The sequence below is a fragment of the Solirhodobacter sp. genome (assembly GCF_964715405.1).
In genome coordinates this window covers 1-55,867 of sequence record NZ_CBAICG010000003.1, presented here as the reverse complement: position 1 = coordinate 55,867, position 55,867 = coordinate 1, and the positions used below count along the sequence as shown (strand labels likewise).

General features: G+C 67.3%; 52 protein-coding genes, 1 tRNA gene and 1 pseudogene (1 of these 54 cut by a window edge). 27 read left to right on the top strand and 27 right to left on the bottom strand.

The window, feature by feature from the left end; all coding sequences use genetic code 11:
* Both AC11WY_RS01955 and AC11WY_RS01950 read right to left on the bottom strand, forming a co-directional pair.
* Positions 1–644: the start of a mucoidy inhibitor MuiA family protein gene (locus AC11WY_RS01955; protein WP_482921986.1), read on the bottom strand. It extends 973 nt beyond the left edge of the window; only the first 644 of its 1,617 coding nucleotides appear in the window; it begins with the start codon at positions 642–644; its stop codon lies off the left edge, out of view.
* A 192-nt stretch (positions 645–836) separates the two neighbouring features.
* Positions 837–1,859: an aspartate-semialdehyde dehydrogenase gene (locus AC11WY_RS01950; RefSeq protein ID WP_482921984.1), complete on the bottom strand. Its 1,023-nt coding sequence runs from the start codon at positions 1,857–1,859 to the stop codon at positions 837–839.
* Positions 1,860–2,000: 141 nt separating this feature from the next.
* Here AC11WY_RS01950 and AC11WY_RS01945 point away from each other — a divergent pair, with 141 nt between their 5' ends.
* A complete protein-coding gene (locus AC11WY_RS01945; protein ID WP_482921982.1) occupies positions 2,001–3,047 on the top strand; it encodes a DUF4424 family protein in 1,047 nt (348 codons plus the stop codon).
* 87 nt (positions 3,048–3,134) lie between these two features.
* Here the strand turns inward: AC11WY_RS01945 and AC11WY_RS01940 are convergent, their stop codons facing one another.
* The 4 genes from AC11WY_RS01940 to AC11WY_RS01925 form a co-directional block, all read right to left on the bottom strand.
* Positions 3,135–3,722 (bottom strand): glycosyltransferase family 29 protein, encoded by a 588-nt coding sequence (locus tag AC11WY_RS01940; protein WP_482922151.1) that lies wholly within the window; start codon positions 3,720–3,722, stop codon positions 3,135–3,137.
* Between the two features lie 44 nt (positions 3,723–3,766).
* The gene (locus tag AC11WY_RS01935; protein ID WP_482921980.1) at positions 3,767–5,797 is read right to left on the bottom strand and encodes an aminotransferase class III-fold pyridoxal phosphate-dependent enzyme; all 2,031 of its coding nucleotides are present in this window, start codon (positions 5,795–5,797) and stop codon (positions 3,767–3,769) included.
* The gene (locus AC11WY_RS01930) at positions 5,794–6,675 is read right to left on the bottom strand and encodes an aldo/keto reductase (protein WP_482921978.1); all 882 of its coding nucleotides are present in this window, start codon (positions 6,673–6,675) and stop codon (positions 5,794–5,796) included. Before AC11WY_RS01930 ends, AC11WY_RS01935 begins: the two co-directional genes overlap by 4 nt.
* Positions 6,676–6,739: 64 nt before the next feature.
* The gene (locus AC11WY_RS01925; protein ID WP_482921976.1) at positions 6,740–7,456 is read right to left on the bottom strand and encodes a phosphatase domain-containing putative toxin; all 717 of its coding nucleotides are present in this window, start codon (positions 7,454–7,456) and stop codon (positions 6,740–6,742) included.
* Between the two features lie 164 nt (positions 7,457–7,620).
* Here AC11WY_RS01925 and pseG point away from each other — a divergent pair, with 164 nt between their 5' ends.
* Genes pseG through AC11WY_RS01910 form a run of 3 tightly spaced genes read left to right on the top strand, consistent with a single transcriptional unit; the run spans position 7,621 to position 11,696 of the window.
* Positions 7,621–9,171, top strand: a complete 1,551-nt coding sequence (gene pseG, locus AC11WY_RS01920; RefSeq protein WP_482921974.1) for a UDP-2,4-diacetamido-2,4,6-trideoxy-beta-L-altropyranose hydrolase — start codon at positions 7,621–7,623, stop codon at positions 9,169–9,171.
* Positions 9,172–9,177: 6 nt separating this feature from the next.
* On the top strand, positions 9,178–10,236 hold the full coding sequence (gene pseI / locus AC11WY_RS01915) for a pseudaminic acid synthase (protein ID WP_482921972.1): 1,059 nt from the start codon (positions 9,178–9,180) through the stop codon (positions 10,234–10,236).
* On the top strand, positions 10,233–11,696 hold the full coding sequence (locus tag AC11WY_RS01910; protein ID WP_482921970.1) for a capsular polysaccharide export protein, LipB/KpsS family: 1,464 nt from the start codon (positions 10,233–10,235) through the stop codon (positions 11,694–11,696). Before pseI ends, AC11WY_RS01910 begins: the two co-directional genes overlap by 4 nt.
* Here the strand turns inward: AC11WY_RS01910 and AC11WY_RS01905 are convergent.
* The 5 genes from AC11WY_RS01905 to AC11WY_RS01885 form a co-directional block, all read right to left on the bottom strand.
* Positions 11,693–12,514, bottom strand: coding sequence for a class I SAM-dependent methyltransferase (locus AC11WY_RS01905; protein ID WP_482921968.1), 822 nt, complete (start codon positions 12,512–12,514; stop codon positions 11,693–11,695). The genes AC11WY_RS01910 and AC11WY_RS01905 overlap by 4 nt on opposite strands.
* 19 nt (positions 12,515–12,533) lie before the next feature.
* Positions 12,534–13,682: a UDP-4-amino-4,6-dideoxy-N-acetyl-beta-L-altrosamine transaminase gene (pseC, locus tag AC11WY_RS01900; protein ID WP_482921966.1), complete on the bottom strand. Its 1,149-nt coding sequence runs from the start codon at positions 13,680–13,682 to the stop codon at positions 12,534–12,536.
* Positions 13,682–14,680, bottom strand: coding sequence for a UDP-N-acetylglucosamine 4,6-dehydratase (inverting) (pseB, locus tag AC11WY_RS01895; RefSeq protein ID WP_482921964.1), 999 nt, complete (start codon positions 14,678–14,680; stop codon positions 13,682–13,684). The genes pseC and pseB overlap by 1 nt, the downstream gene beginning before the upstream one ends.
* 101 nt (positions 14,681–14,781) lie before the next feature.
* A complete protein-coding gene (locus tag AC11WY_RS01890; RefSeq protein WP_482921962.1) occupies positions 14,782–15,957 on the bottom strand; it encodes an MFS transporter in 1,176 nt (391 codons plus the stop codon).
* A gap of 62 nt (positions 15,958–16,019) precedes the next feature.
* A complete protein-coding gene (locus AC11WY_RS01885) occupies positions 16,020–17,555 on the bottom strand; it encodes a trimethylamine methyltransferase family protein (RefSeq protein WP_482921960.1) in 1,536 nt (511 codons plus the stop codon).
* 116 nt (positions 17,556–17,671) lie between these two features.
* Between AC11WY_RS01885 and AC11WY_RS01880 the strand changes: the two genes are divergently transcribed.
* The 6 genes from AC11WY_RS01880 to AC11WY_RS01855 all read left to right on the top strand — a co-directional run bounded on the left by AC11WY_RS01880 (position 17,672) and on the right by AC11WY_RS01855 (position 24,555).
* Positions 17,672–18,556, top strand: a complete 885-nt coding sequence (locus AC11WY_RS01880; protein WP_482921958.1) for a LysR family transcriptional regulator — start codon at positions 17,672–17,674, stop codon at positions 18,554–18,556.
* Between the two features lie 100 nt (positions 18,557–18,656).
* Positions 18,657–19,124: a formate dehydrogenase subunit gamma gene (locus tag AC11WY_RS01875; RefSeq protein WP_482921956.1), complete on the top strand. Its 468-nt coding sequence runs from the start codon at positions 18,657–18,659 to the stop codon at positions 19,122–19,124.
* On the top strand, positions 19,121–20,653 hold the full coding sequence (locus AC11WY_RS01870) for a formate dehydrogenase beta subunit (protein WP_482921954.1): 1,533 nt from the start codon (positions 19,121–19,123) through the stop codon (positions 20,651–20,653). The genes AC11WY_RS01875 and AC11WY_RS01870 overlap by 4 nt, the downstream gene beginning before the upstream one ends.
* Positions 20,650–23,529, top strand: coding sequence for a formate dehydrogenase subunit alpha (fdhF, locus tag AC11WY_RS01865; RefSeq protein WP_482921952.1), 2,880 nt, complete (start codon positions 20,650–20,652; stop codon positions 23,527–23,529). Before AC11WY_RS01870 ends, fdhF begins: the two co-directional genes overlap by 4 nt.
* The gene (gene fdhD, locus AC11WY_RS01860; RefSeq protein ID WP_482921950.1) at positions 23,529–24,350 is read left to right on the top strand and encodes a formate dehydrogenase accessory sulfurtransferase FdhD; all 822 of its coding nucleotides are present in this window, start codon (positions 23,529–23,531) and stop codon (positions 24,348–24,350) included. Before fdhF ends, fdhD begins: the two co-directional genes overlap by 1 nt.
* Positions 24,340–24,555, top strand: coding sequence for a formate dehydrogenase subunit delta (locus tag AC11WY_RS01855; RefSeq protein ID WP_482921948.1), 216 nt, complete (start codon positions 24,340–24,342; stop codon positions 24,553–24,555). Before fdhD ends, AC11WY_RS01855 begins: the two co-directional genes overlap by 11 nt.
* Before the next feature lie 77 nt (positions 24,556–24,632).
* Here the strand turns inward: AC11WY_RS01855 and AC11WY_RS01850 are convergent, their stop codons facing one another.
* From AC11WY_RS01850 to AC11WY_RS01835, 4 genes are read right to left on the bottom strand one after another with little or no spacing between them, the layout of a single operon-like run.
* Positions 24,633–25,649: a C45 family autoproteolytic acyltransferase/hydrolase gene (locus AC11WY_RS01850; protein WP_482921946.1), complete on the bottom strand. Its 1,017-nt coding sequence runs from the start codon at positions 25,647–25,649 to the stop codon at positions 24,633–24,635.
* A 1-nt stretch (position 25,650) separates the two neighbouring features.
* A complete protein-coding gene (locus tag AC11WY_RS01845; protein WP_482921944.1) occupies positions 25,651–28,689 on the bottom strand; it encodes an efflux RND transporter permease subunit in 3,039 nt (1,012 codons plus the stop codon).
* Complete coding sequence (locus AC11WY_RS01840; RefSeq protein WP_482921942.1) at positions 28,686–29,741, bottom strand: efflux RND transporter periplasmic adaptor subunit; 1,056 nt, start codon at positions 29,739–29,741, stop codon at positions 28,686–28,688. The genes AC11WY_RS01845 and AC11WY_RS01840 overlap by 4 nt, the downstream gene beginning before the upstream one ends.
* Positions 29,741–30,823 (bottom strand): efflux RND transporter periplasmic adaptor subunit, encoded by a 1,083-nt coding sequence (locus AC11WY_RS01835; RefSeq protein WP_482921940.1) that lies wholly within the window; start codon positions 30,821–30,823, stop codon positions 29,741–29,743. Before AC11WY_RS01835 ends, AC11WY_RS01840 begins: the two co-directional genes overlap by 1 nt.
* Before the next feature lie 189 nt (positions 30,824–31,012).
* On the opposite strand from AC11WY_RS01835, the gene AC11WY_RS01830 reads away from it, so the two are divergent.
* The gene (locus AC11WY_RS01830; RefSeq protein ID WP_482921938.1) at positions 31,013–31,774 is read left to right on the top strand and encodes a DUF1003 domain-containing protein; all 762 of its coding nucleotides are present in this window, start codon (positions 31,013–31,015) and stop codon (positions 31,772–31,774) included.
* Positions 31,775–31,788: 14 nt separating this feature from the next.
* On the opposite strand, the gene AC11WY_RS01825 is transcribed toward AC11WY_RS01830, so the two are convergent.
* Both AC11WY_RS01825 and AC11WY_RS01820 read right to left on the bottom strand, forming a co-directional pair.
* Positions 31,789–31,865: transfer RNA gene (locus AC11WY_RS01825), tRNA-Pro, on the bottom strand.
* 45 nt (positions 31,866–31,910) lie between these two features.
* Positions 31,911–32,864, bottom strand: a complete 954-nt coding sequence (locus AC11WY_RS01820) for a DMT family transporter (protein ID WP_482921936.1) — start codon at positions 32,862–32,864, stop codon at positions 31,911–31,913.
* Positions 32,865–33,294: 430 nt separating this feature from the next.
* Here AC11WY_RS01820 and AC11WY_RS01815 point away from each other — a divergent pair, with 430 nt between their 5' ends.
* Entirely contained in the window at positions 33,295–33,714 is a 420-nt protein-coding gene (locus AC11WY_RS01815; protein ID WP_482921934.1) for a hypothetical protein, read from the top strand.
* A gap of 53 nt (positions 33,715–33,767) precedes the next feature.
* On the opposite strand, the gene leuB is transcribed toward AC11WY_RS01815, so the two are convergent.
* Together leuB and AC11WY_RS01805 are read right to left on the bottom strand one after the other, a co-directional pair.
* Entirely contained in the window at positions 33,768–34,874 is a 1,107-nt protein-coding gene (gene leuB, locus AC11WY_RS01810; protein WP_482921932.1) for a 3-isopropylmalate dehydrogenase, read from the bottom strand.
* A 53-nt stretch (positions 34,875–34,927) separates the two neighbouring features.
* On the bottom strand, positions 34,928–35,824 hold the full coding sequence (locus AC11WY_RS01805; protein ID WP_482921930.1) for a LysR family transcriptional regulator: 897 nt from the start codon (positions 35,822–35,824) through the stop codon (positions 34,928–34,930).
* A 91-nt stretch (positions 35,825–35,915) separates the two neighbouring features.
* Here AC11WY_RS01805 and AC11WY_RS01800 point away from each other — a divergent pair, with 91 nt between their 5' ends.
* A complete protein-coding gene (locus tag AC11WY_RS01800; RefSeq protein WP_482921928.1) occupies positions 35,916–36,836 on the top strand; it encodes an NAD-dependent epimerase/dehydratase family protein in 921 nt (306 codons plus the stop codon).
* On the opposite strand, the gene AC11WY_RS01795 is transcribed toward AC11WY_RS01800, so the two are convergent.
* The 6 genes from AC11WY_RS01795 to leuC all read right to left on the bottom strand — a co-directional run bounded on the left by AC11WY_RS01795 (position 36,795) and on the right by leuC (position 42,744).
* Positions 36,795–37,835, bottom strand: coding sequence for an endonuclease/exonuclease/phosphatase family protein (locus AC11WY_RS01795; protein ID WP_482921926.1), 1,041 nt, complete (start codon positions 37,833–37,835; stop codon positions 36,795–36,797). The genes AC11WY_RS01800 and AC11WY_RS01795 overlap by 42 nt on opposite strands.
* Before the next feature lie 23 nt (positions 37,836–37,858).
* Positions 37,859–38,644 (bottom strand): hypothetical protein, encoded by a 786-nt coding sequence (locus AC11WY_RS01790; protein WP_482921924.1) that lies wholly within the window; start codon positions 38,642–38,644, stop codon positions 37,859–37,861.
* Between the two features lie 304 nt (positions 38,645–38,948).
* Positions 38,949–39,554: a 3-isopropylmalate dehydratase small subunit gene (leuD, locus tag AC11WY_RS01785; protein ID WP_482921922.1), complete on the bottom strand. Its 606-nt coding sequence runs from the start codon at positions 39,552–39,554 to the stop codon at positions 38,949–38,951.
* A 12-nt stretch (positions 39,555–39,566) separates the two neighbouring features.
* Positions 39,567–40,082: a DUF4276 family protein gene (locus AC11WY_RS01780; protein ID WP_482921920.1), complete on the bottom strand. Its 516-nt coding sequence runs from the start codon at positions 40,080–40,082 to the stop codon at positions 39,567–39,569.
* A gap of 29 nt (positions 40,083–40,111) precedes the next feature.
* Entirely contained in the window at positions 40,112–41,326 is a 1,215-nt protein-coding gene (locus AC11WY_RS01775; protein ID WP_482921918.1) for an AAA family ATPase, read from the bottom strand.
* Positions 41,326–42,744: a 3-isopropylmalate dehydratase large subunit gene (gene leuC, locus AC11WY_RS01770; RefSeq protein WP_482921916.1), complete on the bottom strand. Its 1,419-nt coding sequence runs from the start codon at positions 42,742–42,744 to the stop codon at positions 41,326–41,328. The genes AC11WY_RS01775 and leuC overlap by 1 nt, the downstream gene beginning before the upstream one ends.
* Positions 42,745–43,066: 322 nt before the next feature.
* Here leuC and AC11WY_RS01765 point away from each other — a divergent pair, with 322 nt between their 5' ends.
* Positions 43,067–43,621: an SOUL family heme-binding protein gene (locus tag AC11WY_RS01765; RefSeq protein ID WP_482921914.1), complete on the top strand. Its 555-nt coding sequence runs from the start codon at positions 43,067–43,069 to the stop codon at positions 43,619–43,621.
* A 160-nt stretch (positions 43,622–43,781) separates the two neighbouring features.
* A complete protein-coding gene (locus tag AC11WY_RS01760) occupies positions 43,782–44,312 on the top strand; it encodes a hypothetical protein (protein ID WP_482921912.1) in 531 nt (176 codons plus the stop codon).
* Here the strand turns inward: AC11WY_RS01760 and AC11WY_RS01755 are convergent.
* Positions 44,309–44,929 carry a TetR/AcrR family transcriptional regulator gene (locus AC11WY_RS01755; RefSeq protein ID WP_482921910.1) on the bottom strand — a complete coding sequence of 207 codons (621 nt, stop codon included), beginning with the start codon at positions 44,927–44,929 and terminating at the stop codon, positions 44,309–44,311. The two genes, AC11WY_RS01760 and AC11WY_RS01755, sit on opposite strands and share 4 nt — an antisense overlap.
* 136 nt (positions 44,930–45,065) lie before the next feature.
* Here AC11WY_RS01755 and mbfA point away from each other — a divergent pair, with 136 nt between their 5' ends.
* From mbfA to AC11WY_RS01715, 8 genes and pseudogenes are all read left to right on the top strand, one after another.
* On the top strand, positions 45,066–46,043 hold the full coding sequence (mbfA, locus tag AC11WY_RS01750) for an iron exporter MbfA (protein WP_482921908.1): 978 nt from the start codon (positions 45,066–45,068) through the stop codon (positions 46,041–46,043).
* A gap of 43 nt (positions 46,044–46,086) precedes the next feature.
* Positions 46,087–46,464, top strand: a pseudogene (locus AC11WY_RS01745) (nitroreductase family protein); the annotation flags it as partial.
* A 129-nt stretch (positions 46,465–46,593) separates the two neighbouring features.
* Positions 46,594–47,523, top strand: coding sequence for an AEC family transporter (locus AC11WY_RS01740; protein ID WP_482921906.1), 930 nt, complete (start codon positions 46,594–46,596; stop codon positions 47,521–47,523).
* Between the two features lie 14 nt (positions 47,524–47,537).
* A complete protein-coding gene (gene fghA / locus AC11WY_RS01735) occupies positions 47,538–48,368 on the top strand; it encodes an S-formylglutathione hydrolase (protein WP_482921904.1) in 831 nt (276 codons plus the stop codon).
* Positions 48,365–48,826, top strand: coding sequence for a YaiI/YqxD family protein (locus AC11WY_RS01730; RefSeq protein WP_482921902.1), 462 nt, complete (start codon positions 48,365–48,367; stop codon positions 48,824–48,826). The genes fghA and AC11WY_RS01730 overlap by 4 nt, the downstream gene beginning before the upstream one ends.
* Positions 48,823–49,446 (top strand): HAD family hydrolase, encoded by a 624-nt coding sequence (locus AC11WY_RS01725; RefSeq protein WP_482921900.1) that lies wholly within the window; start codon positions 48,823–48,825, stop codon positions 49,444–49,446. The genes AC11WY_RS01730 and AC11WY_RS01725 overlap by 4 nt, the downstream gene beginning before the upstream one ends.
* A complete protein-coding gene (locus AC11WY_RS01720) occupies positions 49,443–50,360 on the top strand; it encodes an ornithine cyclodeaminase family protein (protein ID WP_482921898.1) in 918 nt (305 codons plus the stop codon). The genes AC11WY_RS01725 and AC11WY_RS01720 overlap by 4 nt, the downstream gene beginning before the upstream one ends.
* Entirely contained in the window at positions 50,357–51,283 is a 927-nt protein-coding gene (locus AC11WY_RS01715) for an alpha/beta fold hydrolase (RefSeq protein WP_482921896.1), read from the top strand. Before AC11WY_RS01720 ends, AC11WY_RS01715 begins: the two co-directional genes overlap by 4 nt.
* Here AC11WY_RS01715 and AC11WY_RS01710 read toward each other — a convergent pair.
* Positions 51,280–52,530: an MFS transporter gene (locus AC11WY_RS01710; protein ID WP_482921894.1), complete on the bottom strand. Its 1,251-nt coding sequence runs from the start codon at positions 52,528–52,530 to the stop codon at positions 51,280–51,282. The two genes, AC11WY_RS01715 and AC11WY_RS01710, sit on opposite strands and share 4 nt — an antisense overlap.
* Positions 52,531–52,646: 116 nt before the next feature.
* Here AC11WY_RS01710 and zapE point away from each other — a divergent pair, with 116 nt between their 5' ends.
* The 4 genes from zapE (at position 52,647) to AC11WY_RS01690 (ending at position 55,773) form a co-directional block, all read left to right on the top strand.
* Positions 52,647–53,726 carry a cell division protein ZapE gene (gene zapE, locus AC11WY_RS01705; RefSeq protein WP_482921892.1) on the top strand — a complete coding sequence of 360 codons (1,080 nt, stop codon included), beginning with the start codon at positions 52,647–52,649 and terminating at the stop codon, positions 53,724–53,726.
* Between the two features lie 228 nt (positions 53,727–53,954).
* Complete coding sequence (locus AC11WY_RS01700; protein ID WP_482921890.1) at positions 53,955–54,485, top strand: PEP-CTERM sorting domain-containing protein; 531 nt, start codon at positions 53,955–53,957, stop codon at positions 54,483–54,485.
* Positions 54,486–54,862: 377 nt separating this feature from the next.
* Positions 54,863–55,507 (top strand): DUF433 domain-containing protein, encoded by a 645-nt coding sequence (locus tag AC11WY_RS01695; RefSeq protein WP_482921888.1) that lies wholly within the window; start codon positions 54,863–54,865, stop codon positions 55,505–55,507.
* Positions 55,504–55,773: a hypothetical protein gene (locus AC11WY_RS01690; protein WP_482921886.1), complete on the top strand. Its 270-nt coding sequence runs from the start codon at positions 55,504–55,506 to the stop codon at positions 55,771–55,773. The genes AC11WY_RS01695 and AC11WY_RS01690 overlap by 4 nt, the downstream gene beginning before the upstream one ends.
* The last annotated feature ends 94 nt before the right edge of the window (positions 55,774–55,867 follow it).

Here is a 55,867-nt window from a genome sequence, read left to right as displayed (position 1 = left end):
AGCGTCGCGTGCTTGCCCGCGTCCATCAACGCGGCCAGCGCCTGTTTCGCGCGGTCCAGCGCCTCGCGCTCGGGGATCAGCGCGCGTTCCGCCGCCAGCGCCTGCTGTTCGGCCTCGAACGAACGCCGGGCAGCGGCCAGCACCTCGTCATTCACCATCTGCGCCGTGGCGCGCAGATCGTCGGTCGCGGCGGCGGCGGCGGGGGCGCGCTGGTTCAGGCCGCGCAGAAAGCCGATCTCCTCGTCCGAGGCCTTCGCCTGCAACCGGATCTCGGCCACCGCCGCCAGCTTTTGCGCCAGCGCAAGGTCAAGCCGCGTCACCTCGTCCTGCGCCGCCTTCAGCTCGGGCGCGGTCAGGTCGGCGGTTGCGGGCTGCCGCCCCTCGGCGAGGCTCAGCGCGCCGATCGTGACGCCGTCGCCCGCCACCCGGATCGAGCTGGCATCGGTGCCTGCGGGCAGGTCGGGCACGATCAACTGGTTCGCGCCCGGCGGCCCTTTCACCTCGACCACGCGCACCACCTGGGCAAGGCCGGGAAAGATCGTCACGCGGGTGACGGTGGATCGCGCCTCGATGGTATCCGCCAGCAGCGCGGCGGGCGCGGTCGAGAACATGAATACGGCAAGCATGGTTGGAAATGGGCGCATCGGAACCTCCTGAAATATGGCTCCAGCGTTGGTCAATGGCGGCACAAAAGCAAGGGGGCAGCGCGACGCACCGTCGCCGCTTGCCACGATCCCGACGTTCGCAAGGGGGCCGGAAGACCCCCGCTTGCGCGGGGGTGACCGTCCGTCAGGCAGGGACGCGGCGCGGAGCCTTGACGGCGCGCCGGGCGGCGGTCAGCCCTTTTTCAAACACCGGTTGCCCAGCACCTCGGCGATCTGCACCGCGTTCAGCGCGGCACCCTTGCGCAGGTTGTCGCTGACGCACCACAGGTTGATGCCGTTGTCGATGGTCGAATCCTGCCGGATGCGGCTGATGTAGGTGGCGTAGTCGCCGACGCATTCGATCGGTGTGATGTAGCCACCGGGTTCGCGCTTGTCGATCACCAGGATGCCCGGCGCCTCGCGCAGGATGTCGCGCGCCTCGGCCTCGTCGAGGTGGTCCCAGAACTCGATGTTGATCGCCTCGGAATGGCCGACGAAGACCGGCACGCGGACGCAGGTCGCGGTGACCTTGATCGACTTGTCGAGGATCTTCTTGGTTTCGGCGACCATCTTCCATTCTTCCTTGGTCTGACCATCCTCAAGGAAGACGTCGATCTGGGGAATCACGTTGAAGGCGATCTGCTTGGGGAACTTCTTCGGCGCGACTTCCTGACCGGGCACATACATGCCCTTGGTCTGGTTCCACAGCTCGTCCATGCCGTCCTTGCCCGCGCCCGAGACGGACTGGTAGGTGCTGACAACCACCCGCTTGATCCGTGCGCGGTCGTGCAGCGGCTTCAGCGCCACCACCATCTGCGCGGTCGAGCAGTTGGGGTTCGCGATGATCATCTTGTTGCGGTACATCTCGACCGCCTCGGGGTTCACTTCCGGCACCACCAGCGGGATCGCCGGGTCGTAGCGGTAGAGCGAGGAGTTGTCGATCACCACGCAGCCCGCGGCGGCGGCGCGCGGGGCGTAGATCTTGGTGGCGTCGGAGCCCACCGCGAACAGCGCGATATCCCAGCCGGTGAAATCGAAGGTGTCGAGATCTCTGGTCTTCAGCGTCCGGTCGCCAAAGCTGATCTCGGTGCCCAGCGATTTTCGCGACGCCAGCGCCGCGATCTCGTCCACCGGAAACTCGCGCTCGGCGAGGATGTTCAGCATTTCGCGGCCCACATTGCCCGTGGCACCCGCGACAACGACCCTGTAACCCATGAAGATATCCTGTTCGGTCTCTTGCGGAAAAGACGTGGCCAGATAGCGCAAACCGCCCAGGGGCGAAAGCGGATTCGTCATTTGCCCCCTCGCCCAAGGCCGGGCGGGTCGCTAAAGTCGCGCCAATCAGGAGGTGCCTTCATGCTGCGCCCATTGCTTGCCACCCTTCTTCTTGCCGCTGCCCCCGTGCTGGCCAATGACGGCTTTGGCGGCCTGACCGCCACCGGTCTGACCTTCGCCCATACCGCGGATGTGGCGATGGAAACGGAAGACCTCTTCATCGGCCCCGACAAGATCAAGGTGGATTACACCTTCCGCAACCTGACCAGCCACGACGTGACCGGCGAGGTGATCTTTCCGCTGCCGCCGATCTCGCTCGCCGATCTGGAAAACGAGGACTGGAACCTGCCCGATCAGCGTGACCAGCCGAACCTGGTGAACTTCACCGCCACGGTCGAGGGCAAGCCGGTTGCGGTGGCAATCGACCGGGTGGCCGTGATCGAGCCGGAGAACCTGTGGGAGCAACCGGCGGCCGCCGCCTACGACACGCCCGGCCGCGATGTCACCGACCGTCTGCGGGCCTACGGCATCCCCCTGTCGCTCGACATGGACAAGCTGAACGCCGCGCTCGCCGCCCTGCCGCCCGCCGCCACCGCGGCGATGATCGCCGAAGGGCTGGTGATCGCCTCGGGAGATACCGGGGCCGGTGACCCGACGGTCTATCCGCTCTGGTCGATCGTGCTGCGCTATCACTGGACGCAGACCTTCCCCGCCGGGGCGGTGCTGCACGTCTCGCACGGGTATGACAACCGGCCACCCGGTGGGTTGTTCGTCTGGCAGGACCCGCCCTACGAGGACTATCAGCAGGACGTCGTCAAGCAGTACTGCATCGATGCCGGAACCTCGCAGGCGATCCTGAAGGCGATTGCGCGCAAGCAGGACGACGGGACCACCGGCTATCTCGGCATGTCGCTCAGGATTTCCTATGTGCTGCGCACCGCGAATTCCTGGGCCGGGTCGATCGGCCGGTTCCGCCTGACGGTGGACAAGGGCAGCCCGCAGAACGTGATCTCGCTGTGCGCGGACGGGGTGAAGAAGACCGGGCCGACCACCTTCACGGTCGACAAGACCGACTATGCGCCGGGAAAAGACCTCGACATCCTGATCGTCCAGCCGCCGCAGCCATAAAGCGAATTGCGTTTATCTTGAATCAGAATTCGCCCCAAGACTTGGGCGAATTCTGATGTCGCCGTATCAGATAAAACGCAATTCGCCCTAGGCGCGGTGCAGCCGGAACCGCGCGTCGGCGGCCAGCAGGTTTTCGACAGCCGTGCGCTCGGCGGCGAAGTCGTGCGGCACCTGCGTGGCCGCGCGGTGGCCCGAAAGCGAAAGCGACTCGAAGAAGTCGAACCCGTAAAGGTCGATCCGGCTGGCCTGCGACCCCGCCAGCAGGTCGATCAGCATCAGGCCCGTCGTCGGCTGCGCGCCAAGCCTGGCCCACAGAGTCCGGATATCGGCCTGCGGATGCAGGTAGAACCGCCGCGAGGCCACCGCCCAGGGCAACCGCTTGCGCTTGTGGCTCATCCACAGCGTCAGGTTCGGGTTCAGGGCGGCAAGGTCGGCCGCGCCCATCCCCACCGCAAGCGCCAGCCAGTCGGTGTGGCTGCCATGCGAGACGGGCGAGGGCATCGGCGCGCGGTTGATGCGGATCACCACGTCATGCGCGTCGATCTCGGCCCCCGCCGTGCCATCGGCCAGCGACCGGGCGTTGCCGACCAGCGCAACGCCGCGCCCGGATACGGCCGCCAGCATCGAAGACCGCGCGATGGACCGGCGGGCCAGCGCGGCCTCGTTCCGAAACATCCGCGCAAGGCGGAAGCGCAGCCAGTCGCGCGCGTAGCCCACCCTCAGTTCAACCGCTTGAAACCGGCGTGGCAGACCGGCCCCTTGAGCAGGTCGCCCACCTTGCGCCCGCCATGTTCGCACTCGGCGATCAGCGCGAAGACGGGGTCGAGGTCGGCGAAGTAGGCCGCGATGATGTCGTCGGTATGGGCGGTGCAGGCGTAGAAGTTGGTGCTGGCCAGCCAGCCCTTGGCCAGCATCTCCTGCGTGACCAGCGTCTTGTATTCCAGCGGAGTCTTGGCCTGGAACGCATAGGTCGACAGGCTCGGCAGCCCGGCGATGGCGATCTTCAGCCCGTGCGCGTCGGCCGTTGCCTGCCAGCCCGCGCGGACCTTGTTGCCGATCGCGGTGATCACGTCCCAGGATTTCACCTCGGCCATCAGGTCCAGCGTCTTCACGGCGGCGCTCGGCCCGATGCGTTCGGTCCAGAAGGTGGAACTGATGAAGCTGGTCTGTGCCGCATCCATCACCGAACGCCGCCCGATCACGGCGGTGATCGCATAGCCGTTGCCCAGCGCCTTGCCGAAGATCGCCATGTCCGGTTCGACGCCGTATTTCTTGTGCAGCCCGCCATAGGTCTCGCGGAAGCCCGAGGTGCATTCGTCGAACACCAGCACGATGTTGCGTGCGGTGGCGATGGCCCGGATTTCCTCAAGGAACCCCGGCGCGGGCCCCGCGTTGCGCGACACTTCCATCTTGATCACGCCGATCGGGTGCTCATCCAGCAGCGCGCGCAGTTGTTCAAGGTTGTTGTACTCGAACGGGTGCACGGTGCCCAGCAGCGCGCGCGGCACCCCGGCGGGGTCGAGACCGGGCAGCAGGTGCCCGTCCAGCCCGCGTTCGTTGCCAAGGTTGGTCGCCAGATACCAGTCGTGCCAGCCGTGATAGCCGCAGATCGCGATCTCGTCGCGCCCGCTGGCGGCGCGGGCGATGCGCACCGCGATGGCGTTCGCCTCGCCGCCCGACCGCGCCAGCCGCACCATGTCCGCCCAGGGGTGCAGTTCGATCAGCTTTTCCGCCAACGCGACCTCTTCGGGGCAGTTCAGCGTGGACATGTTGCCCGCCTGCACCGTGGCGATCACCACCGCATCCACCTCGGGGTGGCTGTAGCCCAGCGTGTTGGTGCCCACCCCCATCAGCGACATGTCGCGGTATTCGGTGCCGTCCAGATCCCAGACCGAACAGCCCTTGGTGCGGCTGAAATAGCTCGGCCACTGTTCCGGCAGGAACATTTCCGACCGTTTCGACAGCAGCATGTTGCCGCCGGGAATGATCTGCTTGGCGCGTTTCCAGAGCTTCTGACCGTTCGACATTGTGGACCCCTCGTTGTTCGGGATGGCGGCGTTGGCCGCGAAAAGCTGTGGCTCGGCCTCGGCCAGCGCCGCAACCTGCTCCCAGCCGAAGTGCAGATCGGGCGCGAAGCGGGCAAAGACGGCGCGCATCACGCCAAGGTCGGCGGCCTCGTCCACCGTCAGGCGCATCGCCGAACGGTCCACCGGGTTCACCACGTTGACGGTGGTGAAGCGGCCCGAGGTGCGCAGGTAGGGCGTGACGTGTTCGTGATCAAAGGCGGCCTGCGTCTCGGCCGCCGCCCGTTCCAGCGCGGCAAGGCTGAACACCTCGGTATCAAGGCCGTCGGGGTAGGTCGGCGGCGCGACGTTGCTGCAATAGTCCACGCCTTCGCGCCGGAAGGCGTCGATCACGGCATCCACCACGGCCGGATCGACCAGCGGGCAATCGCCGGTGATGCGCACGATCACATCGGCCCCGGCCCCCCGCGCCGCCAGCAGGAAGCGGCCCAGCACATCGGCCTCGCTGCCGCGGAAGCAGCGGTAGCCCAGCCCTTCGACGCAGGCCGCCAGCCGGTCGTTGCGCGGGTCGGTGGAGGTGGCGATCACGATCTCGTCCACCCGTTCGGCGCGCGCCAGCCGCGCCAGCAGCACCGCGATCAGCGGCTGGTCGGCAAGCTCACGCATCACCTTGCCCGGCAGACGGGTGGAGCCCATGCGGGCCTGCACGATGGCGACGGTTTTCACAGGCTGCTCCACGTCGAGGGGTCGATAAGCCGTTGGTCGAAGTCGTTGGGCCAATCGGGCAGCGAGGTCAAGGGCGCATCCGGCACTCCGGCAACCGCCCGCAACTCGGCCGCGCTGTTCACACCCACCACGATGCGGTCGATCTGCGGATGCTGCGCGACAAAGCGCAGGCAGGCGTCAAGCGGCGCCAGACCGGTGGCCGCAAGCCAGGCGTCCCACGCCGCCCAGACGGCGGGCATCTGGCGGAACTTTTCCGGCCGGGCGGCGGGCGCGAACAGCAGCAACCCCTGCAGAAAGGCCGAGCGGACGTGAAGTTCCACCCCTGCCGCCGCCAGCCGGTCGGCCCAGCCCGAGGCGACCAACCGCCGGTCGAGGATGTTGAACGGCGCCTGCACGATCTGCGGCATCAGCACTTCGGTGAAGGCCGCCAGCCGGTCGGGGGCGTAGATCGACAGGCCTATCCTGTCCACCAGCCCCAGCGCCTGCGCCTCCAGCACCGCATCGCGGATCGCGGGGCCGCGCGGCGAGCAGAGTTGTTCGGGCTCGTGCAGCAAGAGGCCGTGCAGCCGGGGCAGACCCAGCCGCGCCAGGCTGTGCCGCACCCCGCCAAGGATGAAGCCGCGCACATCGGTCACGTCGTCGGGCAGCTTTGGCACCTTCGAGATGACGCGGAACCCTGCCGTCCCGATGCGGCCCAGCACCGCCTCGCTCTCGCCATAGGCGGGGGCGGTGTCCAGCGTGTCGATGCCGCTGGCGCGCGCAAGGCCGAGGATGCGGCCCACCTCACCCTTGTCCGGGCGGCCGAGGTCGTTCGAGACGCCGTAGGCCAGCCCGAATTGCACGGTTCCAAGCGCGAGGCGCTGCGTCAACCCGGTCACGGTTCCCTCCGGCAGTTCAGCGTGAACAAATACACCATCGCCATCGAACGCAAGGCCAACCGGATCAGGCGGCCCCGCGCCCGAACAATCCGCGCCGGGCGCGCGTCTCGGCGTAGCCGACCGAAGCCGCGCCGTTGTCATATTCGCGCGCGATCCAATCGGCGAAGGCAATCGGCCCCTGCTTCAGTCGCGCCTCGTAGAGGTCGAGCACATGGTCAAGGATGCCGGTCTTGCTGGCGCGGAAATGCAGAAAGCGCGGGCTGAGTTGCTTGCGCGCCTCCTCCAGCGAGGCGCCGCGGTAGTGCAGCAGGTAGATCGCACTTGCCAGCCCGGCGCGGTCGGCGCCCGATTTGCAATGCATCAGCACCGGCTTTTCCACCGCGCCCAGCACCCGGATCAGCTCCAGCAGCGTCTTGGCTTCGGGCGCGCTGCGGGCCGACATCGGCACATCGACCAGCACCATGCCCAGCTTGGCGCAGCTTTCCTCCTCGAATCGGTGGTGCGAGAGGGTCAACCCGCCGCGCAGGTTCAGGATCGTCTTGAACCCCTCGGCGGCAAGGTCCGACAGCCGCTCATGCGCCGGGTGGTTGGACCGGAACACCCCCGGCGCGACCTCGGCGTGGTTGGTCCAGAAGGTGCGCAGGATGCCGTGATCGAGCCAGTTGACGTAAAAGGCGGACCGCTTGCGTTCCGCCGGGTCGGCGATGTCGTGGCTGTAGCGGGCATGGAACGACCGTTCCCAGTCGTGCAGCCGCTGCCAAAGTCGAGCGATCATCGTCATCGGTGCCAGTATCCTCCGCAATCCGGGTCAGATGGACCATGATCACCCATTTTGCAATGCTTGCCGGGCGGGCAAGTGCCTTCCCTTACGGCGCGATTTGCCCGATACCGGGGCAAAGCCCCGCAAGGAAAGCCGATGCCGCATCCGTTCCCCCATGGCCGCCCATGCGGCTGCTGATCCGCGTTGACGGCTCGCCCCGGATCGGTGGCGGCCACGTCATGCGCTGCCTGACGCTGGCCGAAGCGGCGCGCGGGCGGGGCCACGAGGCCGCTTTCGTGACGGTTGCGGCGCCCGCGGGCGACATGGTGCCCCGCCTTCGCGCTGCCGGGTTTGCGGTGACGGCGCTGCCCGCGTGGGAGGTTTGGCCCGACGACCCGGAGGGGCCGCCACACCGGCACTTCCTCTCGCTGCCGTGGCAAGAGGACGCGCGGCTGACGGCGGAGGCTTGCTCCGCGATGGCGCCCGACTGGCTGATCTGGGATCACTACGGGCTGGACGCGCGCTGGGTGAACGTGGTGCGCGCGGCGGGGCCGGGGGCGATGCGCGTGCTGGCGCTTGACGATCTGGACGACCGGCCGCTGGGGTCGGACCTGCTGCTGGATCAGACGCGGCTGACGCCCGTCACCCAGCGCTTTCCGGCGCTGGCGGCGCTGACCGGCCCGGGCTTCGCGCTGCTGCGGCCGGAGTTCGCGGCGCTTCGCCCGGCGGCGCTGGCGCGGCGCGGCGGGCCGGTGCGGCAGGTGCTGGTGGCGCCGGGGATGGCGGATTCGGCGGGCCTGGCCCCGCTGGCGCTGCACGCGCTGGCGGACTTTCCCGACCTGTCGGCCGAGGTGGTGATGGGTTCGGCCAGCCAGAGCGTGGCCGAAGTCGCGGCGCTGGTGGCCGCCAACCCGCGCTGGCACCTGACGCTCGACGCGGGCGACATGGCCGCGCGGATGGCGGCGGCCGACCTCTGCATCGGCGCGGGCGGCATGACGACCTGGGAACGCTGCTGCCTGGGCCTGCCAACGGTGCTGGTGGCGGTGGCCGAGAACCAGCGCGGGACAGCGGAAGCGCTGACCGAAACCGGGGCGGCGGTGACGCTGGACCTGGACGCGGCGCGGCAACCGGGGCGGCTGAGCATCCCCATCGCGGCCGCGCGGGCCGCGGCGACAGGGCTGACCACCCGCGCCGCCGCGCTGGTCGACGGGCAGGGTGCCGCGCGGGTGCTGGACGTGCTGGAGGGGCATCTGCGCCCCATCACGCCCGATGATGCGCAGCTTCTCTTCGACTGGCGCAACGGCCCGCTGATCCGCGCCATGAGCCTGACACCGGAGCCGCTGGAGTGGTCGACCCACCTTGCCTGGGTGGAGCAGGGCGCGACGCGCGAGGACGGGCTGTGGTGCATCTACACCGAAGGCGGGCGCGATCTTGGCCACGTCAACGCCCGGTGCGCGGGGCGGGTGTGGAACTGGGGCTTCTACATCGGCGCCGAGGATGCGCCAAAAGGCACCGGGCGCCGGATGTTGGCGGCCTTCCTGCGCACGCTGCTGGCGCGCGACGATTTCGACCGGCTGGAGGCGGTGGTGAAATGCGGCAACGTGGCGTCGGAGGCACTGCACCGGGGCTTCGGCTTCCGCGAGGGGGCCTCGGCCAACCCCGATCTTCTTGCCTTCACCCTGTCCAGATGCGATTTAGCGCGAAGATACGCATTCACCGACACGACCGAAGGATAGCGGCGCATGTCAGACCCCTACGCGATCGCCGGGCGTCCGATCGGGACCGGACATTCGCCCTACATCATCGCCGAGCTTTCCGGGAACCATAACGGCGATCTGGGCCGCGCGCTGGCCTTGGTGGATGCCGCGGCGGCTTCAGGCGCGGATGCGGTGAAGTTGCAGACCTACACCGCCGACACCATCACCATCGACTGCGACCGCCCCGAGTTCCGCATTCACGGCGGGCTGTGGGACGGGCGCAGCCTGCACGAGCTTTACCGCGAGGCTTCGACCCCCTGGGCCTGGCATACCGCGCTGTTCGCGCGCGCGCGGGGGCATGGCCTGCACTGCTTCTCCTCGCCCTTCGACCCGACGGCGGTCGATTTCCTCGCCGCGCTTGACGCGCCCGCCTACAAGATCGCCTCGTTCGAGCTGGTCGATACGCCCCTGATCCGCAAGGTCGCCGCGCAGGGGCGGCCGATGATCATGTCGACCGGAGTCGCCAACTGGGGCGAGATCGAGGAGGCGTTGCGTGCCGCCCGCGACGGCGGCGCCACCCAGATCGCGCTGTTGCACTGCATCTCGGCCTATCCCGCGAAACCCGAGGAGATGCGGCTGGGCACCATCGCCACGCTGGCCGATGCCTTCGGCGTGCCGATCGGACTGTCGGACCACACGCGCGGGTCAGCCGTTTCGGTGGCGGCGATCGCGCGGGGCGCGGTGATCATCGAAAAGCACCTGACGCTCGCCCGCGCCGATGGCGGGCCGGATGCCGAATTCTCGCTGGAACCGGACGAGTTCACGCAGTTGGTGGCCGACTGCCGGATGGCCCATGCCGCGCTGGGCGGGCCGAAGCACGACCGCCGGGGGGTGGGCGGCGCCAACGCGCAGTTCCGCCGGTCCTTGTATGTCGTGGCCGATGTGAAGGCCGGCGAGCGGCTGACCGGGGCCAACCTGCGCTCGATCCGCCCCGGCCTTGGCCTGGCGCCCAAACACCTGCCCGAGGTGCTGGGCCGCCTTGCCGCGCGCGACCTGAAACGCGGCGAGCCGCTGGACTGGTCGATGCTGGGGCCAGCCGAATGACGATGCGGCTGATGGTTCTCTCGACCGCGAAGAACACCGACTCGGTGCTGGAGGCGTTGCGGAAGATCGCGGGCGACGATGTCGTGATCGCGCTGCACGTCGGCGACACGACCGCCGATTTCAAAGCCTCGACCCTGTCGCGGGTGAACGCGCGCGAGGGCACCAAGGGCCACCTGATGGCCGATACCGCCTACCGCGGCGCGGCGCGTGCGCTGGAAGACCGGCCCGACTACCTTGAGCTGCGCGACGAGTTCGAGGAACACATGATGCGCACGGCGGACAGCTACCGCTACAAGTCGCACCCGCTGCAATGGCCGCACGAGTTCCATGATTACTATCGCATCCTGTGCGACGTGATCGCGGCGCGGCTGATCGACGAGAAGATCACCCATTGCCTGTTCTTCAACGTGCCGCACCTGAGCTATGACACGGTGCTGTTTCAGGTCGCGGAATCGCTCGGCATTCCCTCGATCATCGTCAGCCAGTCGCTGTTCCCCGACCTCTTCTTCTCGATGCGGCATCAACGCGATCTTGGCGCCTTCGACCCCGCCGGATCAGACGCCCCGCGCTGGCCGATCGCGCAGGGCAAGCCCGCCGAGCTGTTCTACATGAAGGGCATCAAGCAGGAACGCGAGGACGGCGGCCGGATCACCCCCGCCGCGATCCTGAACCTGGTCACCTTCCTGGCCCTGAAGCGGCCGCTGCAGGCGTTCAACCCGGTCTACATCATCGGCCTGCTGCGCCGGATGCGGGCGATCTACGGCGCGTTTCCGAAGTGGCGCGACCCCTTCGCGCGGTTCTTCCACGAGGACGAACTGGCCTATTTCGACCACATCGCCGGGTTCGAGGACACCCCCGTCGATCTGGAGGGCGATTTCGTCTATGTCGCCCTGCAACTGCAACCCGAGATGACCACCAGCGCCCTGGGCGGCGCGTTCCGCGATCAGGCGCTGGCGATCGAGCGGCTGGCCGCGATGCTGCCCCCCGGCGTGCGCATTCTGGTGAAGGAAAACCCCAAGCAGGGCGCCTACATGCGCGGCCCGCTGTTCTTTCACCGGCTGAAACGCATCCCCGCCGTCACCTTCCTGCCGTCCTGGGCCAACACCCACGCGCTGACCGAACGGGCGTTGTTCGTGGCCACCATCACCGGCACCGTGGGCTGGGAGGCGATCTGCCGCGGCAAGACGGCGCTGGTGTTCGGCAAGGCCTGGTATCGGCGTCTGCCCGGCGTGGTGGAGTATTCCGACGAACTGACCTGGGACCGGCTGGTGGCGACCAAACCCGACCACGCCGCGCTGGAGGCCGCCACCGGCGCCTTGGCGGCGCGGATGCACAAGGGCGTGGTTGACAGGCACTACACCCAGCTCGTGCCGGGCTATGACGCCGCCGCGAACGACGCGAAGGTGGCGAAGACCCTGCTGGCCTTGCTGCGGGGCGAGGAAGCGGTGACGTTCGGCTAACCCGCCACGTCCACCACCACCACGCCCGACTTGTTCAGCGGGTTGGCGAGGATCTCCAGCGGCCAGGACTGCGCGACGGTCAGGCCCGCCCGCGCGATCTCGGGCAGCAGGGTGCGCAACTGGTCGGCGACGATGGCGTAGATCTTCTGCGCCGGGTTGCCGAACTCGAACACCGGCTCCACGAACACGATCCGCCCGCGCGTGACCCGCGCCATCGCGCGCACCGCCGCGCCGACGTCGTAGGGAATCTGCTCCAGGCAGTGCATGGAAAACACCAGATCGACGCTGCGGTCGGGGATGGTGGCAAGCTCGGTGGCGCTGTCGACGTGCAGATCAATGCCCGCGATCCGGTCGCCCCAGAACCCCCGGCTGACCTCCAGTCGCTTGGGCGAGATGTCGATGCCCGACAGCTCCACCTTGTCGCCGAACGCCTCGGCCAGCAGCGCCATGTTGATGCAGTTGCCGGCGCCGACCTCCAGCACCTGCACCTTGCGATCCGGGTGTGCCGCGATCAGCCGCTCGACCTCGGCCTTCACCGGGGCGATGTAGCCCGCGCGGATGCGGGTGAAGGGCACCAGTTGGATCTTGCCGTCGCAGGTCGTGTACTGCTGCCCGGTCAGGTACATCTGCTGTTCCCAGGCGTCATAGGTTTCGTAGTCGTCGCGGCTGGCGGTGGTGTGCCGCCGCACCTCCTGCCCGCGCTTCAGCTTCTTGCGCAGGCGGCGCAGTTGCGACCACGACTTGACCCAGAAGAACACCGAGGCCGGAATGGCGGGCTGCATCCGGTAGCTGAGGGTCGCGCGCTTGTTGGGCTTCATCGGGGCGGTCCCTCCGGGGTCAGCGCGGGGCGGTCGCTTCGGCCACTGCGGCCACCACGCGATCCTGATCGGCCTCGGTCAGGCCGGAATAGAGCGGCAGGCTGATCGCGCGGCGGTAGTAGTGCTCGGCCACCGGGAAATCGCCCCAGCCAAAGCCGCGGGCCTGCCAGAACGGCTGGGTGTGGACCGGGATGTAATGCACGTTCACGCCGATTCCGGCGGCGCGCAGTTCGGGGAAGACGCGGTCGCGGTGGTCGACCTGCACCGGGTAGAGGTGCAGCGCGGAATGGCTGTCGGGCGATTGCACCGGCAGCGTCACCGGCAGGTCGGCCAGCAGCATGTCGTAGCGGCGGGCGAGCGCGTGGCGGCGGGCGATGAACACCTCAAGCCGGGTCAGTTGCGACATGCCCAGCGCCGCCTGCATATCGGTCATACGGTAGTTGTAGCCCAGCGCTACCTGCTCGTAATACCAGCCGCCCGGCACCGTTTCGGCCTGCATCAGGCCGGGTTCGCGGGTGACGCCGTGCGAGCGGAAAAGCTGCATCCTCGACGCAAGGCCGGGGTCGTTGGTGGTGGCCAGCCCGCCCTCGGCCGTGGTGATGATCTTGACCGGGTGGAACGAGAACACCGCGATGTCGGAATGCGCGCAGTCGCCCACGGGGCGGTTGCGGTAGCTGGCCCCGATCGCATGGCTGGCATCCTCGATCACCCGCGCGCCATACTGGCGCGCCAAGGCGCCGATCGCCGCCATGTCGGCGCTTTGCCCGGCGAAGTGCACCGGCACGATCACCTTGGGCAGCGTGCCATCGCGTTCCGCCGCCGCCAGCTTGGCCGCCAGCGCCACCGGGGACATGTTGTAGGTTTCCGCGTCGATGTCGACGAAATCGACGCTCGCCCCGCAGTAAAGCCCGACATTGGCCGAGGCGACGAAGGTGTTCGGCACCGTCCAGAGCCGGTCGCCGGGCCCGAGGTCCAGCGCCAGGCAGGCGATGTGCAAGGCCGAGGTGGCCGAATTCGCGGCAACGCCATAAGCCGCCCCCGCCACGGCGCAGATCGCCGCCTCGAAGGCGGGCACGGCGGGGCCCTGGGTCAGGAAGTCCGACCGCAGCACCGCCTCGACCGCGGTGATGTCGTCCTCCGAGATGTCCTGGCGGCCATAGGGGATCATCAGAACTGTCCGATCTTCTCGGCGTTGGCGGCCATCCAGGCCTGCAATGCCTCGATCGTCATCCACTCGGCATTGTTGTCCGACGAATAGGCGAAATCTTCCGCCACCGGGCGGCCCTCGCCGATCCGCGCCGGGTCTTTCGACCAGTTGTGGATGGCCGGGATGATCTTGAAGAATTCGTCGTATTCATAGGTGTGCGGCGCATCCTCGACGCCGATCATCTGCTCGTGCAGCTTTTCGCCCGGCCGGATGCCGACGGTTTCCTGCATCGCCTCGGGCACCACCGCGCGGGCGATGTCGACGATGTTCATCGACGGAATCTTCTTCACATAGATCTCGCCGCCCACCATGTCGTCGAAGGCGCGCCAGACCAGATCCACCCCCTGTTCCAGCGAGATCATGAAGCGGGTCATGCGCGGATCGGTGATCGGCACCACGCCACGCTCGCGGATCGACAGGAAGAACGGGATCACCGACCCGCGCGAGCCCATCACGTTGCCGTAGCGCACCACCGAAAACCGGCACTTGCCGGCGCCGGAGTAGGAGTTGCCCGCCACGAACAGCTTGTCGGAGGCCAGCTTGGTCGCGCCGTAGAGGTTGACCGGGGCCGAGGCCTTGTCGGTCGACAGCGCGACGCAACGCTTCACGCCCTTGTCGATGCAGGCGTCGATCACGTTCATCGCGCCGTTGATGTTGGTCTTGACGCATTCGAACGGGTTGTATTCGGCGGTCGGCACGATCTTGGTCGCCGCCGCGTGAACGACGTAATCCACCCCGTCCATCGCGCGATAGAGCCGGTCACGGTCGCGCACGTCGCCGATGAAGAACCGCACCTCGGGCAGGTCGCCGTACAGCTTGGCCATCTCCCACTGCTTCATCTCGTCGCGCGAATAGATGATGATGCGGCGCGGTTTGTATTTGGCCAGCGTCATCGGCACGAAGCGCGATCCGAACGAGCCCGTTCCGCCGGTGACGAGGATGGTTGATCCGGTCAGCATGTCGCGCCCTCTTCGTCAGCCCTCAGCGCCGCCCGGAACCCTGCCCGCCGCGGTCGGTTCTCCGTAAACCCGGACGCTGCGGTTGTCCACTGGGGCGGGTGTCAGTCCGCCCGGTCGGCGCTGAAGGCGTAAAGCGCCAGCGCGGCGGCCAGAAGCGCCGCGAAGAACAGGAAGATCGCGGCGAAGGGGGCGGCGGGCGGCACGTCCCCGACTGCGGCGTGGATGCGCCCGGTCACCACCTGCAGCAGTCCGGTGCCGCCGATCCCCACCATCGTCAGCAGCGCCACCCCGCGCCCCACGAGGTGTTGCGGCAGAAAGATGCGGCCATGCGCCATCACCGCCGGATAGGCCGCCCCGGCGAACCCCAACGCGGCCAGCAGAAGCGTTGCGGTCCAGCGCCCCGCCTCGGGCGCGAGCCCAAGGCTCACCAGCGCCGCCAGCGCCAGCAGGTTGCCGCCGAACACCCCCCATTTGCGCGACCCCGTGATGCGGTCGAGGCTGCCATAGACAAAGCTGCCCGCCGCCATCGCCACGCCCATCAGCAGGCTGGTGCGGCCGATCCCGGCCGCATTCAGCCCGTAGACGCCCGCCATGTAGGGCCCGACCCACAGCCCGTTCACGTCGGCAGCCGGGGCATAGCCCGCCACCATCATCGGCGCCACCAGCCAGAGCCGCCGGTCGCGCAGCAGGTCGGTCACCGCGCCGCGGGTGGCGTGGCCCGACACCCGTTCCGGGTCGCGGATGAACCGGGCCAGCGCCGCCGCCACCGCCAGCGTGACCAGCGCCGCGCCCGCCAGTGTCGCCCGCCAGCCGAGCGCCGTCATTGCCCAGGCCAGCGGCAGCGTGCTGGCGATGTTGCCCAGCGAGCCGAAGCCCAGCGTCGCGCCCGCCAGCGTGCCGAACAGCGCGGGGCGGAAGCTGCGGGCGTAGATGTAGTAGGCCGCCACCATCACCGGCGCGCAGCCGATCCCGATCAGGATCATCGCCACCGAAACCGCGCCCGGCCCCTGCGCCGTGGCGAAGACCAGCGCCCCGCCGCCGCCGCAGATACCCAGCGGCAGCGCCGCCGTCAGCCGTGGCCCGACCCGGTCCAGCGCCCAGCCGACCGGGATCTGCGTCAGCGCGAAGGCGAGGAACCACAGGCCCGAGGCGCGGGCGAGGTTTTCCGGCGTGGCGCCGATGTCATGCGCCAGCACCGGCGACATCACGGCCAGGCAGGCGCGGTAGAACTGGCTGAGCATGTAGGCCAGCACCAGAAACGCGATCCCTGTGCGCATGTGGTCCCCCTGCCGCCCGCGCGGGCACTCTGGCCGAGGGGTTGCGCCGCGACAAGGCCGGATCAGTCCACCGGCCGTGCCCCGCCCTCGGCGATGCGGCGGGCGACGAAGGCCGCGATGCGCTCGGCCGCCTCGGCCCCGTGCAGCGGCTGGCGGTAATCGGCCAGCGTGCGCTGCCAGACCGCCGTGGCCCGCTCGGTGGAGGTTCTGGCCCCCGCGTCGGTCCAACTGCCGAAGTTCGTCAGGTCGGCCACCAGCGGCTCGTAGAACGCCCGGTCGTAGCGTGTCATCGTATGGGCCGCACCGAAGAAGTGCCCGCCCGGCGGCACCTCGGCCAACGCCTCGTAGGCCAGCGCGGCCGCATCCGCCTCAGGGCGCTGACACAACTCGGCCAGCATCTGCAACGCCTCCAGATCGTTGATGAACTTCTCGTAGCCAAAGCTGAGCCCGCCCTCCTGCCACCCGGCGGCATGGATGGTCAGCGTCGCGTTGGCCATCAGCGCGCCCCACAGGCCCATCATCGTCTCGGTCGCCGCCTGCATGTCGGCCACGTTCGACGAGGCCCCGGCGGCGGATCGCCACGGCAGCCCGATCAGCCGCGCCAGTTGCCCGCTGCCGATCTGCATCTTCACATGCTCGGGCGTGCCGAAGGCGGGCGCGCCCGACTTCATCGCGACGTTCGACGAGAACCCGCCGTAGCTGACCGGCGCCCCCGGCGCCGCGATCTGTGCCAGCGCGATGCCCGCCACCGCCTCGGCGTGCTGCAACACCAGCGCGCCCGCCAACGTCACCGGCGCCATCGCCCCTGCCAGACAGAATGGCGTGATGATGCTCATCTGCCCGGCGCGGGCAAAGTCGATGATGCCTTCCGCCATGTTCGCATCCACCTGCCGGGGCGAGTTGGTGTTGATCACCGTCACCGTCCAGCTTTGCGCGGCGAAGGCCGCCTCGTCGAGGTTCAGGCCCAGCCGGATCATCTCGAAACTGTCCTGCACCGCCCGCCGCCCGCGCGAACCGGTGGACATCACCTTGCGGCCCCAGGTCAGTTGCGCGCCGGTGGTGGCCAGATGGCGCAGCGGCACCGGAATGTCCTGCGCCTCGACGCCCGCGCCCATCTTGTGGATCACGTCGAAGCTGGATTGCAGCTTGATCAGTTCCTCATAATCGGCCAGCCGTCCGGGGCGGCGGCCCCGCACCAGATCGGTCACGTTCGGGCAGCCGGCGCCGCCCATGAACAGCATCGCGCCCTCTTCATAGACCTGCGCATGGGCCGGGTCGGGCGCCCCCAGCCGGATCGACCGCGGCGCGGACGCCAGCGCCGCCGCGACAATCTCGCGCCCGATGCGGACCATCTGGCTGTCCTCATCCACCAGCGCGCCTGCGGCGGCGAACAGCGCCCGCGCCTCGGGCAGCAGGAAGCGGATACCCAGCTCTTCCAGCACCTTCAGCGCGGTGTCATGCAGGCTTGCCACGGCATCATCGGAAAACATCCGCTGCGGCGGGAAGGGGTGGCGCAACTGACGATAGTTCACCACCCGCGCCGAAGCGCGCAGCGCGCCCTCATGCCGCCGGTGCCCGCCCTGCCGTTCGTTCGCCATGCCGTTTCCCTTCCTGCGTCGGCGTGCAGTATGGAACCGGACGCCGGGCCGGGGCGCGGCCCGCAGCGGCCTTGATGGTGTCGTATTCCGCCCGGTGCGGTGCTAGGCTCGCCGCCATGATCGACAAGCTGGAAATGTTCATCGCCCTTGCCCGCGAGCAGCACTTCGGCCGTGCGGCCGAGACGTGCGGGGTGACGCAGCCCAGCCTTTCCGTGGCGATCAAGCAGCTTGAGGAGCAGTTGGGGGTGCAGCTCGTCTGGCGCGGCTCGCGCTTTGGCGGGCTGACGCCCGAGGGGCAGCGCGTGCTGGAATGGGCGCGCCAGATCGTCGGCGACACCCGCACCATGCGCGAAGAGATGCGCGCCGCCCGGCAGGGGCTGTCGGGGCGCATCCGGATCGGGGTGATCCCGACCGCGCTGACGGTAGCGTCACACCTGACGATGCGCTTTGCCAAGCGGCATCCCAACGTGCGGTTCAGCATCTACTCGCGCACCTCGATCGAGATCCTTGCGATGCTGGAAAACCTCGACATCGAAGCCGGCGTGACCTACCTCGACAATGAACCACTGGGCCGCGTCACCAGCGTGCCGCTTTACCGCGAAAAATACACGCTGGTCTGCGCGCCGGGCCACATCCTGTTTGAACGCCTCGATGTCGGCTGGGCCGAAATCGGCGCCTCGGCGCTGTGTCTTCTGACGCCCGACATGCAGAACCGGCGCATCATCGACCAGCAGTTGGCCCGCGCCGGGGTGACGGGGGGGCCGACGGTCGAATCGAACTCCACCGTGGTGATCATCGCCCATGTCGTCAGCGGCCGCTGGGCCACGATCCTGCCGACCAAGCTGGCCGAGTTCCACGCCCGGGGCAAGAAACTGCGGATCATCCCGATCCGCGACCCCGAAGTGGAACACCTCGTCGGCCTGATCGCGCCGCATCGCGAACCCCACACGCCGGTTTTGGCCGCGCTGATGCAGGAGGCGGGTGCGATATCGGAGGCCTGAGCGGCCGATAGCCGAAAACTATCGACCAACGGGAATTTGATATTGAAACGCGGGCCAACTGCGCGCAAAAGCATGCGCAGGCGCGAGGCAGGAGAAGACCATGACAGCAAACGCGGTTGCACAGCGCACCGATGACATTGTGGACGAACTTGTCCCGCTGGAGGGTCCGCTGCTGCCGATCCTGCACGCCGTGCAACATGCCTTCGGCTTTGTCCCGCAAGAGGCCCTGCCCCGCATCGCGGAAAAGCTGAACCTGTCCCGCGCCGAGGTGCATGGGGTGATGTCGTTCTACCACGACTTCCGCACCGAACCCGCGGGGCGCCATGTGGTGAAGCTGTGCCGCGCCGAGGCCTGTCAGGCGCAGGGCGCCAATGCGCTGGCCGCCCATGCCAAGGCGCGGCTGGGGGTCGATTTCCACGGCACCACGGCGAATGGCGCCGTCACGCTGGAGCCGGTGTTCTGCCTTGGCCTCTGCGCCTGCGGCCCGGCGGCGCTGGTCGATGGCAAGGTCGTCGGCCGGGTCGATGCCGCGAAGCTGGACGCGATCCTGTCGGAGTGCGGCGCATGAAGATCTACGTTCCCCGCGACGCCGCCGCCAAGGGACTTGGGGCCGAGGCCGTCGCCGCCGCCATGCGGACCGAGGCGAAGGCCCGTGGCCTTGACGTGACGCTGGTGCGCAACGGCAGCCGCGGCATGGTCTGGCTCGAGCCGCTGGTCGAGGTGGAAACGCCCGCAGGCCGTCTCGCCTTCGGCCCGGTCACCGCCGCCGACGTGCCCGCGCTCTTCGACGCGCAGTTCGGCGAGCATTCGCTGGCCCTTGGCCTGACGGAAAAGATCCCCTTCCTCGCCAACCAGACCCGCCTGACCTTCGCCCGCTGCGGCCGGATCGACCCGCTGTCGCTGACCGACTATGAAGCCCACGGCGGGCTGAAGGGCCTGCGCCGCGCGCTGGACCTCTCGTCCGAACAGATCGTCGCCGAGGTGAAGGACAGCGGTTTGCGCGGCCGGGGCGGCGCGGGCTTCCCGACCGGCATCAAGTGGGACACCGTCGCCCGCGCGAAAGCCGACCAGAAATACATCGTCTGCAACGCCGATGAGGGCGACAGCGCCACCTTCGCCGACCGCATGCTGATGGAGGGCGACCCCTTCACCCTGATCGAGGGCATGGCGATCGCCGGGCTGGGCGTCGGCGCCACGCGCGGCTACGTCTACATGCGTTCGGAATACCCCGACGCGATCGAGGTGATGGAAGCCGCGCTGACCGTGGCCCGCGCCGCTGGCGTCATCGGGCCAAGCGTCCTCGACTCCGGCCGCGCGTTCGACATGTGGGTGCGGGTCGGCGCGGGTGCCTATGTCTGCGGCGAGGAGACCTCGCTGCTCAATTCGCTCGAAGGCAAGCGCGGCGTGGTCCGCGCCAAGCCGCCGCTGCCCGCGCTGGAGGGGTTCCTCGGCAAGCCGACCGTGGTCAACAACGTCATCAGCCTTGCCACCATCCCGGTGATCTTCGAACGCGGCGCGGCCTTCTACAAGGATTTCGGCCTTGGCCGGTCGCGCGGCACCATCCCGTTGCAGATCGCGGGCAACGTGCGTCACGGCGGGCTTTTTGAGACCGCCTTCGGCCTCACACTCGGCCAGATCGTGGATGACATCGCGGGCGGCACCGCCTCGGGTCGCCCGGTCAAGGCGGTGCAGGTCGGCGGCCCGCTGGGGGCCTACTTCCCCCGTGCGCTGTTCGACACGCCGTTCGGCTATGAGGAATTCGCGGGCAAGGAGGGCCTGATCGGCCACGCCGGGCTGACCGTGTTCGACGACAGCACCGACATGCTGAAGATGGCCCGCTTCGCGATGGAGTTCTGCGCCATCGAATCCTGTGGCAAATGCACCCCCTGCCGCATCGGCGCGGTGCGCGGCGTGGAAACGGTGGACCGCATCGCCAAGGGCGACGCCGCGGCGATCCCGATCCTGACCGATCTGTGCAACACGATGAAGCTCGGCTCGCTCTGCGCCCTTGGCGGCTTCACCCCCTACCCGGTGATGAGCGCGCTGACCCACTTCCCGGAAGATTTCCACGCCACCCATCTGGAGGCCGCCGAATGAAAGACTTCATCCTGCCCGATGCCGATTACGGCACCCCGGCCAGCAAGGCCAAGGAACTGGTGACGCTGACGGTGGATGGCTTCCACGTCACCGTTCCGGCGGGCACCTCGGTGATGCGCGCGGCGAAAGAGGCCGGGATTTCGGTGCCCAAGCTCTGCGCCACCGACTCGGTCGATGCCTTCGGATCCTGCCGCCTCTGCCTGGTGGAGATCGAGGGCCGCGCGGGCACGCCCGCCTCCTGCACCACGCCGGTCGCGGCGGGCATGGTCGTGCACACGCAAACCGGCAAGCTCAAGACGCTGCGGCGCGGCGTGATGGAGCTTTACATTTCGGACCACCCGCTGGATTGCCTGACCTGCTCGGCCAACGGCGATTGCGAGTTGCAGGATATGGCCGGGGCCGTCGGCCTGCGCGACGTGCGCTATGAAGCCATCGACACCCACTTCAAGCCCAAAGCCGCCACCGGCGAGGCCAACCCGCAATGGCTGCCGAAGGACGACTCCAACCCCTACTTCAGTTACGATCCGTCGAAATGCATCGTCTGCTCGCGCTGCGTGCGGGCCTGCGAAGAGGTGCAGGGCACCTTCGCGCTGACGATTCAGGGCCGCGGCTGGGACAGCCGCGTGTCGGCGGGCATGTCTGTCGACACGTTCCTGTCGTCGGAATGCGTGTCCTGCGGCGCCTGCGTGCAGGCCTGCCCGACCGCGACCTTGCAGGAGAAATCCGTCATCGAGATCGGCACGCCCTCGCATGCGGTCATCACCACCTGCGCCTATTGCGGCGTAGGCTGTTCGTTCAAGGCGGAAATGCGCGGCGATGAACTGGTCCGCATGACGCCCTACAAGAACGGCAAGGCCAACCGCGGCCATTCCTGCGTCAAGGGCCGCTTCGCCTGGGGCTATGCCCAGCATCAGGACCGCATCCTGAAGCCGATGATCCGCGAGCGGGTGGAAGACCCGTGGCGCGAAGTCGGCTGGGACGAGGCGCTGAGCTTTGCCGCCACCCGCCTGCGCGCCTTGCAGGCAAGCCATGGCAAGGACTCGATCGGCGTCATCACCTCGTCGCGCTGCACCAACGAGGAAACCTACCTCGTGCAGAAGCTGACCCGCGCCGTCTTCGGCAACAACAACACCGACACCTGCGCCCGCGTCTGCCACTCGCCCACGGGTTATGGCCTTGGCCAGACCTTCGGCACCTCGGCCGGCACCCAGGACTTCGACTCGGTCGAACAGACCGACGTGGTGATCGTGATCGGTGCCAACCCGACCGATGGCCACCCGGTCTTTGCCAGCCGCCTGAAGAAACGGCTGCGCAAGGGTGCCAAGTTGATCGTCATCGACCCGCGCCGGATTGATCTGGTGAAATCGGCGCACATCAAGGCGGCCTATCACCTGCCGCTGAAGCCGGGCACCAACGTTGCCGTCGTCACCTCGCTGGCCCATGTCATCGTCACCGAAGGGTTGATGAACGAACAGTTCATCCGCACCCGCTGCGACTGGGACGAGTTCCAGCACTACGCCGAATTCGTCAGCGACCCGCGCCATTCGCCCGAGGCGACCGAGGCCAATACCGGCGTGCCCGCCGCCGACCTGCGCGCCGCCGCCCGCATGTTCGCCACCGGTGGCAACGGCGCGATCTACTACGGGCTGGGCGTCACCGAACACTCCCAAGGCTCCACCACCGTGATCGGCATCGCCAACCTGGCCATGCTCACCGGCAACATCGGCCGCCCCGGCGTGGGGGTGAACCCGCTGCGCGGCCAGAACAACGTGCAGGGCTCGTGCGACATGGGGTCGTTCCCGCACGAACTGCCGGGCTACCGGCACGTCAAGAATGCCGACGTGCGCGACATCTTCGAAAAGCTCTGGGGCGTCGAAATCTCGCCCGAACCCGGCCTGCGCATCCCCAACATGCTGGATGCCGCCGTCGATGGCACCTTCAAGGGCATCTACATCCAGGGCGAAGACATCCTGCAATCCGACCCCGACACCCACCACGTCGCGGCGGGTCTGAAGGCGATGGAATGTGTCATCGTTCACGACCTCTTCCTGAACGAAACCGCGAACTACGCCCACGTCTTCCTGCCCGGCTCGACCTTCCTCGAAAAGGACGGCACCTTCACCAACGCCGAGCGCCGCATCAATATGGTCCGCAAGGTCATGGCGCCGAAGAACGGCTATGCCGATTGGGAAATCACCCAGATGCTGGCCAATGCGATGGGCGCGGGCTGGGGCTACACCCACCCCAGCCAGATCATGGCGGAAATCTCGGCCACCACGCCCAGCTTCGCTGGCGTCAGCTACGAGAAGATCGAGACGATGGGCTCGGTCCAGTGGCCCTGCAACGACGCCGCCCCCGAGGGCACGCCGCTGATGCACGTCGATGGCTTCGTGCGCGGCAAGGGCAAGTTCATCAACACCGAATATGTGGCGACCGATGAAAAGACCGGCCCGCGATTCCCGCTGCTCTTGACCACCGGCCGCATCCTCAGCCAGTACAACGTCGGCGCCCAGACCCGGCGCACCGCCAACACCGCCTGGCACCCCGAGGATCTGCTGGAGATCCATCCGCACGATGCCGAACTGCGCGGCATCAAGGAGGGTGATTTCGTCCGCGTCGCCAGCCGCGCGGGCGATACCTCGCTGCGCGCCCGCATCACCGACCGCGTCTCGCCCGGCGTGGTCTACACCACCTTCCACCACCCCACGACCCAGGCCAACGTCATCACCACCGACTATTCCGACTGGGCGACCAACTGCCCGGAATACAAGGTGACGGCGGTGCAGGTCTCGCCCTCCAACGGGCCGACCGCGTGGCAGGTGGACTACGACGCGCAGGCCGAAATGGCCCGCCGCATCCTGCCGGCCGCCGAGTGATGGCACGCCGGGCCGCCAGCGTACCTTGCGTCACCGTCCGTCCGGGCGGTGTGCACAGCGGCGCGCGCGCCCTGCCCGAGGAAACGCCGGTGGCCATCGTCTACAATGGCACCACCCAGGCCGTGATGATGGCCACACCGGATGACCTTGAAGACTTCGCCCTCGGCTTCTCGCTCACCGAACACGTCATCGCCAGCCCCGCCCAGATCGAGCGGATGGAGATCGTGGAGCACGGGCAGGGCATCGAGGTGCGGATGTGGCTTGCCGACGATCGCGCCGCGGCGATGACCGCCCGCCGCCGCGCGATGGCCGGGCCGGTCGGCTGCGGCCTTTGCGGCATCGACAGCCTGGATGAGGCGCTGCATCCGGTGACGCCGGTCCCCGACAGTGGCCTGCGCCTGACTGCCGCCGACGTGCTGGCCGCCAGCGAAGCCCTTCGCAACGCCCAGCCCTTGCACGACCAGACCCGCGCTGTGCATGCCGCCGGGTTCTACCGCCCCGGCACCGGCCTGATCCTGGCGCGCGAGGATGTCGGCCGCCACAACGCGCTCGACAAGCTGATCGGGGCGATGGCGCGGGCCGGGATCGACCCGACGCAGGGTGCGATCGTGCTGACCAGCCGCGTCAGCGTCGAGATGGTGCAGAAATGCGCCGTCGCCGGGGCCCCCGTCCTCATCGCCGCCTCCGCCCCCACCGCCCACGCCCTGCGGCTGGCCGAAGGCGCGGGCCTCACCATCGCCGCGCTGGTGCGCGACGGCGGCTTTACCCTTTTCTCCCATCCGTCACGGATGGATACCGGAGCGTCGCAGAATGTCGCCTGACAAGCTGATCTACATGGCCAACCAGATCGCCACCTTTTTCACCTCGCAGCCCGAGGCCGAGCGGGTGACGCGGGTCACCGCCCACATCAAGGATTTCTGGGAACCCCGGATGCGCAAGCAACTCTTCGAGATCGTCGACACCGGCCGCCCCGGCATCGACCCGCTCGTGCTCGCCGCCACGGCGAAGCTGCGCGAAGCGGCCTGAGCGCCGCCCGCTTCATTTTCGGTCCAAAAGTATCCTCGGGGGTGCGGGGGCAGACAGCCCCCGCGTCTGCCCGGCCCTCACCCGCCCGAAATCCGCCCCCCGGCCACCCGCAGCACCACCCCCGCCACCGCCGCGCCGGGGTCGTGGATCGCCACCGTCACGGTGTCGCCCACCGTTGCCACCAGCGAGACCACCGTGTTCTCCTCATCCGGATCATCCGGATCGCGCCGCAGGATCGGCAGGCCCGGCCCCGCGTCATCCTGCAGGACCGCCAGCGGGTCGCGCCCCAGCAACGCCCCGGCCCGCGCCTGCCGGTCGCCCGAAGACTGCGTGATCCGCTGCGGCTGGTCGGCCATGCCGGGGTGGATCAGGTGGTTGGCATGGGCCATAGGTTGCGCCACCTTTACCACCGAGACGCGTTCGCCTGTGAACTCCACGCTCAGCAACCGCCCATCCCCCGCCTGCGCCATCGCGAAGTGAAAGCCGCCCGCACGCGGCACCGCCCGGATCAGCGCGACCGCCTGATCCAGCGTGCGGCACCCCATCATCGCCCGCCCCAGCACCATGCGCGGCACACCCGGCGGCTTGGTCAGCGCCCGGATGTTGTTCACCGTGACGACCAGCCCCGCGTCGTTCACCCCGAAGGCGGTGCCGGGCACCGAGCCGGGATAGAGGAACGCCGCGAAGGCAGGCGCCCCGGCCGGTTCGGCCAGCAGCAGCCCGCAGTCGTTCAGCTCCTCCGGCCCGCCATCCTCGTTGTGCGCGATCACCCGCGGCTCTCCCGGCACCATCACCGTGGTGCAGCCTTCCGGCACGTCGGACCGCAGGTCGCCCCGGCAGCACCAGGTGAAGACCTGATCGAACGGCAGCCCCAGCCCCTCGGCGAGGCCCTCGATTTCCGCAACGATATCCGGCAGATGCCCCCGCGCCGCCGCCTCCATCGCCCGCACCCGGTCACTGCCCGCCTGGGCCACGGTGCGCGCCCAGTAGGCCGAGGGCAGCACCAGCCGCCGCATCGCATCGGCGCCAAAGGCCCCCATCGCGCGGCCAACCTCGCGCGGCGTGCCGCGCGCGGAAACCGGGATCAGCGCCACCTCAAGCCTCCGGCCGCAAACGGAACACCGCGACGTAAAGCGCGGGCACGAAGACCAGCGTGATGATCGTGCCCGCGATGATGCCGCCCATCATCGCATAGGCCATCGGCCCCCAGAAAATCTCGCGCGAGATCGGGATCAGCGCAAGGCTGGCGGCGGCGGCCGTCAGCAGGATCGGCCGCGCCCGGCTGTCGGACGCCTTGAACACCGCGTCCCAGTCGGCCATCCCGTCCTCGCGCAAGACCTCGATCTCGTGCACCAGGATGATCGAGTTGCGGATCAGGATGCCGATCAGCGCCAGCACCCCCAGGATCGCGACGAAGCCAAGCGGTGCGTGCGACGGCAACAACGCCGCCACCACCCCGACCAGGCCCAGCGGCGCCGCGCAGAACACGATGAAGCTGAGCCGGAAGCCCTGCATCTGCGCCATCACCAGCGTGACCATGATCAACAGCATCAAGGGCACCACCGCCGCGATGGGCGCCTGGCTCTGCGCGCTCGATTCCACCGTGCCGCCAACCGTGACGTGATAGCCCGGCGGCAGCGCCGCGTCGAAAGCCGCGATCTTCGGCGCAAGGGCGGTGACCAGCGTCGCCGCCTGGTCCTTGCCGGTAATCGCCGCCTGCACCGTGATCGTCGGCACCTGATTGCGCTGCGAAATCATCGGCGGCTCGGTATCGTAGCGGAACACCGCGACCGAGCTTAGCGGGATCGGCGCCCCGCCGGACCCGTTGAGTTGCAGCCCGTAAAGCGCCTCGATCGAGGCGCGCGCCGCATCGTCGCCCCGCACCGCGATGTTGATCAGGTAGGTGTCGTCGCGCAACTGGGTGATCGTCTGCCCGGCATAGACCGCGTTCAGCGCCGAGGCGATGTCCTTCGAGGTCAGGCCCAGTTGCCGCGCCTTGTCCTGCAGGATGTCGATGCGCACCACGCGCGCCGGTTCGTTCCAGTCCATCACGATGGAGGTCAGGCGCGGATCACTCGCCATCACCGCCGCCAGATCGCGCGCCTTGTCGCGCAGCGTGCCGATGTCGGGGCCGCTCAGGCGGTACTGCACCGGGCGGCCCACCGGGGGGCCGATCTCCAGCAGCTTGGCGAAAATGTCGACGCCGGGGAAATCGGTCGCCGCCGCCGTCTCGATCTTCGCCCGAAGCCGGTCGCGTTCCGCCACGCCGGGCGTCTGGATCACGATCTGCCCGACATTCGGCCCCGGCGTCTGCACGTCATAGGACAGGATGAACCGCGGCGCCCCCAGACCCACATAGGACGACCAGAACCTTGCATCGGGATCGCCCTTCAGATCCGCCTCCAGCCGGTCCATCTGCGCCCTGGTGTCGGCGATCGAGGCATTGGCGGGCAGCGTCACGTCCACCAGCAGTTCGGGCCGGTCGGAGGAGGGGAAGAACTGCTGTTCGACAAACTTCATGCCGTAGATCGACAGCGCGAAGACGGCGAGGGTCAGGCTGATGGTCACCCAGCGGAACCCCATCGCGGCGCGCAGCACACGGTGGAAGACGCGGCGCACCCTGCCCGGCGCGGGGTCGTGATGCGGCAGGCTTTTGGGCAGCATCGTCACGCCCAGCAGCGGCGCGAACAGCACCGCGGCGATCCAAGAGACGATCAGCGAGACCGCGATGACAACGAACAGCGAGAACGTGAACTCGCCCGCCGCCGAGTTGTTCAGCCCGATCGGGATGAACCCGGTCAGCGTCACCAGGGTGCCCGACAACATCGGAAAGGCGATCGAGGTCCAGGCGTAGGAGGCTGCCTTCTTCAGGCTTTGCCCGGCTTCAAGCTGCGAGATCATCGTCTCGATGGTGATCATCGCATCGTCCACCAGCAGCCCCAGCGCGATGATCAGCGCCCCAAGCGAGATGCGTTGCAGCGTGAAACCGGCGTACTGCATCACCACGAAAGTGATCGCCAGCACCAGCGGGATGGTGATCGTCACCACCAGCCCGGCCCGAAGGCCCAGGCTGATGAAGCTGACCGCCAGCACGATCACCACCGCCTCGGCCAGCGCCCTGATGAAGCCGCCCACCGCATCCTGCACCACACCCGGCTGGTCGGCGACCTGATGCACGGCGATGCCGATGGGCAGGTGCGCCTCGGTCTTCTGGATCACGCCCGCCAGTTCCTTGCCGAAATCGACGATGTTGGCGCCCGGCTTCATGCCGACCTGCAACCCGATCGCGGGCTGGCCGTCATAGCGAAAAAGCGACGTTGGCGGATCGACGTAGCCGCGCTTGATGTCCGCCACGTCGGTCAACCGGAAGAACCGGTCGCCCACCCGCAGGTTCACGTCGGCCAGGCTCTGCGCGCCGGAAAACTGGCCGCCCACGCGCACCTGCACCCGTTCCGGCCCGGCGTCGATCACGCCCGAGGGCAGGATCGCGTTCTGCGCCTGCAAGGTGGCCAGCACCGCCTGCTGGTTCAGGCCCAGCGCGGCCAGCTTGCGGGTGGAGAATTCAAGATAGATCACCTCGTCCTGGGTGCCGAAGACGCCGACCTTGCCCGCATCCGGCAGCGCCTGCACCGCGCGCTGGACCGCATCGATATGGTCGCGCAATTCGCGCGGGGTAAAGCCGTCGGCGGTGAAGGCGTAGATGTTGCCGTAGACGTCGCCGAAATCGTCGTTGAAGGCGAAGCCCTGGAATTCCTGCGGGAAGTCGGGGCGGATGTCGGCCATCATGTTGCGCACCTTCTGCCAGATGCGCGGCAACTGCCCCGGTTTGGTCGTGGCCAGCAGGTTGACGTAGACGATGGACTGCCCCGGCCGGGTGATCGAGCGGGTGAAGTCAAGCTCCGGCAGGTCGGTCAGCTTCTTCTCGATCCGGTCGGTGACCTGGCTCACCGTATCCTCGACCGAGGCGCCGGGCAGCGAGGCGGTGATGATCATCGTCTTGACAGCGAAGTTCGGGTCTTCCTCCCGGCCTATGGTCAGGTAGGACATCACGCCGGCGATCAGGCAGACCAGCATCAGGAACCACACGAACGACCGGTGGTTCAGCGCCCAGTCCGACAGGTTGAAGCCCTTCATTTCACCACGCTCGGGCCCACGGCCTGCCCGTCCTCGATCGAGTTCACGCCCTTCACGATGACCTCCTGGCCCGTGGTCAGCCCCGCCAGCACCAGCACCCGCTCGCCCGTCACCGGCCCAAGCTGCAACGCGGTGCGATGCACCAGACCCGCAGAGCGGTCCACGACCCAGACATCGCTGCCGCCCCCGATCAGCGCCGTCACCGGCAGCGTCAGCCGCGCTGCCATCCGGGCGTCGGTTTCCACCAGCACCAGCGCACCCAGCCGGAACGCGGGCGAGGCATCGTCGGCCAGCGTCAGGTGCAGCCGCCGCGTGCGGGTGGCGCGGTCCGACACCGGATCAATCGCCCGCAGCGTCGCGGTGGAGGCGATCGCTTTCGCCACCTCCAGCCGGACCCGGAACACGGCCCCCGGCGAAATCCCCGCCACGTCCTGATCACTGAGGTCGATCACCACCTCCCGCTCGCCCGTGGCGGAGAGGCGCAGCACTGGCTGGCCCGCCGTCAGCTTGGCGCCGGGCTGGGCATCGACCTGGGTCACCACCCCGTCCTGCGGCGCGCTCAGCGTGGCGAGACCGCGCAGGTCTTGCGCCTGTGCCAGCGCCGCCTGTGCCTGCGCCAGCCGCGCCGTGGCGGCCGCCAGCGCGCTTTTCGCGGCCTCGGCCGTCGCGGGACTGTCGACCCCCTTGGCCACCAGTTCGTTGGCCCGGTCGGCCGCATCCTGCGCCGAATTCAACTTCGCCGCGGCCACCGTCACCCCCGCCTCGGCGGCGCGGACGTCGGCATCCAGATCCTGCGGGTCAAGCAGCGCGAGCGTCGCGCCGGTGGCCACGACATCGCCTTCCTCCACCGGGCGCGCGGCCAGCGTGCCGTTGATCGGAAAGCCCAGATCGGTCTCGGTCCGGGCGGCCACGGTGCCGACATAGCTTGGCTGCAACCCGGACCGCGGCGTGACCACATCCGACACCACCGGGCGCGGCGGCACCGGGGCGGGCGCATCCTGTTTGCAGGCGGCCAGCGCCAGCGGCAGGGCCATGAGCGCAATCAGACGCATCACTTCACCTCCACCGCGCGAACCACACGGCCGGGATAAAGCAGGCTCGCCCCCAGACCCACCACCTGTTCCCCGTCGCTGACCCCGCCCGCCAGCACGATCCGCCCGGTTTCGTAGCGCAGCACCTGCACCGGGCGCAGCGTCACGGCATGGGTCGCCGGATCGACCACCCAGACGGCGGGGCCGTCGGCCGTGGCGGAAATCGCCGACCACGGCAGGCTGATCTGCGCCGGGTCGGCGCGCTGAACCGTGCCGACGACGGCATCGCCAAAGCTGACCCCCGGCGGCAAGGACGGCATCGCCACGGTGATCTTCACCGTGCCCCGGCTTGCATCGACCAGCGGCGAGATCTGCCGCAGCGTGCCGATCACCGAAACCTCGGGGCGGTCGACCGGCGACACCTTCACCTGTGGCGGCGCCAGTGGCAGCGTGGTCAGCAACACCTCCGGCACCTCGAAGATCGCATCGTAGCGCTCGCCCAGCGCCAGCGTCATCACCGGCTGCGCGGCGCCGACGACCTGACCCAGTTCCGCCATCCGGTCGGTCACGGTGGCGTCGGCGGGGGCGGTCATCACGGTATCGGCCACCGCCTTCGTCGCGCGGTCCAGATCGGCCTCGGCCTGGGCCACGCCTGCTTCGGCCGCGCGCAGGGTGTCGGCGGCGGTGTCGCGCGCACTCCGGGTCGTCGCACCCTGTTCCAGCAAGCCGTCCTGGCGGTCGGCATCGTCGCGGGCCTTGGCGGCGCTCGCCTGCGCCGTGGTCAGTGCCGCCCCGGCCGAGCGCAGCGCCTGATCCTGCTGCACCGCGTCGATGCGGGCCAGTGGCGCGCCCGCCGCGACATGATCGCCGCGCTGCACCAGCATCGCCACGACCCGCCCCGAGGTCGGGAACGAGGCCGACAGCGTGTCACGCGGCGCGACCTCTCCGGTCAGCGACAGGCTTCGGGTGTCGCTCGTGTGGGCAACCGTGACGATCTGCACCGCAAGGGGCTCGACCGCGGGCGCAGACCCGGCCGTGGCCAGCATCGGCGCGAACACGGCGAGGCCAAGCACCACCACCAAGATACTGGCACAGGTCTTCATGCTCGCCATCCGCCCGATCCACATTGCCCGATCCACATTGCAGCTAGCTTGTCTTTGATCAAATTGATGTGTCGGGCAATCGAATTTACAAATCGGGCGAAATCGGCTTTTGGTCAACCCGATGAGTGACTCCAGGCCCCGGGGTCAAAGGCTGCTCCGGGCGCCATCCACCGCAGGGGGCAAGGTGCAATGCGGGACCGCGCCAACGACATTGACGACGCGTCACACGACGGCACCTGTGCCGTCTGCGGCAAGACCTGCGACGCGGCCGACCTGCGGTCCGCCCGGTCGATCCGGCCAGGCATCTACGACCTGATGCGCAAGGACCACCCCGACATCACGCATGGTGACCGCGTCTGTCGCGATGATCTGGCCCGCTACCGGCGGCTTTACCTCGAAGACCTGCTGGAAGAGGAACGCGGCGAGTTGACGGCGCTGGACCGTGAGGTGATCGAAAGCTTCGAAACCGGCGAGATCCTGGCGCAGAACCCGGAAGAGCAGATTCTGGAGGAAGAGACCTTCGGCGAGCGCATGGCCGACCATGTCGCCTCGTTCGGCGGCTCGTGGACCTTCATCGGGGTCTTCATGGTCGTTCTGCTGGGCTGGATCGCTCTGAACTCGATCAACATGTTCCGCGGGCCCTTCGATCCCTACCCCTACATCCTCTTGAACCTCGTGCTGTCGTGCATCGCGGCGATCCAGGCGCCGGTGATCATGATGAGCCAGAAACGCCAGGAAACGAAAGACCGCGTGCGGTCGGAGAACGATTACCAGGTGAACCTGAAGGCCGAGCTGGAAATCCGCCAACTGCACGAGCGGTTCGACTACCAGATGGCGCGCCAGTGGGAGAAGCTGGCCGAGTTGCAGCGGTTGCAGACCGGGCATCTGGAGGCCAGGTCCGGGGGCGACGACGAGATCATCTCGGGGCTCGCCGCGCGCAAGGCGCCGTGATCTTGGGAAAAATCTGGTCGGAGTGAGAGGATTCGAACCTCCGACCCCCTGCTCCCGAAGCAGGTGCGCTACCAGACTGCGCTACACTCCGACCGATGCGCGGGAGTTACCGACTCGGCAGGGGATTTGCAAGGGGTCACTCCTGTGTGCGGTTGCGGTTCAGGAAGGCGCCGATCCGCGAGCCCGGCCCGGCATCGGGGCGTGACCGGGTGTGCGACACCGGGCGGTTGTCGGACACCCCCGACCCGCTTTCGCGGAACAGGATGTAAAGGCCGCTGCCGATGATGACGGCGATGCCCAGCGCGGTGTAGCCGTCGATCCCTTCGTTGAAGAACAGCCAGCCGAACAGGATCGCCCAGAGGATCTGGGAGTATTGCATCGGCGCCACGATCATCGCCTCGGCATTGCGATAGGCGGTGATGGTGCAAAGGCCCGCCACGATGGCGAAGACCGCGACCAGCGTCATGCCGCCAAGGTCGCCGACCGGCATCGGCACATAGACGAAGGGCATCAGCGCCCCCATCACCAGGAAGTTCGCCATCATCGGGTAAAGCAGGATCACCGCGCTGCGTTCGTCCTGCCCGATCTTGCGCGCGATGATCGACGAGGTCGCGCCCCCCACCGCCGAGGCCATCGCCGCGATATGGCCCAGGCTGATCGGCACCGCGCCGGGGCGCAGCACGATCAGCACGCCGATCAGGCCGGTCAGCACCGCCAACCCGCGCCGCAACCGCACCCGCTCGCCCAGGATCGGGATCGCCAGCACGGTGATCAGCAAGGGCGAGGCGAACAGCATCGCATAGACCTGCGCCAGCGGCAGCACCGAAAAGGCGTAGAAGGCCCCGGCCCCGGCCAGCATGTCGGACGCCATGCGCAGCGTGATCCACCACGGATGGTTCGGTCGCAGGTGGCCCGCCGACTTGTCCTGCATCAGCATCACGGTGATCAGCGGAAAGCTCATCAGCGTGCGGAAGAAGATGATCTGGAACGCGGTGTATTCGACGCCCAGATGCTTGATGATGGCATCATGCGTCGAGAAAAGCCCGAAGCCCAGAAGCGCAATCAGCGCACCCCGGAGGTTGTTTGTCATCCGCATGGTCGTGATGGCCTTCAGATCGCTCGAACACCGGCAAGGTTAGCGCCAACAGCCGGGAATGCCCAGAGCGGGCTCCCATCCCGCGGCGCGTCTAGGCCTGCGGTTGGGTGTTTCCGGTCCAGGCATGATCCTTGCCGCGAAGCACAAGGCGGCGAATGGCGGCGGGCCTCCTGACGGATCTGGGGGCGATCGGGCTGTTCCCCGTCGGCATGCAGACCATGACCGAGGCGCTGCGGCCCGGCGGGCACCGCCCACCCGCGCAGCATCGGCCACTACCGGTTCATCGCCAGCCCAATTGACCCGGCGGGGACGCAATGAGCCGGGGGCGCCGACCTGGCTGATTTGCACCGCCGATCACGGCCGATTGTGCGGCGCGGCGGCAGAAAGGTCAGCATTTCCGTTGGTGAAGCCGGGGCCCGGTGTCATGCTCGGCGACGATTGGCCACAAGCGAAGGGAACGGCGATGGGTGTGGTTCTTGCGTATAGCGAAAACGACCAAGAACACAAAAGCTGGGCCGACGACCTCGGACTGCTGCAGGGCGGGATCGTCAAGGGAACGACCAACAGCGATACACCGAACGCCTACTACATGGGCATCGAGCTGCTTGCCGAGTACCCCGCCGCGCGGGCGCAGGGCGAGAAGTTCCTCAAGAAGGACTGCACCGGGAAGGGCTCCGGCAATTCGACGCGCAGCAAGAACCGCGTGGTGGTGAAGATCGACGCGAACGGTGCGCTGATCGAAGGCGCGGCCTGGCTCTGGCGGCACGACAACCGGGTTGTTCAGCTCGGACCCGGCTTCTTCAAGCGGGCCGAGATGATGCGGAACTTCGTCATCAAGCAGTAACGGCGCGGCGCGAGGCTCGCGCCGCTCCCGGCGTCAGGCCGCTCTGGCCTGCCTCAGAGGCTCGCGTCCAATGCGGCGAGGATCGCGTCGCCCATGCCGGTGGTCGTGACCGGGGTGCCGCCCTCCGGCCCCATCAGGTCGGCAGTGCGAACGCCATCGGCGAGCACCTTTTCCACCGCCGCTTCAACCCGCGCGGCCTCGTCGCCCATCCCGAACGAATAGCGCAGCGCCATCGCGAACGACAGGATGCTGGCGATCGGGTTGGCCTTGCCCTGCCCGGCGATGTCGGGCGCCGAGCCGTGCACGGGTTCGTAAAGCGCCTTGGGCCGCCCGTTCGCCATCGGCGCGCCGAGGCTGGCCGAGGGCAGCATCCCCAGCGAACCGGTCAGCATCGCCGCACAATCCGACAGGATGTCGCCAAAGAGGTTGTCGGTCACGATCACGTCGAACTGCTTGGGCCAGCGCACCAGCTGCATCGCGCCGTTGTCGGCATACATGTGCGACAGCGCAACATCGGGGTATTCCTCGTCGTGCACCTTCTGCACGACCTCGCGCCAGAGCACACCCGATTCCATCACGTTGGCCTTCTCCATCGAGCAGACCTTGTTGTGCCGCTTGCGCGCCAGTTCGAACGCCGAGCGGGCCACGCGGGCAATCTCGGACTCGGTATAGCGCTGGGTGTTGATGCCGACGCGCTCGTTGCCCTCGGTGAAGATGCCGCGCGGCTCGCCGAAGTAGACCCCCGAGGTGAGTTCGCGCACGATCATGATGTCGAGGCCGGCCACCACGTCCTTCTTCAGCGACGAGAAATCGGCCAGCGCGTCAAAGCACTGCGCCGGGCGCAGGTTGGCGTAAAGGTCCATCTCCTTGCGCAGCCGCAGCAGTCCGCGTTCGGGCTTCAGCGCAAACGGCAGGCTGTCATACTTCGGCCCGCCGACGGCGCCCAGCAGCACCGCGTCCGCCGCCTGCGCCGCGGCCATCGTGTCGTCATGCAAGGGGGTGCCGTATTTGTCATAGGCGCAGCCGCCCACCAGCCCCTCGGACACGTCGAAATGGATGCCCCGCTTCGCGCCCAGCCAGTCGATGATGCGGCGCACTTCGGCCATGACTTCGGGGCCGATGCCGTCGCCGGGAAGGATCAGAAGGGAAGGATTGCTCATGTGCGCCGCTCCGTGAATTGACGTGGCTGGCCTAGCCCTTCGCCGGAACGGAATCAAGCAGCCACGACGGCCGCCAGCCCCTCGGCCAGCGCATCCCAGACCCGGCGCAGGCGGGGCGTGTCGCGCAGCGCCTCGGCCGCCGTCAGCCAGACCGGCAGCGCGGGCAGCGGCAGGTCGGGGACCACCTGCACCATTCCCGGTGCCGCCCGCGCCACGGCCAGTTGCGCAATGCCAAGCCCCGCGCCCGCCCGCACCAGCGCCCAGTTCGCCGCCTGATCGTCGCAGCGCAGCCGGAAGAAATGCCGGTCCACCGGCTGGCCCAGCGCGCGGAACCCTTCCAGCATCAGGTCCGACCGATCGAGGCCGACCCAATCGTGCCGCATCATGTCCTCGGCGGTCAGCGGCACGCCGCGACGGTCAAGGTAGCCTTGGGCGCCGAACACGCCCAGCCGACTGTCGCCCAGATGCCGCGCGATCAGGTCGGGCTGATCGGGGCGATACATGCGCACGGCAATGTCGGCCTCGCGCCACAACAGGTTGTCGCTGGCGTCCGAGGCGTGCAGCTCGATCTCGATCTCGGGTTCCTCGGCGCGCAGGCGGGCAAGGATCGGCGGCAGCGTATGATGCGCTGTCACCATGCTGGCGCTGATCCGCACGGTGCCCGACAGCCGGGTTTCGCGCCCCGCCGCCAGCAGCGACAGCCTGGCCGCCGCCGCCCGCATCTCGCGTGCCGGTTCCAGCAGGGCGGCGCCCGCCTCGGTCAGCTCCAGCCCGCGGGGATGGCGGCGGAAGACCGCAACACCCAGCGCCGCCTCGGCCGCCTGCACCTGACGACCCAGCGTCGGCTGGCTGAGCCCAAGGTCGCGCGCGGCGGCCGAAAGCGATCCCGCCTCGGCCACGGCGAGGATCGAGCGGATCAGTGACCAGTCGAGGGGATCAATTCTATTCATTTGTGAATGCCTAACATGCGAAGATCCGCAGTTTCAATACATCAAGGCATAGCTTACCTTTCTTCGCAACCGACAAAGACAGGAGAACATGATGACCGGAACCGTCCTTATCCTCGGCGCCTCGGGCGTCTTTGGTGCCGCTGCCGCCCGTGCCTTTGCCGCCGCCGGGTGGCAGGTGCGCCGCTTTGACCGCAAGACCGGCGACATGGCCCGCGATGCGCAGGGCGCCGATGTGATCGTCAACGCGATGAACCCGCCCGCCTACCACGACTGGAAGACGTTGTTGCCGCAGATCACCGCGCAGGTGATCGCCGCCGCAAAGGCGAGCGGCGCCACGGTGATCGTGCCGGGCAACGCCTACGTCTTCGGCGACCAGCCGGGGCCTTGGGACGAGGCCACGCCGCACCGCCCGGTTGCCCGCAAGGGCCGCATCCGCGCCGAACTGGAGGCCGCCTATCGCAAGGCCGCCGCTGACGGCGTTCACACCATCATCCTGCGCGGTGGCGATTTCATCGACCCCGGCAACGCCAGGACGATTCTGGACATGGTGGTGCTGAAAGGGCTGGCGAAGGGCCGCATCACCGCGATGGGTCGCCCCGACGTGCGCCGCGCCTATGCCCATATCCCCGACATGACGCGCGCCGCCGTGGCACTGGCCGAAATGCGCGACCAACTGCCAGCCTTCGCCGACGTGGCGTTCCCCGGTGTGACCGTCAGCCTGAACGAATGGAAGCAGGCGCTGGAGGAAGCCACCGGCAAGACGCTGCGCATCGGCGGCTTCCCGTGGTGGCTGATGCGGCTGGCCTCGCCGGTCTGGGAACTGGCGCGCGAACTGACCGAGATGCGCTACCTTTACGACACCCCCCACGAACTGTCCGGCGCGATGTTCCACCGCTTGCTGCCCGATTTCCGCCTGACCCCGCTGAACCGGATCGCGGCCGAGGAGGCCGTGGCCTTGGGCGCGGTGCGCTCAGGGCAGGTCAAGGCCCACCCAGACCAGACGGTGGCGTGAGGCGGTGGCGGCGTCTGCGGCCCCTGGTTCCCCCTGAGCGGGCCAGAACACGCCCGCGCCCGTCACGGCAAGCCCGGCCGAGGGCAGCACATAGTCGACGCGCAGGCTGCCCGGCTGGCCCGGCTTGTCCCACAGCACGGTCGGGCGGCCGGGATCACCGGCGTGGCCCGCGTTCACCGGCAGCAGCGCGGCCTTGACGGCCCCGGTGCTGGACGGCGCGGGGTCGATCAGGCGTGGATCGGCCAGCAGCGCTCGGATCGCCGCGTGCTGCCCGTCGCCATCGGCCGGGTCGAGGTTCGCGTCGCCCAGCAGCACAAACGGCCCCTTGGGTGGCGGGATGGGCAGACGACCATCCAGCAGCGCCTGCCAGAACGCGATCTGGTCGTGGTTGCGGCGGCCGTTGCGGTCTTCCGGCCCGTCGAACACCGGCGGACTGGCGGCGAAGGCCAGCAGGTGAAGGGTGGCGCCGCCCGGACGGGTCAGTGCAATATCCCAGGCGCCCGTCTCGGCCAGCCGCAGGATCGGGGCCGCGCCCGCGGGCAGCCCTGCGGCGTCAAGCTGCCCCTCCGGCAGGTCGCGCCAGAGAAAGCCCGAAAAATCGCGCGAGGCCGTGACATCCACCGGCAGACGCGACAGGACCGCCATTCCCCCCTGCCCGGTGAAGGCGCCGAACCCCTGCGCGTCACCCGCCCCGCCCAGCCGCCCGTCGCCATCGAGATCAAGGCCGGTTGGCATCCCGGTATTGGGCCGGACGGAAAAGCGGAACGGATAGGCGGCCCCCGCCTGCGCCAGCCGGTCGGCATAGGCCGACAGCGCGGCCTGCCCGTCATCCCAGTCGAACCCGGTCAGCAGGATCACGTCGGGGTTCACGCGGGCGATCACAGCGACAGAGGCCGCGACCTGCGCATCCTTGCCCCCGGCGATGGCCTGCAACAGCAGCGCCGGGCCCTTGCGGGCCAGCTCGACCGTGTAGATCGCAAGCCGCAGTGGTTCCGCCAAGGCGGCCCCGGCCAGCAGCCAGATCAGACCGGCTGCAACGATCCGGCCCTGGCCGCGCCGTTCTGGCGGCGCTTTTCGCGGATCATGTCGGCGATGCGGCCCATCGCGATGCCGCGCATGAAGAGTGAAGCGGGAAGAAAGGCCCATGCCGAGATTGTCCAGATCAGCGTCTGCGGCGCATCAAGCGTGATCGGCTGTAGCGAGGTCGCCGCCGCCTTCACCACGGCAGGCACCAGGAATGGCAGCAGAAACCCTAACGCAATGTTAAAGCGCGCATCGCGTTCGAGCCGCGCGACGACATCGCCTCCCACGGTGGGGTCGAACGTCGGCAGGTTGACCCAGACGTTGAAGGCGCCGTGGTTGGCGGGCCAGCGGAACACCTTCAGCACCACGACAAAGATCGACAGCATCAGAAGCGAGATCAGATAGGCCATGCCCGCCGCGGTGCGCACCAGGGCGACTTGGGCAGAGGGCGTATCGACCGGCAGCATCAGCGTGATCAGCCGCACCGGGCTGTAGGGAATGTCGATCGCGCGGCCGATCACCGTGCCGATCGCCTGCACGAATGCGGCGAAGGGTGTCGGGTCGTCATGGCCACGGCAGATCACCGTCAGCAGGAAGACGGTGAGCAAGAGCGAGACGTAGCGGATGCGGTTGAACGGCGGCGCATAGCGAAACTCGATCAGCCCCGGATAGGCCGAGGCATATTCGGAAAACGTCAGCGCACCCGCAAAGATGGCAACAAAGGCAATGGCTTGCGTCACATCCGTGCTGCCGCCAGGCAACAGCAATGCGGGCGTGGCCAGCATGACAACAATCAACAGTGCGCGAATGATCGCGCCCGGAACCCTGTGAACCACCGCTCTTCTTCCCTCAACCCGGACGGGGGAGGTGCGATGCCGCCCCCTTGTTCCTAGTCGGTCGCGCCAATTGTGGCGCTTCGCCTCAAACGTGCCCAAGTTTTGCCTTCTTTCACGCAGCCGATCAATGGCTTCTTAAGAAAGTTCTTTTGCTGCGGCGCTTTGAAGGAGAATCTGTCGCTACTTTGCATCAATTTGGCGGCAAAAAAGGGGCCGCCCGGCAGGCGACCCCTTCTTGCGGTTGAACGCGGGCTCACACCCAGGGGTGCAGCGTGCCGTTCCTGGCCTCGTAGCTGTCGATCGCCTTGGCCTTTTCCAGCGTCAACGCGATGTCATCCAACCCATTCAGAAGGCAGTGTTTCTTGAACTGGTCAACGTCGAAGGCAAAGCTTTGCCCGTCCGAGGTGGTGACGGTCTGGCTTTCCAGGTCCACCGTGATGCGGGCGTTGGCGCCCTTGCGGGCGTCGTCCATCAGCACGTCCACCGCTTCCTTCGGCAGCACGATCGGCAGGATGCCGTTCTTGAAGCAGTTGCTGAAGAAGATGTCGGCAAAGCTGGTCGAGATCACGCAGCGGATGCCGAAATCCAACAGCGCCCAGGGCGCATGTTCGCGCGACGAGCCGCAGCCGAAGTTTTCGCCCGCCACGAGGATCTCGGCGTTCCGATAAGCCGGCTGGTTCAGCACGAAGCCGGGGATTTCCGCCCCGTCGAGCGTGTAGCGCATCTCGTCGAACAGGTTCTTGCCAAGGCCGGTGCGGGCGATGGTCTTCAGGAACTGCTTGGGGATGATCATGTCGGTGTCAATGTTGACCAGCGGCATCGGCGCCGCGACTCCGGTGAGGGTGGTGAATTTGTCCATGTTATCTTCTCCTTAGGCGGCGGTCAGGTCGCGGATCGCCTGAATGGTGTTGCGAAAGCTGGCCGAGCGTGTGTTGCTTGTATCCAGATACGGAGCAATTTCGGATGCGCCGATCATCTTTCCATACCCGGGGCGGATCCTATCCATCTCCTCGGCCGGATGAGGGATCGCGTCGGGGTCTTTTGTTGAGAACTTCGGATACTTCCCTGTAGCTACATAACCGGCAGCGACAAGTGCTGGCAGGTCTGCAAGGAACCATGCTTCAAGTTCTTGGCAAACGATCCTGACCTTGCTATGCCCGGCCTTTCCGGCAGCGTTAACGAGTGTCCACAGAAGTGTTTTTCGCGCTCTACAATCTCCGCGATCATTGTCGCGGAGGATCAGAAAACGCGCGCCTGGCACCTGCCATCCTCGGAGTTTTCTTGGGATCGAGCGCTCTAAATCACTCTTACCCTGATGAGCGATGATCGTCACGCTTCCCAAGTCTATACCAAGCTTGGGAAGGATATGTTCGAGAGTCGTCTTCATCGAAGGCTCTTCCGTAAGAATGACGAGCGTCATAGAGGGTCCGCCCCACTAAACAGCCCTTCGCGCCACAACCAACCGGGGCGGTCACCTTCCGCAACGAGAGCCTTCAATTGCGCGTCGTCGCCAGCCCGATGGATGGTCGTGAATCCGCTCTCCTTTTGCATCCAGTAGATCGACTCTAGCGGCACAGCGCTGAGGAAATCGGGCGAATGGGTTGTGACGAAGACCTGCGCCTTGTTCTTGCGCGCCTGCGTGTAGGCGGCAAACTCCTCTGCGAGGATTGCGAGGAGGCTCGGGTAAAGCTGGTTCTCGGGCTCCTCGATACAAAGAAGCGGATGCGGGTCCGGGTCGGCAAGAAGCGCAAGATAGGCGAACATCTTGATGGTCCCGTCCGACACATATCGCGCAAGAAAACCTTTGTCGAAAGCAGCATCCCGAAACCGCAGCGCAACACGTCCATCGCCTGTATCCTCAGGACGGACCTCCGCAATGCCGGGAACGCGCTCGGCCATCTGCCTCAACAGCCCTTTGAAAATGTTGGGATGGTTTTCGTTCAGATACTGGGCGTAGAGTGCAAGATTCGACCCGTCCTCATTCAGGTGTTCCGCTGGAGCGGCATCCGGCTCTGGACGAGCTTTTTCGATATGAAAATCGCTTACACTCCACCCCTCGATCAACTCGCGCAGTTGACTCGCTGCCTCGAACCGCTTGAACTGGCCTAACGCCTTAAGCGCAAGGATATCGGGTCCATCCAAGGTAAATGGTTCTCGATTGAGTTGTGTGTAGTCAAGAACGGCATCAAAAGAATCTGCGGTTTCTTCGACGGCTTGACCTTCCCCCCTTGTGAAATCGATAAAATGGAATGGTTGTCCCTTGTTGCCCCGGCGACGAAAGCTCAGAATCTCTCTAACAACAACGATCTTTCTGCCCTCTTCTGCAACTTCGACGCGGTAAGTTACAGTGCGTGATTTGCCTTCTTTTTCAAAGTCTAGCTGAACTTTTAGCTCAATCTCGATTGCTTCGCCTTCATGGCCGCGCGAGACTAATTGTGCGAACCCAGCGCGCTTCTGCACCGCTGTCCTTACGTTATGCACCAAGCAGTCTCGCAGAAATCCGAATACGTCTATGAACGACGTTTTTCCGGTTCCGTTCGCGCCAATGAGAACAGCGAAGTTCGGGATGTCCTTCATATGGACATCCCGCAGTGTCTTGAAGTTCTTGACGCGAATGGAATGGATGCGCATCACACTTCCTCGCCCATCATCTCGCGGATATCGGTCAGATGCCCGGTGATCGCCGCCGCCGCCGCCATCGCGGGGGAAAGCAGGTGGGTGCGTCCGCCGCGGCCCTGACGGCCCTCGAAGTTGCGGTTGCTGGTCGCCGCGCAACGCTCGCCCGGCGACAACTGGTCGGGGTTCATCGCAAGGCACATCGAGCAGCCGGCCAGCCGCCATTCCATCCCGGCGTCGATGAAGATCTGCGCCAGCCCCTCTTCCTCGGCCAGCGCGCGCACGAGGCCCGATCCGGGCACCACCATCGCGCGCATCCCCGGCGCGATCTTACGCCCCTTCAGCACCGCCGCCGCCGCCCGCAGATCCTCGATCCGGCCGTTGGTGCAGGAGCCGATGAACACCGTGTCGATCTTGATGTCGGTCAGCTTGGTGCCCGGCGTCAGGCCCATGTAGTCCAGCGACCGTTGCGCCGCCTCGACCTTGCCGCCGTGGAAATCCGCGGCCGCGGGCACCACGCCGGTGATCGGCAGCACGTCTTCGGGGCTGGTGCCCCAGGTGACGACAGGGGCGATATCCTCGCCCTTCAGCGTCACGACCTTGTCGAAATGCGCGCCCTCGTCGGTGAACAGTGTCGCCCAGTAGGCCATCGCGACCTCCCACTGCGCGCCTTTCGGGGCGTGCGGGCGGCCCATGACATAGGCGAAGGTCTTTTCGTCCGGCGCGATCAGGCCGGCGCGGGCGCCGCCCTCGATCGCCATGTTGCACACGGTCATGCGGCCTTCCATCGACAGTTCGCGGATCGCCTGACCGCAGTATTCGATGACATGGCCGTTGCCGCCCGCGGTGCCGGTGGCGCCGATGACGCTGAGCGTGATGTCCTTGGCGGTGACGCCGGGGCGCAAGCTGCCGGTGATTTCCACCTTCATGTTCTTTGACTTCTTCTGGATCAGCGTCTGGGTCGCCAGCACGTGCTCCACTTCCGAGGTACCGATGCCATGCGCCAGCGCGCCGAAGGCGCCGTGGGTCGCGGTATGGCTGTCACCGCAGACGACGGTCATCCCCGGCAGGGTCCAGCCCTGTTCCGGCCCGACGATATGCACGATGCCTTGCCGCACGTCAGACACCGGATAGTAGACCACCCCGAAATCACGCGCGTTCTTGTCGAGCGCCTCGACCTGAATCCGGCTTTCCTCGTTGTCGATGTGGGTCTCACGCCCCGGCGTGGTGGGCACGTTGTGGTCGGGCACGGCGATGGTCTTTTCGGGCGCGCGCACCTTGCGGTTGGTCAGGCGCAGGCCTTCGAACGCCTGCGGCGACGTGACCTCATGCACGAGGTGACGGTCGATATACAGCAGGCAGGTGCCGTCGTCGGATTGCTGGACGACATGGTCGTCCCAGATTTTGTCATAGAGCGTACGGGGAGCGGACATGGCTCAATCTCTCGCGGAATGGGGGATATCGGGTCAGGCAAGGTGGCGCGCAGGCGCGCGCAGGCACCCGCTCAGAGTCGGGCGAGAACGGAGCAGGTCGCCCCGTAAAAGCGCCAAGGCAGGCGGGCGCGGTCGCCGATGTCGAAAAAGCGCAGCATGGCCGAGGTTCTACGCCCGAATCCGCCGAGTGGCAATATGGCCGCATGGTGAACCGGAGCCGCGGTGCCTGCGTTTAACCCGCATCACGGAGGTGCGCGATGTTTCGGGCGATGATGGTTGCCGGTGTTCTTTTGGCGGGGGCGATCCGCCCTGCGGAGGCATGATGTACAAGGGTTACGAAACGGCTGACTACACGGTCGAGCAGACCGAGGGCGTGGTGGAAGTGCGGCACTACCCGCCCCATCTCGTGGCCGAGGTCACGGTGGATGGTGATCGCTCGACCGCCGCAAGCCGGGGATTCCGCATGCTTGCGGGCTATATCTTCGGCGGCAACCAAGGCGCGGGCCAGATCGCAATGACGACGCCGGTCACGCAGGAACCCGCGAAGATCGCGATGACCACCCCCGTCACCCAGACGGGTGGCGACGGACAGTGGACGGTGCAGTTCGGGATGCCCGGCACCTACACGCTCGATACCTTGCCAAAGCCGAAGGACGACAGCATCCGCTTTGCCGAAACGCCCGAGACGCGTGTGGTGGTGATGACATTCTCGGGGTTGCCGACGGCCGGGCGACTGTCTGAAAAGGCCGACGATTTGCGGGGCGCCGTCGCCCGGACGGGGCTGAGCGTCACCGGCGACGTGTTCTACATGTTCTACGACTCGCCCTTCACGCTGCCGTGGAACCGTCGAAACGAGGTCGCGCTGCATCTGCGCTGAGTCCTTCACGCCACGGATGCCAACCGAGTCAAGACAAACCCCCGTGCACGCTTGCACTTTGTGACGGTTTCATGGAGAAATGCGCGACTTTCCGCGCACGGGGCGCGGGGCCGGGGTTTTCGCCCGGACCGGACCGGACAAGACAGGACGCCCACCGCCGATGATGCCCCTTCTCGTTCTGCGCGCCGCCCTTGCCGCCGTCGCCGTGGCGGCCGCATCGGCCAGCGGGGCTTGGACGTTTGCCGACCCCCTGACCGCCGACCCGGCCAAGCTGCGCGTCACGCTGGCGCTGCCGCCCGGCTTCGCGGTGCTGCCCGGTTCGGCCGAACTGCGGATGAGCGCCACCAACGACAAGACCGGCGAGACCACCACCGCCGCCGATGCGCTGGCCGACGCTGGCACGCCGGGCCCCGACATGACGCTCGCGCTGGCCACGCCCACGACGGCGCAACTCTCGGCGCTGGAGGCCACGGTTGCCACCTGGCGCGCGGCCCGCGCCAATCCACAGGCGCAGATCACAGTGACATTCACGCCCTGCCGCACCAGCCCCACGGCCGACCCCGCAGGCCCGATCGCGTTGACGCTGACGCTATCGCCCGCTGGCACGCGGTTCACTCTGGTGCAGCCCGGCACGACGCTGGCAGGCTATCTGCCGGGCGGCGCGGCCACGATCGCGGCCTGCCCCGGCTAACGCACCCCATAGCGCGCCAGGAACATCTCGACCGCGCCGGTGATGGTGCGCTCGATGTCGCACGGCGCGCAAGCGGCGCCGGTCCCGAAGATCGTCCGGGCATGAATGTCGGCCTTGCACAATTCGGCAAACTGGTCGGCGGCCAGGTCGATGTCGTCGATCTTCAACTCGCCCCGCGCGCTGGCGGCGCGCAGATAGGCCGCCAGGCGTTCGCGCACCAGGAGCGGGCCGGATTCGTAGAAGGCGCGGCCGAGTTCGGGAAAGCGGTCGCTTTCAGCGACGCAGATGCGGAACATGCGCTGCCCGAATTCAGAGGTCACGAAGGCGGCAAGGCGGCGGGCGGCGGCGGTCAGCACCTCGCGCGGCGGGGCGGTCATGTCGGTCAACTGGATCGCGGCGGCCGCCTGTCGCGCGCATTCCGATCGCGCCACCTCCAGGAACAGCAGCCGCTTGTCCGGAATGTAGCTGTAAAGCGTGGCCTTCGAGACGCCCGCCTCGCGCGCGATGTCATCGACGCTGGCACCTTCGAAACCGTCGCGCAGAAACACCGTCCGGGCGCCTTCCAGCACCTGATCGTATTTCCGGCCGCGCTTCACCCCTGCGACTGCGATGGCCATCCAGCTTTGTCCCCCCGTGTCGAGCATAAACCGTTCGGTTCAGTCGGAGCAAGCCGGACCCTCGCCGCGTGTCGTCACGCCTTGCAGTTTCATGCGTGGCTGCTAGTTTAGAAGCATTCTAAGCACGGAGCCCCGCATGATCCCCGGTGTATCGAGCCGCCGCCGTTTCTCCGACCTGTCCGAGCAGGAGATGCTCGCGCTCGCGATCTCGTCCGAAGAGGATGACGCGCAGATCTACCGCACCTACGCCCAGCGCCTGCGGGCGGAGTTTCCGGCCTCGGCCGCGATCTTCGACGGCATGGCGATCGAAGAGGATGGCCACCGCCGCCGCCTGATCGAGCTGCACCAGAGCCGGTTCGGCGAGGTCATCCCGCTCTTGCGGCGCGAGCATGTGGCGGGCTTCTACGCGCGCCGCCCGGTCTGGCTGGTGCAGAACCTCTCGCTCGATACGATCCGCGACGAAGCGACCGCGATGGAACGGCAGGCCGAAGCGTTCTACACCCGCGCCGCGGCCAACACGCAGGACGCCCCCACGCGCAAACTGCTGGGCGACCTCGCGGCGGCCGAGGCGGGCCACACCCACAAGGCCGAAGAGCTGACCGGCCAGCACCTCGACGCGGACACCCGGGAAGAAGAGAACCGCGCCGCGAAACGGCAGTTCATCCTGACCTGGGTGCAGCCGGGGCTGGCCGGGCTGATGGACGGCTCGGTCTCGACCCTCGCGCCGATCTTCGCCACCGCTTTCGCCACCCATGATTCCCACACCACCCTGCTGGTCGGCCTCGCCGCCGCGGTCGGCGCGGGCATCTCGATGGGCTTCACCGAGGCCGCGCATGACGATGGCGTCCTGTCGGGGCGCGGCTCGCCGATCAAGCGCGGGCTGGCCTCGGGCATCATGACCGCGGTGGGCGGCCTTGGCCACGCCCTGCCCTACCTGCTCCCCGCGTTCTGGACGGCCACGATCATCGCCATGATCGTGGTGTTCTTCGAGCTTTGGGCGATCGCCTGGATTCAGAACAGATACATGGAAACCCCCTTCTTCCGCGCCGCCCTGCAGGTCGTCGTGGGCGGTGCTCTCGTCTTTGCCGCGGGGGCGCTGATCGGCGCGGGCTGATCTCCGGTGTGGGAGGTAGCATGTTTCACAAGGATGACCCGGGCTGCGCGCGCTGGAACCCATCGGCACCGGCGTGTCGAAGCCCCACCTCGACCTCGCGCCCTGGCTCATCGTGGTCTTCACTCAGCGCTGGGGCACCTCCAGGGGCGGCGCACGCTCCAAGAACCACGACGTCCTCGAAAGCGTCGGCATCGCCACCGGCTTCCTGATCGCGGCGATCCACCATGCCGGGCTGGTCTGCCTTGAACACGCCCCGAACCCGATGACGTTCCTGCCAGACCTCTGCGGCCGCCCCGCCTCGGAGAAGGTGGTGATGATCCTTCCCGTCGGTGACCCCAACGAAGACGCCACCGTGCCCGCCGCCGCCAAGATCAGGAAACCGCTGGCCGAGATCATGACGGTGATGTCGGCGCCCGGCTGACTCTGGCCTTGCCCTTTCATCTTGGCGCAAATATCCCCGCCGGAGGCTCGAAAGTTTTGCCTGCGAAAAGGACTCCAGCCTCTGGCGGGGATATTTGCGCCAAGATGAACGCAGAAGGAGGGCGCGCCGATGATCGAGGTTCTGATCCGCGTGCTGCCCTTCTTCGCGTTGATCGGCGTCGGCTATATCGCCGGGCGCACCGGGTTCCTGAGCGCGCAGGGCACCGCCGCGATCACCAGGTTCGTGTTCTACTTCGCGCTGTCGGCAATGCTGTTCAAGTTCGCCTCGAACCTGTCGCTGGCCGAGATTTATTCCACCCCCTTCGTGCTGGCCTACCTGTCCGGCTGCACGCTGGTCTACCTGCTGGCCTTCGGGGTGGCGCTGATCCGCCGCGTCACGCTGGCCGAGGCGGCGGTCGAGGCGCAATGTGCGGTTTGCGGCAACACCGGCTTTCTGGGCGTGCCACTCTTGATCGCGCTTTTGGGGCCGAAGGCGGCAGGGCCGGAACTGATGGTGCTGACCATCGACATGATCGTGTTTTCCAGCCTGATCACCCTGATGATCACCGCCGCGCGCGAGGGGCGGGTGTCGCTGGGCGTGGGCAAGGTGCTGGGGGCGAGCCTGCTGAAAAACCCGATGATCGTGTCGATGGCGCTGGGGCTCGGCTGGTCGGCGACCGGCGTGCCGGTGCCCGGTCCGGTGAACGATTTCATGGGGCTGCTGGGCGGCGCCGCGACACCGGGTGCGCTGTTCGCGATCGGCGCCTCGCTGGCCGCGCGGTCGGCCGAGCGGATCGAGGTGGCGGCCTGGCTGTCGTTCTGCAAGCTTGCGCTGCATCCGGCGGCGGTGGCGGTGGCGGCGCTGGTGCTGTTCCCGGTCGAACGCTTCGCCGCGCATGTGATGATCGCGGCGGCCTCGCTGCCGGTGGCGGGCAACACCTACATCCTTGCCCAGCATTACGGGGTCGCGCCGCAGCGCGTTTCGGCCTCGATCCTGATTTCCACGGCGGTCAGCGTGCTGACCGTCTCGGCGGTGATCGCCTGGATCACCGCATCCTGACGGAGGACGACAAGATGAAGACGATTTCCGAAAACCGCGTGTTCAGCGGCGTGCAGGGGGTGTACTCTCACGCCTCCGAGGCCTGCGGCGGCGACATGACCTTCGGCCTGTTCCTGCCGGAGGAGGCGCAGGAGGGGCCGGTGCCGGTGCTCTGGTTCCTCTCGGGGCTGAGTTGCACGCATGAGAATGCGATGACCAAGGCCGGGGCGCAGGGCTGGGCGGCCGAGCAGGGCATCGCGCTGATATTTCCCGACACGTCGCCCCGGGGGCCGGGCGTGGCCGACGATGCGGCCTTCGACCTGGGTCAGGGCGCGGGGTTCTACGTCAACGCGACCGAAAAGCCCTGGGCGCCCCATTTCCGCATGTGGGACTATCTGGCCGAAGAGCTGCCGCGACTGCTCTTCAACGCCTTCCCGGTGGCGGAAGAGGCGCAGGCGATCACCGGCCATTCGATGGGCGGTCACGGCGCGCTGACGCTGGCGATGGCCTATCCGGGGCGGTTCCGTTCGGTCTCGGCCTTCGCGCCGATCGCACACCCGACGGCCTCGGACTGGGGCCGCAAGCAGTTCACCGCCTACCTTGGCGCGGATGAGGCGAAATGGGCGCCGCATGATGCCACGCTGATGATGAAGAAGCGCGGCTTCGACGGGCCTCTGCTGATCGACCAGGGCGCCAGCGATCCGTACATCGACCTGCTGATGCCCGAGGCGCTGATCGAAGCGATCGCGCGGCGCCGCCAACCCGCCACCTTCCGCATCCAGAAGGGCTATGACCACAGCTACTTCTTCGTCTCGTCCTTCATGGAGGCCCATGTCAGCTTCCACGCCGAGGCGCTGTTCGGGTGAGCGCGGTCTACATCGACGCCGACGCCTGCCCGGTGAAGGACGAGGCCGAGAAGGTGGCAACCCGGCATGGCGTGCGGATGTATGTCGTCTCGAACGGCGGCCTGCGCCCCTCTGCCAATCCGCTGGTCGAGATGGTCTATGTGCCCGACGGGCCGGATGTTGCCGACATCTGGATCGCCGACCGCGCGGCGCGGGGCGACGTGGTGGTGACCGGCGATATCCCCTTGGCCGCGAAATGCATCGCGGCGGGCGCGCGCGTCGTGCGCCACAACGGCGAGGTCTTCACCCCCGCCAACATCGGCACCATCCTGGCCACGCGCGACCTGATGGCCGACCTGCGCGCCGCCGATCCGTTCCGGCAGGGCGGCGGCAGGCCCTTTACAAAGGCCGACCGCTCGCGTTTTCTGGACGCATTGGACCGTGAATTGAACGCGGCCAGGAAAGAGGCATCGGCATGACCCGGCCCGAAGCGGTCGTCTTCGACATCGGCAACGTGCTGATCGAATGGCAGCCGGAGCGCTATTTCGACCGGATGATCGGCGCGGATCGCCGCCGCGCGCTGTTCGCCGAGGTTGATCTGCACGCGATGAACGACCGCATCGACCGCGGCGCCGATTTCCGTGCCACGGTGGCCGCGACGGCGGCGGCATACCCGGACCACGCCGACGCGATCCGGATGTGGCATGACAACTGGCTCGACATCGCGCGGCCGGTGATCCCGCAGTCGGTGGCACTGTTGCGCAGGCTCAAGGCGAAGGGCGTGCCGGTGTTCGCGCTGACGAATTTCGGCATCGGCACCTTCGATCTGGCGCGCACGCGGTACGATTTCCTTGATGAGTTCGACCGCTGCTATGTCTCGGGGCATTTCGGTGGGGTCAAACCGTTCCCTGCAATCTATGACTGGGTTGAACGGGATAGCGGCCTGCCGCCGGAGGCGTTGCTGTTCGCCGATGACCGGCCGGAAAACATCGCCGCTGCCGCCAGCCGGGGCTGGCAGACGCATCTGTTCGACGGCCCCGCGGGCTGGGCCCGGCGGCTGGTGGCCGAGGGACTTCTGACGGAAGGAGAGGCGGCATGAGCATCCAGATCATCGGACCCGACGTCGAGTCGCGGCTGCGGTGGGAGGGCATGACCGACGCGCTGGAGGCCGGACACCGCCGCCCGCGCGCCGCGATCGGCGACACGCTGCTGACGCAGGGGCACAACACGATGCTGTCGCGCTCGGCCTGGATCGCGGGCATGGGCGCGCTGGTCAAATCGGCGATGATCTATCCGGGCAATCCGGCGAACGGGAAACCCTCGGTCAATGGCGCCGTCACGCTGTTCTCGGAAGAGACGGGCGAGCTGGAGGCGCTGGTCGATTTCACCGTCGTGACCAAGTGGAAGACGGCGGGCGACAGCCTGCTGGCGGCAAAGCGGCTCGCCCGCCCCGATGCGCGGGTGATCCTGCTGGTGGGCGCGGGCGCGGTAGCGCGATCCATGGTCGAAGCCTACGGCTCGGCCTTTCCCGGCGCGCAGTTCATCATCTGGAACCGCTCGGCCGAGGGCGCCTCGCGCTTTGCCGCCCAGGTGCCGGGAATGACGATCACGCACGACCTGCCCGGCGCGGTGGCGGCGGCCGACATCATCTGCACCGCCACCATGTCGACCGAGCCGATCATCAAGGGCGAGTGGCTGAGCTCCGGCACCCACCTTGACCTGATCGGGGCCTACCGCCCCGACATGCGCGAGGTCGATGACAAGGCGCTGCAACGCGCGCGCCTTTTCGTCGATTGCCGCGACACGACGCTGGATCACATCGGCGAGTTGAAGACGCCGCTGGCGAAGGGGGTCATCACCCGCGCCGACATCCTGGCGGATTTCTACGACCTGGCGGACGGCAGCTTTGCCCGGCAGTCGGCTTCGGACATCACGATCGCCAAGAACGGCGGCGGCGCGCATCTCGACCTGATGACGGCGCGCTACATCCTGAGCGCGGCGCGCGCAAGATGATCTGGGCCCTGGTCACCCTTCTGGCCGTTCTGGTTGCGGTGCCGCTGCTGGTGGAGCGGTTGCGCGCGCCGATGGACGCGCGCGGCCGCCGTCTGGCGACGGGGGATTTCGTCGAACTGTCGCGCGGGCTGACCTATTACGAATGGCGCGGCCCGGCGCGCGGCCCGGTGGTGGTTTGCGTCCACGGGCTGACCACGCCCAGCTATGTCTGGACCCCGGTTGCCGTGGCGCTGACCGCGCTGGGGGTGCGGGTGCTGACCTACGACCTCTATGGCCGCGGCCTGTCGGACCGGCCGCGCGGGCGGCAGGACCGCGCATTCTTCGTCACCCAGCTCGACGAGTTGCTGACCGCGCTGGAGATCACGCGCGGCGTCACGCTGATGGGCTATTCGATGGGCGGCGCCATCGCCACCGCCTTCGCGCAGGACAAGCCCGCGCGGGTGGATCGGCTGGTGCTGATCGCGCCAGTCGGCCTCGGCCACCGCTCCAGCCGGTTTCTGACGCTTTGCGCCGCCGTGCCGGTCATTGGCGACGGGTTGATCCGGGTCTTCGGCGACATCGTGTATCGTCGCGGCATCGACCGCACCCTGCCCGAGAGCCCCGAGGTGCCCGACATCGTGGCCCGGATGACGGGCGAGATGGGCACTCGCGGAACCCTGCCCGCCGTGCTGTCCAGCCTGCGCGGCATGATGGCCGGGGATATGGCCCCCACCCACCGCGTGCTGGCGGCCACCAGCCTGCCGGTGCTGGCGATCTGGGGCGAGGCGGACAAGGTGATCCCGCTGGCCGCGATGGGGCGGCTGGCGCAGATCAACCGCCGCGCGCGGCAGGTGGAATTGTCCGGCGCGACCCATGCGCTGCCCTACACCCACGCGGGCGACATTCTGGGCGCGCTGACCGACCTGTTGCGCGAACCGGTTTAGGCCGACCGCAACTCCAGCGGCCGTTCGCGTACCGGCAGGTGGACCAGCGCCGAGAAGGCGCCGACGCCGATCCCGACCCACCAGACCAGCGTGTAGTTGCCGTAAAGGTCGTAGAGCCGCCCACCAAGCCAGACGCCCATGAAGCTGCCCGCCTGGTGCGAGAAGAACACGATGCCGTAAAGCGTGCCCATGTAGCGCACCCCGTAGATCTGCGCGACCAGGCCCGAGGTCAGCGGCACCGTCGCCAGCCACAAGGCCCCCATCGCCAGCGCGAACAGGATCACCGTCGCGGGCGTCACGGGATTCAGGATGAACGCGGCCGAAACGATCGTGCGCAGCAGGTAGATGCCCGCCAGCAGAAGCCGCTTGGAATGCCGCTTGCCCAGCCATCCCGCCAGCAATGTGCCGCCGATGTTCGCCACGCCGATGCAGGCGATGGACAGCGCGCCCAGCGCCGAGGTTGTGGTGATGCCCAGCGCGGCAAGCGGCCCGGTCGGGCTGATTGCACCGCAGGTTTCCGCCACCAGCGCGGGGAAATGCGCGGTGATGAAGCCAAGCTGGTAGCCGCAGGAGAAGAAGCCCAGGAAGATCAGCGTAAAACTCGGGTCGCGGAAAGCCGATCGGATGGCCCGGCCCAACGGCTCGTGATGGGGCTCGTGATGGCCCGGCGTGGCCGCCTGCGGCGCGCGCAGCCAGGGCAGCGCCGCCAGCACGGCAAGAATCGCCGCGGCGAAGATCAGGAACACCGCGGGCCAGGCCATGTGCGCCAGCAGCACCTGCGCCAATGGCGGGCCGAACACCTGTCCCGCCGACCCCGCCGCGCTGGTGATGCCCAGCGCCATGCTGCGGTTCTCGGGCAGGGCGGCCCGCCCGACGATCGCCAGGATGGTGCCGAAGCCGGTGCCCGCGATGCCGAAGCCCACCAGCACCTCCAGCAGTTGATGCTGCACCGGTGTGACCGCGAAGGCCGAAAGCATCAGCCCCGCCGCATAGAGCAGCGCCCCCGCCACAATTGCGCGGCGGTCACCGAACCGTTCGGCCAGCGCGCCGAACAGCGGCTGGCCGACGCCCCAGGCAAGGTTCTGCACCGCGATGGCCAGGCTGAAATCCGACCGCGGCCAGTGGAACGCCTCGGCGATCGGTAACTGGAACACGCCGAAGCTGGCCCGGATGCCGAAGTTGACGATCAGGATCAGGCTTCCCGCAACCAGAACAGGGGTGACGATGGCGGTGCGGCTCTGGGTCATGCGCGGCTCCTTGGCGACGGGCCGGACCCTGCGGCGGCCGCGGCCGCGCGTCAATTGTCAATTCGTGCGCGGCAGCATCACCTTTCCTGATCGATCCAGCCCCGGTATACGGCGGTATGCGCCAGTCCCTGCCAGATATCTACGATACCCGCGTCGCCGAGCAGCGGCTGCGCCCCGACGCGGCCCAACGCGGCGTGCTGCCGCATCTGGAAACCCTGCGCGCCTGGCTGGAGGAGACCTCGACCCGGCGGCGCAGTCTGCTCGGCGCCTTCTTCGCCAAGCCGTCGCCGTCACCCCGGGGTCTCTATCTCTGGGGCGGGGTCGGGCGCGGCAAGTCGATGCTGATGGACCTGTTCATGGACGCCACCGACATCGACCGCAAGCGGCGGGTGCATTTCCACGCCTTCATGCAGGAGGTGCAGCACGGGCTGGAAGCGGCGCGCAAGTCGCATGTCGAGGATGCGCTGCAACCGGTCGCCGAGGCCATCATCGCGCAGACGCGCCTGCTGTGCTTCGACGAGATGCAGATCACCGACATCGCCGATGCGATGATCGTGGGGCGGCTGTTTCAGAAGCTGTTCGAGGCCGGGGTGGTGGTGGTGACCACCTCGAACCGGGTGCCGGACGATCTCTACAAGGACGGTCTGAACCGGGCGCTGTTCCTGCCGTTCATCGCGCTCTTGCAAGAGCGGATGGAGGTGGTGGAACTGCAAAGCGAAACCGACTATCGCCAGCACCGGCTGGAGGGCGCGCAGGTCTGGTTCGCCCCCGCCAGCGGCGCGGCCAAGGCCGCGATTTCTAGGATCTGGACCGACCTGACCGGGGGCGACAGCGGCCATCCGCTGCGCCTGCCGGTGAACGGGCGCGAACTAGTGCTGGAGCATGTGCACAACGGCGTCGCCCGCGCCAGCTTCTGGGAACTGTGCGCCCGCCCCCTCGGCCCGGCCGATTTCCTCGCGCTGGCGGGGGCGGTGCGGGTGCTGGTGCTGGAGGACATTCCCCACTTGTCCGCCTCGAACTACAATGAAGCCAAGCGCTTCGTGACCCTGATCGACACGCTCTACGAGGCCCGGGTGCGGCTGATCTGCTCGGCCGCCGACGAGCCGGAACGGCTTTATGTGGAGGGCGCAGGCGCGTTCGAGTTCGCCCGGACGGCGAGTCGGCTGCGGGAGATGCAGGGGGCGGAGTGGGGGTGAATCAGGGCCCCGATTTTGCACCGAAAAGGCACCGACGTTGGGGGGAGGCGAACGTCACGCTCGTGCCGCAGCCACCGGACGCTCGTCGGCCGTTGTCGGCCCGCGCCCGGCCCGATGCCACCGATTTCCACGAGTTCTGCCCCAATCCGCCCCTAATTGGGGGCCATAACCATATTCCAAGGCCGCCGAATCTCGCCTGGCGGCAAAATTTCTCAGGAGTGCCTCCTCATGTTCCCTCGCCTGGCTTTCGCGAACCTGTTGCTGACCCCGGCGGCGGCGGTCCTCGTCGGAATCGTCGCCATAGCGCCTGCTGCCGATGCGGCAACCTACCTGCTGAAATTCACAAGTTCCGGTGGGGATCTCGGATCGGTGACGTTCAACTTGACCGGGTCCACGGCAACATCGGCGTCAGGCCTGATCAATGGCAGCGCCGTGACGGGCCTGTCGGCTTATGCAGGTGCCGATCAACAACTGTTCGTCGCGGGGCCGGTCCACTTCGATATCGGCGGCCTCTCGTTCGGGGCGAGCAATGGGGTCTTCTACAATCTCACCTCCTACCCCTACAGCTCTGACGCCATCACCAACAGCGCAAGAGACCCCTATGGCAACGGATCACCAACGCCGTTTGCGCTCACGAGCATTTCGGTTGCGGCCGTTCCGGTCCCCGCGTCTCTGGGCATGATGCTCCTCGGCCTTGGGGCGCTGGCATTCGGGCTGCGCAAGCGCCGGGGCGACACCACCGGGGCCACCCCCGCCTGATCCAGACTGACGCGAGAGACAAAGCGCCACCGGCGAAGGGGCCGGTGGCGTTTGCTTTGGCTGAGCCGAGCGGCGTGACGGGGAGGGCGAAGGCTCGTTCGAGTTCGCCCGGACGGCCAACCGCCTGCACGGAATGCAGGCGGCGGACTGGGGGTAAACGGGGCACCGAAAGGGCACCGAAACCACACCGAAAAAGCACCGACGTTGCACCGACGTTGGGGGGAGGGCAGGGCCGTGCGCGATGGGCGCGAACCCTACCATTGGTGGGCATGGCTTTCGGCGGGGATCGGCGCTAAGCGAGGTCACGTTCAGATTGACGAACGGAGCGGCAGGCATCATCTTCGACAGAGATGCGCCGCATGGCGTGAGGATGGTCCGTGAGCCAAGATACTGTCATAGGTGCGTTCAGCGAGGCTGATGCCGGTAGGTTGTCCGGGCTTACAATTGGCCAACTGCGTAGCTGGGACCGGAAAGGCTTTATGCAGCCTAGCTATGCGGAAAACGACAGAAGCCTTCCCTACGGTCGCGTCTATTCGTTTCGAGATATTGTTTCACTACGGGTGCTTGGGCAGCTTCGGAACTTCTACAAAGTGCCCCTACAGCATTTGAGAAAGGTGTCTGATACTCTTGCCCATCTAGGCGATGCCAAGTGGACGGCGACAACGCTATATGTGCTTGGTAAGAAAGTAGCCTTTACCGACCCCCGCACCGAAAAGAGGGTGGAAGTGATCAGTGGTCAACAGGTGTTTGACATCCCACTGCGTGTTGTGATCTCTGACACTAGGAAAGCTGTCGCAGATATGAACCGCCGGGACGAAACTACAGTCGGCCGAGTTGTTCATGGAAAGTTTACTTTGCAGAATGAGCCTGTGTTCGAAGGCACACGGATACCCGTCGCGACAGTGAAGCGCTATTTGGACGCGGGCTATTCGGCAGACTCTATTATCGAGGAATTTCCGGATCTGAAGTTTACCGATATAGAAGCGGCTCGAGCCTTTGAAAAAGGGCAGAGCGCAGCTTGATCAATGAACCGGCGCAACCGATTGAGTCAAAGCAGGACTCGGAAGCGTCAGCCTCTCTTGAGAAATTTGAACCAACTGGAGCCCCCGCGCGGATAGGAGATGCGGTGGGGCTGGATATGGAAGTGGACCAGGAACAGCAACCCTTTCGCTTCCTGACCGACCACAACGTCCCGGTCTCAGTAGGAAACGCACTCATCGCGATGGGGCATGATGTTGTTAGGGAACGTCTGATCAAGCGCTTCGGCTGCGCCGATTTGGCTGCCTGATCGTTGCGGTGAGGCTGCGTTCGGGCAAAGTGCTCCGGTTTCGGGCTTTCGCAGCCGCCGTCATGGCGGCAAGCTGGTTTTCGGACGGACTCGT

Excerpts from the sequence above, each read along its gene's own strand:
- AC11WY_RS01805 (WP_482921930.1), bottom strand. The coding sequence starts at position 35,824 with ATGAATAGAATTGATCCCCTCGACTGGTCACTGATCCGCTCGATCCTC.
- AC11WY_RS01710 (WP_482921894.1), bottom strand. The coding sequence starts at position 52,530 with ATGACCCAGAGCCGCACCGCCATCGTCACCCCTGTTCTGGTTGCGGGA.
- AC11WY_RS01720 (WP_482921898.1), top strand. The coding sequence starts at position 49,443 with ATGAGCATCCAGATCATCGGACCCGACGTCGAGTCGCGGCTGCGGTGG.
- leuD (WP_482921922.1), bottom strand. The coding sequence starts at position 39,554 with ATGGACAAATTCACCACCCTCACCGGAGTCGCGGCGCCGATGCCGCTG.
- AC11WY_RS01855 (WP_482921948.1), top strand. The coding sequence starts at position 24,340 with ATGTCGCCTGACAAGCTGATCTACATGGCCAACCAGATCGCCACCTTT.
- AC11WY_RS01815 (WP_482921934.1), top strand. The coding sequence starts at position 33,295 with ATGCTCGGCGACGATTGGCCACAAGCGAAGGGAACGGCGATGGGTGTG.
- AC11WY_RS01845 (WP_482921944.1), bottom strand. The coding sequence starts at position 28,689 with ATGAAGGGCTTCAACCTGTCGGACTGGGCGCTGAACCACCGGTCGTTC.
- AC11WY_RS01790 (WP_482921924.1), bottom strand. The coding sequence starts at position 38,644 with ATGCTGGCCACGCCCGCATTGCTGTTGCCTGGCGGCAGCACGGATGTG.
- fdhF (WP_482921952.1), top strand. The coding sequence starts at position 20,650 with ATGAAAGACTTCATCCTGCCCGATGCCGATTACGGCACCCCGGCCAGC.
- AC11WY_RS01740 (WP_482921906.1), top strand. The coding sequence starts at position 46,594 with ATGATCGAGGTTCTGATCCGCGTGCTGCCCTTCTTCGCGTTGATCGGC.
- leuB (WP_482921932.1), bottom strand. The coding sequence starts at position 34,874 with ATGAGCAATCCTTCCCTTCTGATCCTTCCCGGCGACGGCATCGGCCCC.
- AC11WY_RS01945 (WP_482921982.1), top strand. The coding sequence starts at position 2,001 with ATGCTGCGCCCATTGCTTGCCACCCTTCTTCTTGCCGCTGCCCCCGTG.
- AC11WY_RS01765 (WP_482921914.1), top strand. The coding sequence starts at position 43,067 with ATGTACAAGGGTTACGAAACGGCTGACTACACGGTCGAGCAGACCGAG.
- AC11WY_RS01925 (WP_482921976.1), bottom strand. The coding sequence starts at position 7,456 with ATGACGATGATCGCTCGACTTTGGCAGCGGCTGCACGACTGGGAACGG.
- AC11WY_RS01885 (WP_482921960.1), bottom strand. The coding sequence starts at position 17,555 with ATGGCGAACGAACGGCAGGGCGGGCACCGGCGGCATGAGGGCGCGCTG.
- AC11WY_RS01890 (WP_482921962.1), bottom strand. The coding sequence starts at position 15,957 with ATGCGCACAGGGATCGCGTTTCTGGTGCTGGCCTACATGCTCAGCCAG.
- zapE (WP_482921892.1), top strand. The coding sequence starts at position 52,647 with ATGCGCCAGTCCCTGCCAGATATCTACGATACCCGCGTCGCCGAGCAG.
- AC11WY_RS01880 (WP_482921958.1), top strand. The coding sequence starts at position 17,672 with ATGATCGACAAGCTGGAAATGTTCATCGCCCTTGCCCGCGAGCAGCAC.
- pseG (WP_482921974.1), top strand. The coding sequence starts at position 7,621 with ATGCGGCTGCTGATCCGCGTTGACGGCTCGCCCCGGATCGGTGGCGGC.
- AC11WY_RS01820 (WP_482921936.1), bottom strand. The coding sequence starts at position 32,864 with ATGACAAACAACCTCCGGGGTGCGCTGATTGCGCTTCTGGGCTTCGGG.
- AC11WY_RS01875 (WP_482921956.1), top strand. The coding sequence starts at position 18,657 with ATGACAGCAAACGCGGTTGCACAGCGCACCGATGACATTGTGGACGAA.
- AC11WY_RS01715 (WP_482921896.1), top strand. The coding sequence starts at position 50,357 with ATGATCTGGGCCCTGGTCACCCTTCTGGCCGTTCTGGTTGCGGTGCCG.
- pseI (WP_482921972.1), top strand. The coding sequence starts at position 9,178 with ATGTCAGACCCCTACGCGATCGCCGGGCGTCCGATCGGGACCGGACAT.
- fghA (WP_482921904.1), top strand. The coding sequence starts at position 47,538 with ATGAAGACGATTTCCGAAAACCGCGTGTTCAGCGGCGTGCAGGGGGTG.
- pseB (WP_482921964.1), bottom strand. The coding sequence starts at position 14,680 with ATGCTGACCGGATCAACCATCCTCGTCACCGGCGGAACGGGCTCGTTC.
- AC11WY_RS01800 (WP_482921928.1), top strand. The coding sequence starts at position 35,916 with ATGACCGGAACCGTCCTTATCCTCGGCGCCTCGGGCGTCTTTGGTGCC.
- AC11WY_RS01840 (WP_482921942.1), bottom strand. The coding sequence starts at position 29,741 with ATGCGTCTGATTGCGCTCATGGCCCTGCCGCTGGCGCTGGCCGCCTGC.
- AC11WY_RS01830 (WP_482921938.1), top strand. The coding sequence starts at position 31,013 with ATGCGGGACCGCGCCAACGACATTGACGACGCGTCACACGACGGCACC.
- AC11WY_RS01725 (WP_482921900.1), top strand. The coding sequence starts at position 48,823 with ATGACCCGGCCCGAAGCGGTCGTCTTCGACATCGGCAACGTGCTGATC.
- AC11WY_RS01755 (WP_482921910.1), bottom strand. The coding sequence starts at position 44,929 with ATGGCCATCGCAGTCGCAGGGGTGAAGCGCGGCCGGAAATACGATCAG.
- AC11WY_RS01910 (WP_482921970.1), top strand. The coding sequence starts at position 10,233 with ATGACGATGCGGCTGATGGTTCTCTCGACCGCGAAGAACACCGACTCG.
- AC11WY_RS01760 (WP_482921912.1), top strand. The coding sequence starts at position 43,782 with ATGATGCCCCTTCTCGTTCTGCGCGCCGCCCTTGCCGCCGTCGCCGTG.
- pseC (WP_482921966.1), bottom strand. The coding sequence starts at position 13,682 with ATGATCCCCTATGGCCGCCAGGACATCTCGGAGGACGACATCACCGCG.
- fdhD (WP_482921950.1), top strand. The coding sequence starts at position 23,529 with ATGGCACGCCGGGCCGCCAGCGTACCTTGCGTCACCGTCCGTCCGGGC.
- mbfA (WP_482921908.1), top strand. The coding sequence starts at position 45,066 with ATGATCCCCGGTGTATCGAGCCGCCGCCGTTTCTCCGACCTGTCCGAG.
- AC11WY_RS01700 (WP_482921890.1), top strand. The coding sequence starts at position 53,955 with ATGTTCCCTCGCCTGGCTTTCGCGAACCTGTTGCTGACCCCGGCGGCG.
- AC11WY_RS01870 (WP_482921954.1), top strand. The coding sequence starts at position 19,121 with ATGAAGATCTACGTTCCCCGCGACGCCGCCGCCAAGGGACTTGGGGCC.
- AC11WY_RS01905 (WP_482921968.1), bottom strand. The coding sequence starts at position 12,514 with ATGAAGCCCAACAAGCGCGCGACCCTCAGCTACCGGATGCAGCCCGCC.
- AC11WY_RS01835 (WP_482921940.1), bottom strand. The coding sequence starts at position 30,823 with ATGAAGACCTGTGCCAGTATCTTGGTGGTGGTGCTTGGCCTCGCCGTG.
- leuC (WP_482921916.1), bottom strand. The coding sequence starts at position 42,744 with ATGTCCGCTCCCCGTACGCTCTATGACAAAATCTGGGACGACCATGTC.
- AC11WY_RS01940 (WP_482922151.1), bottom strand. The coding sequence starts at position 3,722 with ATGTTTCGGAACGAGGCCGCGCTGGCCCGCCGGTCCATCGCGCGGTCT.
- AC11WY_RS01780 (WP_482921920.1), bottom strand. The coding sequence starts at position 40,082 with ATGAAGACGACTCTCGAACATATCCTTCCCAAGCTTGGTATAGACTTG.
- AC11WY_RS01775 (WP_482921918.1), bottom strand. The coding sequence starts at position 41,326 with ATGCGCATCCATTCCATTCGCGTCAAGAACTTCAAGACACTGCGGGAT.
- AC11WY_RS01950 (WP_482921984.1), bottom strand. The coding sequence starts at position 1,859 with ATGGGTTACAGGGTCGTTGTCGCGGGTGCCACGGGCAATGTGGGCCGC.